48 protein-coding genes (2 of these 48 running past the window's edge) are annotated in these 57,671 nt (G+C 61.2%); 21 read left to right on the forward strand and 27 right to left on the reverse strand.

Annotation, left to right across the window (positions count from 1 at the left end; all coding sequences use genetic code 11):
• On the forward strand, positions 1-81 hold the final stretch of the coding sequence (locus tag DBR46_RS15855; protein ID WP_124526950.1) for a hypothetical protein. The gene continues 228 nt to the left of window position 1, outside the view; the window shows 81 of its 309 coding nt (coding positions 229-309); the start codon falls outside the window, past its left edge; the stop codon is at positions 79-81.
• Positions 82-238: 157 nt separating this feature from the next.
• Here the strand turns inward: DBR46_RS15855 and DBR46_RS30565 are convergent, their stop codons facing one another.
• From DBR46_RS30565 to DBR46_RS15880, 4 genes are all read right to left on the reverse strand, one after another.
• Complete coding sequence (locus DBR46_RS30565) at positions 239-1,201, reverse strand: hypothetical protein (RefSeq protein ID WP_256659314.1); 963 nt, start codon at positions 1,199-1,201, stop codon at positions 239-241.
• A 264-nt stretch (positions 1,202-1,465) separates the two neighbouring features.
• The gene (locus DBR46_RS15870; RefSeq protein WP_003213368.1) at positions 1,466-1,741 is read right to left on the reverse strand and encodes an HU family DNA-binding protein; all 276 of its coding nucleotides are present in this window, start codon (positions 1,739-1,741) and stop codon (positions 1,466-1,468) included.
• A gap of 191 nt (positions 1,742-1,932) precedes the next feature.
• Positions 1,933-3,081 (reverse strand): NAD(P)/FAD-dependent oxidoreductase, encoded by a 1,149-nt coding sequence (locus DBR46_RS15875; protein WP_124526952.1) that lies wholly within the window; start codon positions 3,079-3,081, stop codon positions 1,933-1,935.
• A 36-nt stretch (positions 3,082-3,117) separates the two neighbouring features.
• The gene (locus DBR46_RS15880) at positions 3,118-3,285 is read right to left on the reverse strand and encodes a rubredoxin (protein ID WP_015886569.1); all 168 of its coding nucleotides are present in this window, start codon (positions 3,283-3,285) and stop codon (positions 3,118-3,120) included.
• A 196-nt stretch (positions 3,286-3,481) separates the two neighbouring features.
• Here DBR46_RS15880 and DBR46_RS15885 point away from each other — a divergent pair, with 196 nt between their 5' ends.
• A complete protein-coding gene (locus DBR46_RS15885; protein ID WP_124526953.1) occupies positions 3,482-4,045 on the forward strand; it encodes a chorismate lyase in 564 nt (187 codons plus the stop codon).
• Entirely contained in the window at positions 4,045-4,935 is an 891-nt protein-coding gene (ubiA, locus tag DBR46_RS15890) for a 4-hydroxybenzoate octaprenyltransferase (protein ID WP_124526954.1), read from the forward strand. Before DBR46_RS15885 ends, ubiA begins: the two co-directional genes overlap by 1 nt.
• Positions 4,936-5,061: 126 nt before the next feature.
• Here the strand turns inward: ubiA and DBR46_RS15895 are convergent, their stop codons facing one another.
• Positions 5,062-5,439, reverse strand: a complete 378-nt coding sequence (locus tag DBR46_RS15895) for a hypothetical protein (protein WP_124526955.1) — start codon at positions 5,437-5,439, stop codon at positions 5,062-5,064.
• A gap of 153 nt (positions 5,440-5,592) precedes the next feature.
• Here DBR46_RS15895 and phoB point away from each other — a divergent pair, with 153 nt between their 5' ends.
• The 3 genes from phoB to DBR46_RS15910 all read left to right on the forward strand — a co-directional run bounded on the left by phoB (position 5,593) and on the right by DBR46_RS15910 (position 9,279).
• Positions 5,593-6,282: a phosphate regulon transcriptional regulator PhoB gene (gene phoB / locus DBR46_RS15900; protein WP_003231714.1), complete on the forward strand. Its 690-nt coding sequence runs from the start codon at positions 5,593-5,595 to the stop codon at positions 6,280-6,282.
• A gap of 83 nt (positions 6,283-6,365) precedes the next feature.
• Positions 6,366-7,652, forward strand: coding sequence for a phosphate regulon sensor histidine kinase PhoR (gene phoR / locus DBR46_RS15905; protein WP_256204507.1), 1,287 nt, complete (start codon positions 6,366-6,368; stop codon positions 7,650-7,652).
• 286 nt (positions 7,653-7,938) lie between these two features.
• Positions 7,939-9,279, forward strand: coding sequence for a hemolysin family protein (locus tag DBR46_RS15910; protein ID WP_017738989.1), 1,341 nt, complete (start codon positions 7,939-7,941; stop codon positions 9,277-9,279).
• A 3-nt stretch (positions 9,280-9,282) separates the two neighbouring features.
• Here DBR46_RS15910 and DBR46_RS15915 read toward each other — a convergent pair whose 3' ends face one another.
• The 8 genes from DBR46_RS15915 to DBR46_RS15950 form a co-directional block, all read right to left on the reverse strand.
• On the reverse strand, positions 9,283-9,945 hold the full coding sequence (locus DBR46_RS15915; protein ID WP_124526956.1) for a M23 family metallopeptidase: 663 nt from the start codon (positions 9,943-9,945) through the stop codon (positions 9,283-9,285).
• 204 nt (positions 9,946-10,149) lie between these two features.
• On the reverse strand, positions 10,150-11,058 hold the full coding sequence (locus tag DBR46_RS15920; RefSeq protein ID WP_017738991.1) for a response regulator: 909 nt from the start codon (positions 11,056-11,058) through the stop codon (positions 10,150-10,152).
• A 168-nt stretch (positions 11,059-11,226) separates the two neighbouring features.
• A complete protein-coding gene (gene phoU, locus DBR46_RS15925; protein ID WP_017738992.1) occupies positions 11,227-11,988 on the reverse strand; it encodes a phosphate signaling complex protein PhoU in 762 nt (253 codons plus the stop codon).
• 70 nt (positions 11,989-12,058) lie between these two features.
• Positions 12,059-12,892, reverse strand: coding sequence for a phosphate ABC transporter ATP-binding protein PstB (gene pstB, locus DBR46_RS15930; protein ID WP_017738993.1), 834 nt, complete (start codon positions 12,890-12,892; stop codon positions 12,059-12,061).
• Positions 12,893-13,032: 140 nt separating this feature from the next.
• Complete coding sequence (pstA, locus tag DBR46_RS15935; RefSeq protein ID WP_124526957.1) at positions 13,033-14,703, reverse strand: phosphate ABC transporter permease PstA; 1,671 nt, start codon at positions 14,701-14,703, stop codon at positions 13,033-13,035.
• A 15-nt stretch (positions 14,704-14,718) separates the two neighbouring features.
• Positions 14,719-16,752 carry an ABC transporter permease subunit gene (locus DBR46_RS15940; protein WP_177325359.1) on the reverse strand — a complete coding sequence of 678 codons (2,034 nt, stop codon included), beginning with the start codon at positions 16,750-16,752 and terminating at the stop codon, positions 14,719-14,721.
• A 430-nt stretch (positions 16,753-17,182) separates the two neighbouring features.
• A complete protein-coding gene (locus DBR46_RS15945; protein WP_017738996.1) occupies positions 17,183-18,169 on the reverse strand; it encodes a phosphate ABC transporter substrate-binding protein PstS in 987 nt (328 codons plus the stop codon).
• A 234-nt stretch (positions 18,170-18,403) separates the two neighbouring features.
• Positions 18,404-19,693, reverse strand: a complete 1,290-nt coding sequence (locus DBR46_RS15950) for an MFS transporter (RefSeq protein ID WP_124526958.1) — start codon at positions 19,691-19,693, stop codon at positions 18,404-18,406.
• A 242-nt stretch (positions 19,694-19,935) separates the two neighbouring features.
• On the opposite strand from DBR46_RS15950, the gene DBR46_RS15955 reads away from it, so the two are divergent.
• Positions 19,936-20,340 (forward strand): acyl-CoA thioesterase, encoded by a 405-nt coding sequence (locus tag DBR46_RS15955; protein WP_003176975.1) that lies wholly within the window; start codon positions 19,936-19,938, stop codon positions 20,338-20,340.
• A 56-nt stretch (positions 20,341-20,396) separates the two neighbouring features.
• Entirely contained in the window at positions 20,397-21,296 is a 900-nt protein-coding gene (locus DBR46_RS15960; protein WP_124526959.1) for a D-hexose-6-phosphate mutarotase, read from the forward strand.
• A gap of 102 nt (positions 21,297-21,398) precedes the next feature.
• Here DBR46_RS15960 and DBR46_RS15965 read toward each other — a convergent pair whose 3' ends face one another.
• The 7 genes from DBR46_RS15965 to DBR46_RS15995 form a co-directional block, all read right to left on the reverse strand.
• A complete protein-coding gene (locus tag DBR46_RS15965; protein ID WP_124526960.1) occupies positions 21,399-21,935 on the reverse strand; it encodes a DUF3299 domain-containing protein in 537 nt (178 codons plus the stop codon).
• An 81-nt stretch (positions 21,936-22,016) separates the two neighbouring features.
• The gene (locus DBR46_RS15970) at positions 22,017-22,262 is read right to left on the reverse strand and encodes a GlsB/YeaQ/YmgE family stress response membrane protein (protein WP_017739000.1); all 246 of its coding nucleotides are present in this window, start codon (positions 22,260-22,262) and stop codon (positions 22,017-22,019) included.
• 105 nt (positions 22,263-22,367) lie between these two features.
• A complete protein-coding gene (locus tag DBR46_RS15975) occupies positions 22,368-23,453 on the reverse strand; it encodes a 5-(carboxyamino)imidazole ribonucleotide synthase (RefSeq protein ID WP_015886586.1) in 1,086 nt (361 codons plus the stop codon).
• A gap of 11 nt (positions 23,454-23,464) precedes the next feature.
• On the reverse strand, positions 23,465-23,956 hold the full coding sequence (gene purE, locus DBR46_RS15980; RefSeq protein WP_003176980.1) for a 5-(carboxyamino)imidazole ribonucleotide mutase: 492 nt from the start codon (positions 23,954-23,956) through the stop codon (positions 23,465-23,467).
• A 196-nt stretch (positions 23,957-24,152) separates the two neighbouring features.
• Positions 24,153-25,457 (reverse strand): type II toxin-antitoxin system HipA family toxin, encoded by a 1,305-nt coding sequence (locus DBR46_RS15985; protein ID WP_124526961.1) that lies wholly within the window; start codon positions 25,455-25,457, stop codon positions 24,153-24,155.
• Positions 25,454-25,819: a helix-turn-helix domain-containing protein gene (locus DBR46_RS15990; RefSeq protein ID WP_256659315.1), complete on the reverse strand. Its 366-nt coding sequence runs from the start codon at positions 25,817-25,819 to the stop codon at positions 25,454-25,456. Before DBR46_RS15990 ends, DBR46_RS15985 begins: the two co-directional genes overlap by 4 nt.
• A 190-nt stretch (positions 25,820-26,009) precedes the next feature.
• The gene (locus DBR46_RS15995) at positions 26,010-26,939 is read right to left on the reverse strand and encodes a LysR substrate-binding domain-containing protein (RefSeq protein WP_124526963.1); all 930 of its coding nucleotides are present in this window, start codon (positions 26,937-26,939) and stop codon (positions 26,010-26,012) included.
• A 182-nt stretch (positions 26,940-27,121) separates the two neighbouring features.
• Between DBR46_RS15995 and aspA the strand changes: the two genes are divergently transcribed.
• From aspA to DBR46_RS16020, 5 genes are all read left to right on the forward strand, one after another.
• On the forward strand, positions 27,122-28,546 hold the full coding sequence (aspA, locus tag DBR46_RS16000) for an aspartate ammonia-lyase (protein ID WP_017739004.1): 1,425 nt from the start codon (positions 27,122-27,124) through the stop codon (positions 28,544-28,546).
• A 380-nt stretch (positions 28,547-28,926) separates the two neighbouring features.
• Positions 28,927-30,372, forward strand: a complete 1,446-nt coding sequence (locus tag DBR46_RS16005; RefSeq protein WP_124526964.1) for a sodium:alanine symporter family protein — start codon at positions 28,927-28,929, stop codon at positions 30,370-30,372.
• A 77-nt stretch (positions 30,373-30,449) separates the two neighbouring features.
• Positions 30,450-31,427, forward strand: a complete 978-nt coding sequence (locus tag DBR46_RS16010; protein ID WP_124526965.1) for an asparaginase — start codon at positions 30,450-30,452, stop codon at positions 31,425-31,427.
• Between the two features lie 106 nt (positions 31,428-31,533).
• Positions 31,534-36,126 (forward strand): hypothetical protein, encoded by a 4,593-nt coding sequence (locus DBR46_RS16015; RefSeq protein ID WP_124526966.1) that lies wholly within the window; start codon positions 31,534-31,536, stop codon positions 36,124-36,126.
• Positions 36,127-36,390: 264 nt separating this feature from the next.
• Positions 36,391-40,941: a DUF6543 domain-containing protein gene (locus tag DBR46_RS16020; RefSeq protein ID WP_256659316.1), complete on the forward strand. Its 4,551-nt coding sequence runs from the start codon at positions 36,391-36,393 to the stop codon at positions 40,939-40,941.
• Here DBR46_RS16020 and DBR46_RS16025 read toward each other — a convergent pair.
• Positions 40,900-42,456 carry a PLP-dependent aminotransferase family protein gene (locus DBR46_RS16025; RefSeq protein WP_124526967.1) on the reverse strand — a complete coding sequence of 519 codons (1,557 nt, stop codon included), beginning with the start codon at positions 42,454-42,456 and terminating at the stop codon, positions 40,900-40,902. The two genes, DBR46_RS16020 and DBR46_RS16025, sit on opposite strands and share 42 nt — an antisense overlap.
• An 87-nt stretch (positions 42,457-42,543) precedes the next feature.
• On the opposite strand from DBR46_RS16025, the gene DBR46_RS16030 reads away from it, so the two are divergent.
• The 3 genes from DBR46_RS16030 to DBR46_RS16040 are packed head-to-tail and all read left to right on the forward strand — an operon-like array spanning position 42,544 to position 44,319.
• On the forward strand, positions 42,544-43,182 hold the full coding sequence (locus DBR46_RS16030; RefSeq protein ID WP_124526968.1) for an FMN-binding negative transcriptional regulator: 639 nt from the start codon (positions 42,544-42,546) through the stop codon (positions 43,180-43,182).
• Entirely contained in the window at positions 43,179-43,625 is a 447-nt protein-coding gene (locus tag DBR46_RS16035; protein WP_124526969.1) for a GNAT family N-acetyltransferase, read from the forward strand. The genes DBR46_RS16030 and DBR46_RS16035 overlap by 4 nt, the downstream gene beginning before the upstream one ends.
• Positions 43,626-43,635: 10 nt before the next feature.
• Positions 43,636-44,319: a GNAT family N-acetyltransferase gene (locus tag DBR46_RS16040; protein ID WP_124526970.1), complete on the forward strand. Its 684-nt coding sequence runs from the start codon at positions 43,636-43,638 to the stop codon at positions 44,317-44,319.
• 130 nt (positions 44,320-44,449) lie between these two features.
• Here DBR46_RS16040 and DBR46_RS16045 read toward each other — a convergent pair whose 3' ends face one another.
• A complete protein-coding gene (locus tag DBR46_RS16045) occupies positions 44,450-45,346 on the reverse strand; it encodes a homocysteine S-methyltransferase family protein (protein WP_177414063.1) in 897 nt (298 codons plus the stop codon).
• Positions 45,347-45,458: 112 nt separating this feature from the next.
• On the opposite strand from DBR46_RS16045, the gene DBR46_RS16050 reads away from it, so the two are divergent.
• From DBR46_RS16050 to DBR46_RS16060, 3 genes are all read left to right on the forward strand, one after another.
• Positions 45,459-46,280, forward strand: coding sequence for an ABC transporter substrate-binding protein (locus tag DBR46_RS16050; RefSeq protein ID WP_124526972.1), 822 nt, complete (start codon positions 45,459-45,461; stop codon positions 46,278-46,280).
• Positions 46,277-47,101: an amino acid ABC transporter permease gene (locus DBR46_RS16055; protein WP_124526973.1), complete on the forward strand. Its 825-nt coding sequence runs from the start codon at positions 46,277-46,279 to the stop codon at positions 47,099-47,101. Before DBR46_RS16050 ends, DBR46_RS16055 begins: the two co-directional genes overlap by 4 nt.
• Before the next feature lie 231 nt (positions 47,102-47,332).
• The gene (locus tag DBR46_RS16060) at positions 47,333-48,619 is read left to right on the forward strand and encodes an autotransporter domain-containing protein (RefSeq protein WP_124526974.1); all 1,287 of its coding nucleotides are present in this window, start codon (positions 47,333-47,335) and stop codon (positions 48,617-48,619) included.
• A gap of 76 nt (positions 48,620-48,695) precedes the next feature.
• Here DBR46_RS16060 and oadA read toward each other — a convergent pair whose 3' ends face one another.
• Positions 48,696-50,504: a sodium-extruding oxaloacetate decarboxylase subunit alpha gene (oadA, locus tag DBR46_RS16065; protein WP_124526975.1), complete on the reverse strand. Its 1,809-nt coding sequence runs from the start codon at positions 50,502-50,504 to the stop codon at positions 48,696-48,698.
• An 11-nt stretch (positions 50,505-50,515) separates the two neighbouring features.
• Positions 50,516-51,931 (reverse strand): acetyl-CoA carboxylase biotin carboxylase subunit, encoded by a 1,416-nt coding sequence (locus DBR46_RS16070; protein WP_124526976.1) that lies wholly within the window; start codon positions 51,929-51,931, stop codon positions 50,516-50,518.
• A gap of 196 nt (positions 51,932-52,127) precedes the next feature.
• Here DBR46_RS16070 and DBR46_RS16075 point away from each other — a divergent pair, with 196 nt between their 5' ends.
• A complete protein-coding gene (locus DBR46_RS16075) occupies positions 52,128-53,102 on the forward strand; it encodes a LysR family transcriptional regulator (protein ID WP_124526977.1) in 975 nt (324 codons plus the stop codon).
• On the opposite strand, the gene DBR46_RS16080 is transcribed toward DBR46_RS16075, so the two are convergent.
• The 3 genes from DBR46_RS16080 to DBR46_RS16090 form a co-directional block, all read right to left on the reverse strand.
• Positions 53,032-53,229 (reverse strand): PA3496 family putative envelope integrity protein, encoded by a 198-nt coding sequence (locus tag DBR46_RS16080; protein WP_122485268.1) that lies wholly within the window; start codon positions 53,227-53,229, stop codon positions 53,032-53,034. The two genes, DBR46_RS16075 and DBR46_RS16080, sit on opposite strands and share 71 nt — an antisense overlap.
• Positions 53,230-53,450: 221 nt before the next feature.
• Positions 53,451-54,317: a transcriptional regulator HexR gene (gene hexR, locus DBR46_RS16085; RefSeq protein WP_017739023.1), complete on the reverse strand. Its 867-nt coding sequence runs from the start codon at positions 54,315-54,317 to the stop codon at positions 53,451-53,453.
• A gap of 162 nt (positions 54,318-54,479) precedes the next feature.
• Positions 54,480-57,353 (reverse strand): EAL domain-containing protein, encoded by a 2,874-nt coding sequence (locus DBR46_RS16090; RefSeq protein WP_124526978.1) that lies wholly within the window; start codon positions 57,351-57,353, stop codon positions 54,480-54,482.
• A gap of 246 nt (positions 57,354-57,599) precedes the next feature.
• Here DBR46_RS16090 and uvrD point away from each other — a divergent pair, with 246 nt between their 5' ends.
• Positions 57,600-57,671: the beginning of a DNA helicase II gene (gene uvrD, locus DBR46_RS16095; RefSeq protein WP_124526979.1), read on the forward strand. It continues 2,112 nt past the right edge of the window; 72 of the gene's 2,184 nt are visible here — the first part of the coding sequence; the start codon lies at positions 57,600-57,602; its stop codon lies off the right edge, out of view.

Here is a 57,671-nt window from a genome sequence, read left to right on the forward strand (position 1 = left end):
GAGAATATCTATGCCTTAGGGGAGATCATGGGGCTTGATCCAGCAACAGAGTACGCCGAGGAATGGCGAGGCGACTGGTGAAAGCTTTGCAGCACCATTTCACGCTGTACAGCGGCGGCAGGATCACTAGACAGCAACAAAAAATGGGCACCCGACCCAGTCGGCGTGCCCATTTTTTGGTAACGGGGACTGATTTATTTACCGCTCCAAATAAATCAGCCCCCTTTATCCATCCTATCTATTCAGCATCTGCTTCCGCGTTTTTTATCAGACGCTTCAGCATTTTGTTCATGTGCACGTAGCGCTTCTCAATGACCGCCATGCGAGACGCTGCCGTCGGCGTTTCCGATGACTCCGGCGCCACATACGGGTCGTAGACAAGCCCGTATCGTTTCGCGATTTCTTTCATCTGGTCTTCTGTGGCGTTCATCCTGCTTTCAAGAGCGTTCAAGCGCGAGTCCACATCAGTTGCCGCGCCAGGATCTTTACCCACCGCCTTGGCATCCGGCCCCTCATTTATGGAGAGTATGGTGTTGACGATTACTTCCGTTTTTATTTCAGCATTCTCAAGACGCACGTCTAATTTTTGCTGTTCTGTCGCGGAAGGATCGTTAGTGCTAACCGTACCGTCTGCGTTCTTTTTTTCAGCGCCCGGCATTTTGGCCTGTGCGTCAATCCTGTCCGCTATGGCCCGAGAGGCCACATGTTCCCCGACGCTAAAGGGCAAGCCAATCAGTGTGCTTACGCCATGACTTATAAACGAGCTACGAGCACTGTTGGCAAGTTGACTCGAAATCGGCGGAAGCACGTTTTTATTGTGCAAATCGGAAATTGTTTTCGAGCCGTTGACGGCATCTCTCGACCCATTTGGCCCACCCGCTGGTTTTGGCTTTGGTGGCTTCGCTGTTGGCGGCTTCGGTGGCGTTGGTGCTGGCGGATTTGGCTTCGGCTTCGGCTTTGTCTTTGTCTTTGGCTTGAAAAAATTTAAAAACCCGCGTGTTTTCCTAGTTTTCATCTCCTCTTCACTCGCCATCGGATATTGAGAAGAACGCCCGCTCTTATTACCCAGATCGTGTTCAACTTTCAAGCCGCTCGCAACGTCCTGCTGTTTATCTGTGACTGTCGGTGCTTTAACACCCTGAGTGCCGGGTTGAGCCGACGGAATCTGCAAATGGGTATACGGCTGATCAGACAGTTTCATAACTACACCTCTTAAACTTAATTGAGAGAGTGCTCCCTGCAACCTCGACGTTTAAGTAACATTTCACCCATAGAGGTTCCGGCGTTTTGAAAAAAACGCACTAAGACGAATACAAACTGTTGCAACACTCGTCTGTTCAAGCCATTTAAGCGTGCATATGAACGTAGACACCTACTTGCCTTGCCCCAACAAAAATGGGCACCCGACCCAGTCGGCGTGCCCATTTTTTCTACCACCCCGCCTCCCTTCGAGGCGATACCGCTCTTACGGGTTGACGCTGTCTTTGAGCGACTTGCCCGGCTTGAACGCAACGGTGTTGCTGGCCTTGATCTTCACCGGCTCACCGGTTTGCGGGTTTTTGCCGGTGCGGGCGCCGCGATGGCGTTGCAGGAAAGTGCCGAAGCCAACCAGGGTGACGCTGTCCTTGCGGTGCAGGGCGCCGGTGATTTCTTCGAGAACGGCGTTGAGGACGCGGTTGGCCTGTTCTTTGGTGAGATCCGCTTTTTCAGCGATGGCGGCTGCGAGTTCTGGTTTACGCATGAGTGAAGCCTCTTTGACGGTTTTTTGTTGTTATGTCCGTGCTGCTCTCTAACGGAGCAGCGCCCAAGGCGCCGCAGGCTCTACTCTGCGGCAGACGGGAGTGAGGATGGCATGCCCTCCGACGCTGCGCCAGTGTCGCGGCGACCTTTCTGGGGGTAGGAACGTGCTGATTCCGACAGAACGACCGCTATTTACGCCAGCAACGGTGGAAGTTCTTTGTTCAGGGCCAGTTTGTCCATGACAGCGCCGCCGGTCAGCGCATAACCCAGCAGGCGGCCGCCGGCGTCGCGGCACAGGGCCTTGATGTCGGCGCCCTGGCCTTCGACGCTCCACACGCCTTCGCTGCCCCGTGGCGGCGGTGAAACCACCAGCGGGCAGATCGGGGTTTTCACGGTGATGGGCATCGGCCCGTAGCTGACCGCCGTCGCATTGCCGGCCAACGTCTGGGCCAGGGCGCGGGCGCAGCTCATCAGCGGCATCACGTACAGCAGGTTCAGGCCATCGACCTCGGCGCAATCGCCCAGGGCGTAGATATTCGCGTGGGAGGTCTTCAAGTGGCGGTCTACAGTAACGCCGCGACTGGTCTGCAAGCCGGCGGCAGCGGCGAGGTCGACCCGTGGACGCAGGCCGATGGCCGAGACCACCAGGTCGCAGTGGATCACTTCCCCGTCCGACAGGTGCGCTTCCAGGCCGTCAGCACTGCGCTGCAAGCGGTTGAGCACCGGGCCCAGGTGGAAACGCGCGCCGAGGCCTTCCAGGCCAGCCTGCACCGCAGCGGCAGCGGCCGGATGCAGCAGGGTCGGCATGACTTGCTCGCACGGTGCCACCAGGTCGATCTCGTAGCCGCCGAGGATCAGGTCATTGGCAAACTCGCAGCCGATCAGGCCGGCGCCGAGCAGCAGCACGCGGCGCTTGCCGGCCGCTGCGGCGCGAAAGCGCGCGTAGTCTTCCAGGTCATTGATCGGGAAAATCAGCTCAGCCGCATCACCTTCCACCGGCACACGCACGGTTTCGGCGCCCCAGGCCAGGATCAGGTCGCGATAGGCCACCGCCTCCTCGCCGATCCACAGGCGCTTGTGGCCCGGGTCGATGCCGCTGATGCGGGTATGGGTGCGCACTTCGGCCTTGAGTTGCTCGGCCATGGCGCCAGGTTCAGCCATGCTCAGGCCATCGGCGTCCTTGTTCTTGCCAAAACCGGTGGAGAGCATGGGCTTGGAGTAGGAGCGCCCGTCATCCGCAGTGATCAGCAGCAATGGGGTCTCGCTGTCGAGCTTGCGAAACTCCCGGGCCAGGTTGTAGCCGGCCAATCCGGTGCCGATGATCACGACAGGTGCGTTCATTCCTTTCTCCTTGTAATACGTTTCATTGCTTAAAAATTAACCGATCTCGATCATTTCGAAATCCATCTTGCCCACGCCGCAGTCCGGGCACAGCCAATCTTCCGGGACGTCTTCCCAACGGGTACCAGGCAGGATTCCGTCATCCGGCCAGCCGTCTTTCTCGTCATAGATCAGGCCGCAGACTACACATTGCCACTTCTTCATTACTTGCTTCCTCAGGGTCCAGGCAGGTTGGCCGACGGTCGATAGATCCAGCGTTGCCGTACGGCTCAGGGCGTTTTGTACTGATCGGGGCGTGCAGATGCAAGCATGATCGACGCAAACGGCGGCCCCACCCCGGCAAAAGGCCAGGGTGCCATGGTAAGCTCGCCGCCTCTTTTGCTGCCAATACTGACTCACCGTGCCGCACTCAATCGCCCTTCCCGATGCTTGCCACTGGCTGACCCAGAGCCTTCTGCGCCCAATGCCTGGGCCCCTGACCGTCAACTGGCTGTTCAACGAAGACTCGCTGACGCGCCGGCTGACGTGGCTGTCCAACGACGGTTTCAGCGTGACGCCGCTGTTCGAAGGCTGGCAGCCGCTGCGGGACGACGAATGCGCCGCCCTGGGGCTCGTCCCGGCCACCGTCGGCTGGGTACGCGAGGTGTATTTGCGCGGCCAAGGCCAGCCGTGGGTGTTTGCCCGCAGCGTGGCGTCGCGCAGTGCGTTGCAAGGTGATGGGCTGCACATGGATGAGCTGGGCAGCCGGTCCCTGGGCGAGTTGCTGTTCTGCGACCAGGCGTTCACCCGCCAGGCGATCGAGGTGTGCCATTACCCGCGCCACTGGTTACCAAGCGCCGATCAGGCCGACGGGCTGTGGGGCCGCCGCTCGCGTTTTGATCGCGGGGCCTTGAGCGTACTGGTCGCGGAAGTCTTCTTGCCGAGCTTCTGGCATGCCTTGCATGCCCACCCGGAGAACTGCTGATGTATCAACGTCTGCTCAAATCCTTGAACCACCTGAACCCCAGGGCGTGGGATTTCATCCAGTTGACGCGCATGGACAAGCCCATCGGCATCTACCTGCTGCTGTGGCCGACGTTGTGGGCGCTGTGGATCGCCGGCAAGGGCTCGCCGTCCCTGCTCAACATCGTGATTTTCGTGCTCGGCGTGGTGCTGACCCGTGCCGGCGGCTGCGTGATCAACGACTGGGCCGACCGCAAGGTCGACGGCCATGTGAAACGCACCGAGCAGCGCCCACTGGTGAGCGGCAAGATCAGCTCGAAAGAGGCCCTGGTGTTTTTTGCCGTGCTGATGGGCATCAGTTTCCTGCTGGTGCTGCTGACCAATGCCAGCACCATCCTGCTGTCCCTCGGCGGCCTGGCGCTTGCGGCGAGCTACCCGTTCATGAAGCGCTACACCTATTACCCGCAGGTGGTGCTGGGTGCGGCGTTTTCCTGGGGCATGCCGATGGCGTTTACCGCTGAGACCGGCAGCCTGCCTGCCACTGCGTGGCTGCTGTACATCGCCAACCTGCTGTGGACGGTGGGTTATGACACCTATTACGCCATGACCGACCGCGACGATGACTTGAAGATCGGCGTGAAGTCCACGGCCATTCTGTTTGGCGATGCGGATCGCGTGATTATCCTGACCCTGCAAGGGCTGGCGCTGGTGTGCCTGTTGCTGGCGGGCGCGCGGTTTGAGCTGGGGGGCTGGTTCCACTTGGGATTGGTTGCCGCGGCGGGCTGTTTTGCCTGGGAGTTCTGGTACACGCGGGACAGGGACCGGATGAAGTGCTTCAAGGCGTTCCTGCATAACCATTGGGCGGGGTTGGCGATTTTTGTGGGGATTGTGCTGGATTACGGGTTGCGGTGAGTGCCGTTTCTTGTGGTGACTGTACTGACGCTTTCGCGAGCAAGCCCGCTCCCACATTTGGATTTGTGAATACATTCAAAATGTGGGAGCGGGCTTGCTCGCGAAGCTCTTAGCGGCGCCTCGGGCTCAAGGCTTGATCACATGCCACGCCCCACCCTTGCCATCACCGGCCTTGTCCCCAGCCATCTTGTCGTCCTTATAGGTGTACACCGGCTTGCCTTTGTAAGCCCATTGGCTGGTCTGGTCATCACGGGTGATCACCGTCCAATCGCCCATCGACTTGTCAGTGGATTCAGCCTTCAGCGGCGGCCAGTTCGTCGCGCACTGGTCCTTGCACACGGACTTGCCGTCGGCATCCTTGTCGAAGGTGTAGAGCGTCATCCCTTTGTGATCCACCAACATCCCGTCTTTGGTCATCGCCGGGTCCATCGCGAAGGCCAGGCCCGGCAGCGTCAACGCTGCCGTTACCAACAGGGCTTTCCAGGAAACAGTACGGTAAGTCATCGGAACCTTCCTTTTGTGGTTGTCAGGATTCGGACCCAAAGCGTAGTCCAGAGAGACGCGAATTGCCCAAGCGACTAAATTACTGTCACACGACTGCAATAATTCCGTTATCTAATGCGGCGCAAGACAGTTAAATGACAAGAGGATTTAGGCATGGTTGGCAGGAGCATTCTGATCGTTGACGACGAAGCGCCCATCCGCGAGATGATCGCCGTTGCGTTGGAAATGGCCGGCTACGACTGCCTGGAGGCAGAGAACTCCCAGCAGGCCCATGCCATTATCGTCGACCGCAAGCCGGACCTGATCCTGCTCGACTGGATGCTGCCCGGCACTTCCGGCATCGAGCTGGCCCGTCGCCTCAAGCGTGACGAGCTGACCGGGGATATCCCGATCATCATGCTCACCGCCAAAGGCGAAGAGGACAACAAGATCCAGGGCCTGGAAGTCGGCGCCGATGACTACATCACCAAGCCGTTTTCCCCACGTGAGCTGGTCGCGCGCCTGAAAGCCGTACTGCGCCGCGCCGGCCCGACCGACGGCGAAGCGCCGATTGAAGTCGGCGGCCTGATCCTCGACCCCATCAGCCACCGCGTGACCATCGACGGCACACCGGCCGAGATGGGCCCCACCGAATACCGCCTGCTGCAATTCTTCATGACCCACCAGGAACGCGCCTACACCCGTGGCCAACTGCTCGATCAGGTCTGGGGCGGCAACGTGTATGTGGAAGAGCGCACCGTGGACGTGCATATCCGTCGCCTGCGCAAAGCCTTGGGCGATGCCTACGAGAATCTGGTACAAACCGTGCGCGGCACTGGCTACCGGTTCTCCACCAAGGGCTGAGCCAGCCGCTTTTTTGACTTAAACAGCTGACAAGGACGCATGTTCAAGTGAACCAAAACTGGCATGGCACCCTGATCCGCCACATGCTCCTGTTGGTCACCGGCTGTCTGCTGGTAGGCCTGATCAGCGGTTACTACGGCTGGAGCCTGGCCATCGGCCTTGGCCTGTACCTGGGCTGGACCCTCAAGCAATTGCTGCGCCTGCATGAATGGCTGCGCCAGCACAAACCCGACGAAGCGCCACCCGACGGCTACGGCCTGTGGGGCGAAGTGTTCGACAGCATCTACCACCTGCAACGCCGCGACCAACGGGTACGCGGGCGCCTGCAAGCAGTGATCGACCGGGTGCAGGAGTCCACGGCCGCGCTGAAAGACGCGGTGATCATGCTCGACAGCGACGGCAACCTGGAATGGTGGAACCGCGCCGCTGAAACCCTGCTGGGCCTCAAGACGCCCCAGGACAGCGGCCAGCCGGTGACCAACCTGGTGCGCCATCCGCGCTTCAAGGAATACTTCGAGCAGGACAACTACGAAGAAGCCCTGGAAATCCCCTCGCCCACCAATGACCGCGTGCGCATCCAGCTGTACCTGACGCGCTACGGCAACAACGAGCACCTGATGCTGGTGCGCGACGTGACCCGCATCCATCAGCTGGAACAGATGCGCAAGGACTTCGTCGCCAACGTCTCCCACGAATTGCGCACACCGCTGACGGTGATCTGCGGCTACCTGGAGACGCTGCTGGACAACGTCGACGAGATCAACCCGCGCTGGAGCCGCGCGCTGCAACAAATGCAGCAGCAGGGTTCACGCATGCAGACCCTGCTCAACGACCTGCTGCTGTTGGCCAAGCTGGAGGCGACCGATTACCCGTCGGACAACCAGCCGGTGGCCGCGCAAAGCCTGTTGCAGACCATCAAGAACGACGCCCAGGCCCTGTCCGGCCAGCGTGGCCAACAGATCACCCTGGAAGCCGACCCGCAGGTCTTGCTCAAGGGTAGCGAAGGCGAATTGCGCAGCGCGTTTTCCAACCTGGTGTTCAACGCCGTCAAGTACACCCAGGACAAGGGCACCATCCGCATCCGCTGGTGGGCCGATGAACAAGGCGCACACCTCAGCGTGCAGGACTCCGGCATCGGCATCGACGCCAAGCACCTGCCGCGCCTGACCGAGCGCTTCTACCGCGTCGATTCGAGCCGCAACTCCAACACCGGCGGCACCGGGCTCGGCCTGGCGATCGTCAAGCATGTGTTGTTGCGCCACCGCGCGCGCCTGGAGATCAGCAGTGTGCTGGGGCATGGCAGCACGTTTACCTGCCATTTTCCGCCGTCGCAGGTGACCCGCTCGCGCGTCCTCAGTACCGACGAATAACCCAAACTCAACACCGGGCTAAAGTGGGAGCTGGCTTTTGTGGGAGCGGGCTTGCTCGCGAAGGCGGTGTATCAGTCAGCACATCCTTTTCTGAGAAACCGTCTTCGCGAGCAAGCCCGCTCCCACAATGGGATTTGCATCGATTTCAAAGACCCATTCCAAGCCCCACCCGGCAGCAGCCACTAGGCAAGCGCCCCATCAGCCGCTACATTGGCCGACTTGCGCCCGCTTTTGCGGCTCACCTGCCACCCCTTAATTGAACACACGGAACCTGCAAAACCCCATCATGGACCCTTCCCCTGGTATCACCCTCGCCACACTCTTCGCCGACTTCGGCATGATTCTTTTTGCACTGGTCCTGGTACTGCTCAACGGTTTCTTCGTTGCGGCGGAATTTGCCATGGTCAAACTGCGCTCCACGCGGGTCGAGGCCATCGCCCACACCAACGGCTGGCGCGGGCAGATCCTGCGCACCGTACACAGCCAGCTCGACGCCTACCTGTCGGCCTGCCAGCTGGGTATCACCCTCGCCTCCCTGGGCCTGGGCTGGGTCGGTGAGCCGGCGTTTGCGCACATTCTCGAGCCGTTGCTGGGCGCCGTGGGCGTCGAGTCGCCGGAAGTGATCAAGGGCGTGTCGTTCTTCGCGGCGTTCTTTGTGATTTCCTACCTGCACATCGTAGTCGGCGAGCTGGCGCCCAAGTCCTGGGCCATCCGCAAACCCGAGCTGTTGTCGCTGTGGACGGCGGTGCCGCTGTACCTGTTCTACTGGGCCATGTACCCGGCGATCTACCTGCTCAACGCCAGCGCCAACGCCATCTTGCGTATCGCCGGCCAAGGCGAGCCTGGCCCGCACCATGAGCACCATTACAGCCGCGAAGAACTCAAGCTGATCCTGCACTCCAGCCGTGGCCAGGACCCCAGCGACCAAGGCATGCGCGTACTGGCCTCGGCCGTGGAAATGGGTGAACTGGAAGTAGTGGACTGGGCCAACTCCCGGGAAGATCTGGTCACCCTGGATTTCAACGCCCCGCTCAAGGAAATCCTCGCGCTGTTCCGTCGCCACAAATTCAGCCGCTATCCGGTGTATGACGCGGTGCGCAACGAATTCGTCGGCCTGCTGCACATCAAGGACCTGCTGCTGGAACTGGCAGCCCTGGATCACATCCCCGAGTCGTTCAACCTGGCCGAGCTGACCCGCCCGCTGGAGCGCGTGTCGCGGCATATGCCGTTGTCGCAGCTGCTGGAGCAGTTCCGCAAAGGCGGCGCACACTTCGCCCTGGTGGAAGAAGCCGACGGCAAGATCATCGGCTACCTGACCATGGAAGACGTGCTGGAAGTGCTGGTGGGCGATATCCAGGACGAACACCGCAAGGCCGAACGCGGCATCCTCGCCTACCAGCCAGGCAAGTTGCTGGTACGTGGCGACACGCCGCTGTTCAAGGTGGAACGCCTGCTGGGCGTTGACCTGGACCATATCGAAGCAGAAACCCTCGCCGGCCTGATCTACGACACCCTCAAACGGGTGCCGGAAGAAGAGGAAGTGCTGGAGGTTGAAGGCTTGCGGATCATCATCAAGAAGATGAAAGGGCCGAAGATCGTACTGGCCAAGGTTCTGCTGCTGGACTGATCCTCAATTGCCCAACGCAAAGTTGGGCAAGGCGCCCACCGGCTGGTTGAACTCATACGGGATCGACACCAGCCCCGCCTCGGTGGCGCGCTGCACGACGAAATGCAAGTGCGGCCCGCTGCTGTTGCCGGTATTGCCCGACAGCGCCAGCGGGCTGCCCACCGCCACACGTTGCCCCACCTGCACGCTGACCGAACCTTGCTTGAGGTGCAGGTACACGCCCTCCGTGCCGTCATCATGGCGCACCCGCACAAAATTCCCCGACGCATCACTGCCGCGCCCGGCCTGCGCGTTCTCGGTTTTCACCACCACACCGCTGCGCGCCGCAATGATCGGCGTGCCTTCGGGCATGGCGATGTCCATGGCGTAGCGGCTTTTGCTGTCGGTGTGGCTGAAACTGCCGTTGGGCCCTTGGCTCAGGCGGAACGGACCACCGCGCCAGGGCAGCGGGTAGCGGTAGGCTTGTTGTGGATAAACCGGCGTCGGCCTATCCAGCAGCTGGCGCGCGGGCTTGCGCTCCTGGATCACGAACGCCTGCGCGCCGGGGGTTTGCCGGTCGCTGTAGAACACGTTGCCGTTGGCATCAACGGATTTGTAGACGGTCATGGCCTGGGCCGACATGGCAACCGTGGCCAACCCGCAGCACAGCAAGCAGCGCATGAGCATAGTGTGAACCTGCCGAAATGAAACGGCAGGCTAGCAAGGGATCATGACAACTCTGTATGCAGCAACGCAGATCCACTGTGGGAGCGGGCTTGTGTGGGAGCGGGCTTGCTCGCGAAAGCGGAGTGTCAGTCACTCAATCTGTTGCTGATCCACCGCATTCGCGAGCAAGCCCGCTCCCACACTGGTTAGGTGTCGCTGCGAAGGTTACGCACCCGGCACAAAATGCTTCTGCGCAGTACCACGGGCGATCAGGCGGGAGATGTAGTCGAGCTTCTGCGCGTCCTGGTCGATAAACCGGAAGGTCAGTTGCAGCCAGTCGCTGTCGGGCTTGGGTTCGTGGGCGACGACGGCGTGCAGGTAGCCGTTGAGGCGCGCGACTTCGGCGTTGTCGCCTTGCTCCAGGTCGAGCACGGCGCTTTCCAGCACCTGGGGCAGGACTTCACCGCGGCGTACCACCAACAGCGCTTCCTTGATGCTCAAACCCTTGATCACGCATTGCTGGGTGCCACTGGACAGGCGCAGTTGGCCCTGGCCACGGCCGCCCGCTGGCGCTGCGGCGGGGGCTTGCACCGGCGGGCTGTTGAGCAGGCCTTTGCTGGGCGCAGGGGCTGCAGCGGCAACCGGGGCTGCGCGCACGGTCTCGGCTTTGCCACCGGTCAGGGCGCTCAGGGAGTCATTGCCAAAGGCCGAGTTCATCTTGGTCGGCGCACTGGCGACCAGGGCGTCGAGGCGGCCGATCTTGTGCAGGGCCTGCTTGACCTTGTTCAGCAATTGCTCGTTGGTGAACGGCTTGCTGACATAACCGGAAACCCCGGCCTGGATCGCCTGGACCACGTTTTCCTTGTCGCCACGGCTGGTCACCATCACAAACGGCATGGCCTTGAGGTGCGGTTGCTCACGGCACCAGGTCAACAGCTCCAGGCCGGACATCTCGGGCATTTCCCAGTCGCAAAGCACCAGGTCGAACGTCTCGCGCATCAGGATGGCCTGGGCCTTTTTGCCGTTCACCGCGTCTTCAAGCTTGATCCCGGGGAAGTAGTTGCGCAGGCACTTCTTCACCAGATCGCGGATAAACGAGGCGTCATCCACCACCAATACACTGACTTTACTCATCGACCCTTCATCCTATAAAAACTTCGGCACGCAAGACGCCTGACTGGTGGCATTTTGCCAAAACTCGGTAGTCACAGTCGGACTTTATTGCTTCCGCTGCGCAAAATATTCGGGGGCCACAAACGAAAACGCCCGGCCAAAGGCCGGGCGTTTATTTCTCGGGCAATCTTACTTATCGTCAGCTTCGCCCGGAACATTAGGGATTTGATCGACCGAACCTTCAACTTCGGCCTTCATGCGCTTGAGGCCCATGTGCCGCACGTCGGTGCCACGGACCAGGTAGATCACCAGCTCCGAGATGTTGCGCGCGTGGTCGCCGATACGTTCCAGCGAACGCAGCACCCAGATGATGCTCAACACCCGCGAGATAGAGCGCGGGTCTTCCATCATGTAGGTGGCCAGCTCACGCAGCGCGGTCTTGTATTCGCGGTCGATGATCTTGTCGTACTGGGCCACCGACAACGCCAGCTCGGCGTCGAAACGGGCAAAGGCGTCCAGTGCGTCGCGCACCATGTTGCGCACCTGGTCGCCGATGTGGCGCACCTCCACGTAGCCGCGCGGGGCTTCGCCTTCTTCGCACAGCTGGATGGCACGACGGGCGATCTTGGTGGCTTCGTCGCCGATGCGCTCCAGGTCGATCACCGACTTGGAGATGCTGATGATCAAACGCAGGTCGGACGCCGCCGGTTGGCGACGGGCCAGAATGCGCAGGCATTCTTCGTCGATATTGCGTTCCATCTGGTTGATCTGGTCATCGATCTCACGCACTTGCTGGGCCAGGCCCGAATCGGCCTCGATCAGCGCGGTCACGGCGTCGTTGACTTGCTTCTCCACCAGACCGCCCATCGCCAGGAGGTGGCTGCGCACTTCCTCGAGCTCGGCGTTGAACTGCGCGGAGATGTGGTGGGTAAGGCCTTCTTTGCTAATCATGTTGGCGTCCTTGGAGCGTCCGGTAAGGTGCGGAGAACCGCAGCATCAGTGCAATGAGAACCACGGCTGACTAGCCGTAGCGACCGGTGATGTAGTCTTCGGTCTGCTTCTTCGCCGGATTGGTGAACAGAGTATCGGTATCACCGAATTCCACCAGCTTGCCCATGTACATGAACGCGGTGTAGTCGGAAACCCGCGCTGCCTGTTGCATGTTGTGGGTCACGATGACGATGGTGAACTTGGATTTGAGCTCGTAGATCAGCTCTTCGACTTTCAGCGTCGAGATCGGGTCGAGTGCCGAGCATGGTTCGTCGAGCAACAGCACTTCCGGCTCCACGGCGATAGTGCGCGCGATCACCAGACGTTGTTGCTGGCCGCCGGACAGGCCGAGGGCCGAGTCGTGCAGACGGTCTTTCACTTCGTCCCACAACGCCGCGCCTTTCAAGGCCCACTCAACCGCTTCGTCGAGGATGCGTTTCTTGTTGATGCCCTGGATGCGCAGGCCGTAGACCACGTTTTCGTAGATGGTCTTGGGGAACGGGTTGGGCTTCTGGAACACCATGCCCACACGACGACGCAGCTCAGCCACGTCTTCGCCCTTGCGGTAGATGTTGGTGCCGTAGAGGTTGATGGCGCCATCAACGCGGCAACCGTCCACCAGGTCGTTCATGCGGTTGAAGGTACGCAGCAGCGTGGACTTGCCGCAGCCCGACGGGCCGATGAAGGCGGTCACGCGCTGCTTGGGGATGTTCATGCTGACGTCGAACAGCGCCTGTTTTTCACCGTAGTACAGGCTCAGGCCCGGCACTTCGATGGCCACGGTTTCCTGGGCCAGGCTCAGGCTCTGCTTGTCGCGACCCAGGGCAGACATGTTGATGCCGTGGGTGTGGGTTTCATGTTGCATGGGATGCTCCCTGTGCTACCAATTCGTTGTGTGGGAGCGGGCTTGCTCGCGAAGGCGTCCGGTCAGTCGACCTATGTGTTACTGAGACACCGCATTCGCGAGCAAGCCCGCTCCCACATTTAGTCCGCGTTCAATTCAGATCAGCTATCCAACGCTTTGTATTTTTCACGCAGGTGGTTACGAATCCACACTGCCGACAAGTTGAGCGTGGCGATCACCAGCACCAGTAGCAAGGCGGTGGCGTACACCAGTGGCCGTGCCGCTTCGACGTTGGGGCTCTGGAAGCCGACGTCATAAATATGGAAGCCCAGGTGCATGATCTTCTGGTCCAGGTGCAAGTACGGGTAGTTGCCATCCAGCGGCAGCGACGGCGCCAGTTTCACCACACCCACCAGCATCAGCGGCGCCACTTCACCGGCGGCGCGGGCCACGGCGAGGATCATGCCGGTCATCATCGCCGGGCTGGCCATGGGCAGCACGATCTTCCACAGCGTTTCCGCCTTGGTCGCGCCCAGTGCCAGGGAGCCTTCACGCACGGTGCGAGGAATCCGCGCCAGGCCTTCTTCAGTGGCCACGATCACCACCGGCACCGCCAGCAGCGCCAGGGTCAGCGAGGCCCACAGCAGGCCCGGCGTACCGAAGGTCGGCGCCGGCAGGGCTTCGGCGAAGAACAGGCGGTCCACCGAACCACCCAGTACATACACGAAGAAGCCCAGGCCGAACACGCCGTAGACGATGGCCGGTACGCCCGCCAGGTTGTTCACGGCGATACGGATGATGCGCGTCAGGGTGTTCTGCTTGGCATATTCACGCAGGTACACCGCCGCCAGTACGCCGAACGGGGTCACGATCATCGCCATGATCAGGGTCATCATCACGGTGCCGAAGATGGCCGGGAAGATCCCGCCTTCGGTGTTGGCTTCCCGTGGGTCATCGCTGAGGAATTCCCAGACCTTGCTGAAGTAGAAACCGATCTTGGTAAAGGTGCCCATGGCGTTCGGCTGGTAGGCGTGCACCACTTTGCCGATGCCGATCTCCACTTCCTTGCCGTTGCCGTCACGGGCGGTCAGCGCGTCACGGTTGAACTGGGTGTGCAGGTCGGACAGGCGCGCTTCGATGTCCTGGTAACGGGCATTCAGCTCGGCGCGGTCGGCGTCCATGTCGGCCTGGGCGGCAGCGTCGAGCTTGCCTTCCAGTTCCAGCTTGCGGCCGTGCAGGCGGATGCGTTCGAGACCTGCGTTGATTGCGCCGATATCGGTTTTTTCCAGGCTCTTGAGCTGGGCAGCCAGCTTGTTCACACGGTCGACGCGGGCTTGCAGCTCCGGCCACGCGGCCTCGCCTTCGGCGATGACCTTGCCATCCTGCTTGACGTTGACCAGGGTGCCGTAGAAGTTACCCCACTCGCGACGCTCGATGGCCATCAGCTCGACCGGCTTGGTCTGGTCCTTCAGCCACTCGCCGACGATCCAGGTGAAGTCGTTGCCGTTCAAGTCCCGGTTGCCGACCTTGATCAGCTCGCGGGTCATGAATTCCGGGCCTTGGTCCGGCACGGGCAGGCCAGCGCTTTTCAGGCGCTCGCGGGGCACTTCTTCCTTCTGCACCACTTCGCCGATGACGATATGGTTTTCCTGGCCCGGCACGCTGTAGTTGGCCTGGATCAGGTCGGCCGGCCAGAAGTGGCCCAGGCCACGTACGGCAATCACGGCCAGCAAACCAATGGTCATGATGACCGCGATGGACACCGCGCCACCGCTGATCCAGACGCCTGGGGCGCCGCTCTTGAACCATCCATTCAGGGAGTTCTGTTTCACAGACTTCTACCTTTCTTAAAGCGACGAGTATTTCTTGCGCAGACGCTGACGGATCAGCTCGGCGAGGGTGTTCATGATGAAGGTGAACAGCAGCAGCACCAGTGCCGAGAGGAACAGCACACGGTAGTGACTACCGCCCACTTCCGACTCAGGCATCTCCACCGCGACGTTGGCCGCCAGCGTGCGCAGGCCTTCGAACAGGTTCATCTCCATCACCGGAGTGTTGCCGGTGGCCATCAGCACGATCATGGTCTCGCCGACGGCACGGCCCATGCCGATCATCAGGGCCGAGAAAATGCCCGGGCTGGCAGTCAGGATCACCACACGGGTCATGGTCTGCCACGGCGTGGCACCCAGGGCCAACGAGCCCAGGGTCAGGCCGCGCGGTACGCTGAACACGGCGTCTTCGGCGATGGAGTAGATGTTCGGGATCACCGCAAAACCCATGGCCAGGCCGACTACCAAGGCGTTGCGCTGGTCGTAGGTGATGCCCAGATCGTGGGAGATCCACATGCGCATGTCGCCGCCGAAGAACCAGGTTTCCAGGTACGGGCTCATGTACAGCGAGAGCCAGCCCACAAACAGGATCACCGGGATCAGGATCGCACTTTCCCAGCCATCGGGAACGCGCAGGCGGATCGACTCAGGCAAGCGGCTGAAGATGAAACCGGCCACCAGGATGCCAATCGGCAACAGCATCAACAGGCTGAAAATCCCCGGTAGATGCCCCTCGACATACGGCGCCAGGAACAGGCCGGCGAAGAAGCCGAGGATCACCGTCGGCATCGCTTCCATCAGTTCGATCACCGGCTTGACTTTGCGGCGCAGGCTCGGGGCCATGAAGTAAGCGGTGTAGATGGCAGCGGCAACAGCCAGCGGTGCGGCCAGCAGCATGGCGTAGAACGCCGCCTTCAGCGTACCGAAGGTCAGTGGCGCCAGGCTCATCTTGGGTTCGAAGTCGGTGTTGGCGGCGGTCGATTGCCAGACGTATTTAGGCTCGTCGTAGTTTTCGTACCAGACCTTGCTCCACAGCGCGCTCCACGAGACTTCCGGGTGCGGGTTGTCGAGCAGCAGCGGTTGCAGCTTGCCGCCGGCTTCCACGATCACGCGGTTGGCCCGTGGCGACAGGCCGAATACGCCTTGGCCATCGACCACCGGGTCCACCAGCAAGGTGCGGTGGGCGGTGCTGTGGAACACGCCGAACTTGCCGGAGGCATCGAGCGCGGTGAAGCCTTTGCGACGCTCTTCGGCGGTGATTTCAACGATAGGCGCGGTGCCCATCTGGAAGGTGCGGATCTGCTTGAGGTGCTGCTCGCCGTCCGGGTCGCGGGCCATGAACCACTGGGCCAGACCGCCTTTGGAGTTACCGACGATCAGCGAGATACCGCCCACCAACTGGGTGCTGGCGGTGATTTCGGCATCGCCACTTTCCAACAATTTGTATCGACCGTTGAGGCTCTTGTCCCGTAGGTTGAATACATCGGCCAGGGCACGGCCGTTAATCACGTACAACCATTGCTGGCGTGGGTCGATGAAGATCGCCTTCACCGGCTCGGTCATTTGCGGCAGCTCGATACGCTTCTGCTCGCTGGTGACTTCGCCAGTCATCATGTTTTCTTCGCGGCTCAAGGACAGCACGTTCAGGTGCGAACCCGCGGAGCCGGCGACCACCAGGGTGGAATCAGTGGCGTTGAGCGCGACGTGCTCCAGCGGACGACCGGCGTCATCGAGGACGATCGGTGTTTCACCGTAGGGGTATTCGATCGCAGGCGAAATGGTTTTCTTGCCGTCCGGGTAGGACACCTTATAGGTGTGGCGGAACACCATGGACTGGCCATTGGACAAGCCCAGGATCACCAGCGGGCTGCCGGGCTGGTCTTCACCGATGGAGACCACTTGGCTACCGGCCGGCAACGGCAGGTCGACACGCTTGAGCTCGGCGCCGGTGTCCACATTGAAGAACAGTGCCTGGCCCTTGTCGGAAACCCGCATGGCGACTTGGTTCTGCTCTTCGAGCGAGATCATCAACGGCTTGCCGGCGTCCTGGATCCAGGCCGGGGTCAGTGCGTCTTCCTTGGTCAGCGAGGCGCCTTGGAACAGCGGCGCAACCACGTAGGCAAGGAAGAAGAAGATCAGCGTGATTGCACCGAGGACGGCGAGACCGCCGATCAATACATACCAACGGGTCAGGCGATCTTTGAGCGCGCGAATGCGGCGCTTGCGTTGCAGCTCAGGCGTATTGAAATCAATGCGCTTGGGAGGAGAAGTCGTCGTCATGGTGGAATTGGCCAGATCATTCATGCGCACACCCTAGCGATCCTGTATGACAGAAAGATGACAATGCAGTGACGCAAGAAATCCGCCGCGTAGCAGAGCTGGCAGCGGACTAAAAATTAGGAGGCGAGGTCCAGGTCCTGCAGACCCCGCCCGGGCCTTGAGCCTTGGTATAAACCCGGCTCAAGGCAGCTTTACCGAAGGCTTACTTGCCGCCTTCTTTCAAACCCAGGTCAGCCAGGGCCTTGGCGGCAACTTTGGCTGGAAGTGGGATGTAGCCGTCTTTCACGACAACTTCCTGGCCCTGTTTGGACAGAACCAGTTTCACGAACTCAGCTTCCAGCGGGGCCAGAGGCTTGTTCGGGGCTTTGTTGACGTAAACGTAGAGGAAACGCGACAGCGGGTATTTGCCGTTCAGGGCGTTTTCTTCGCTGTCTTCGATGAAGTCAGTGCTGCCTTTCTTGGCCAGGGCAACGGTCTTCACGCTTGCAGTCTTGTAGCCGATGCCCGAGTAACCGATACCGTTCAGCGAGGAGCTGATCGACTGCACGACCGAAGCCGAGCCTGGTTGTTCGTTCACGTTTGGCTTGTAGTCGCCTTTGCACAGGGCTTCTTCTTTGAAGTAGCCGTAGGTGCCGGATACCGAGTTACGGCCGAACAGTTGCACTGGCTTGTTGGCCAGGTCGCCGGTCACACCCAGGTCGCCCCAGGTTTTCACGTCGGCTTTGCCACCGCACAGGCGAGTCGAGGAGAAGATCGCATCAACCTGTTCCATGGTCAGGTGCTGGATCGGGTTGTCTTTGTGTACGAAGACAGCCAGGGCGTCCACGGCAACCGGGATAGCGGTTGGCTTGTAGCCGTACTTCTGCTCGAAGGCAGCCAGTTCGGTGTCCTTCATCTTGCGGCTCATCGGGCCCAGGTTGGAGGTGCCTTCAGTCAACGCAGGTGGCGCGGTGGCGGAGCCAGCGGCCTGAATCTGGATGTTTACGTTCGGGTATTCTTTTTTGTAGGACTCGGCCCACAGGGTCATCAGGTTGGCCAGGGTGTCAGAACCAACGCTGGACAAGTTGCCCGATACACCGGTGGTTTTGGTGTAGCTCGGGATAGCTGGGTCAACAGCGGCGAACGCGTTAGCAGTCGCAACGCCAGCAGCGACAAAAGTCATGGCCGCCATCAAACGCTTCAGTTTCATGCCTTACTCCTAGCAGATAGGGATAGTTGGATCGGGGCCAAGTATCGGTAGGCCGTGTGAACACTCTATGTCTGGAATATGACAATTAGATGAAAGGCCAGTATTGGCTTTAAACACGGCAAGCCGGGGAAAGGTTCGCAAACACGGGGGGTTGGGGCAGGAGCGGAGGTGTTTCAGAAATACTCTGTAATGCGATCGCTCCTACATTGCGCAGGAACGATCGCTTTCAAGGCCTTAGCGGGAACGCTTCCACAGATACCCACCCACCAACATCCCCATCACGCACAGCGCGGCGACATAGTAAGCAGGGCCCATCGGGCTTTCCTTCATCAACAACGACACCGCCAGCGGCGTCAGGCCGCCGAAAATCGCGTAGGCCACGTTGTAGGAGAACGACAAGCCGCTGAAGCGCACCACCGGTGGAAAGGCTTTCACCATCACGTAGGGCACCACGCCGATGGTGCCGACGAACAGGCCAGTCAGGGCATACAGTGGGAACAGCCAGTCCGGGTGCTGGACCAGACTATGGTACAGCGTCCACGAACTGCACAGCAGCAACAGGCAACCGACGACCAGCACGCGGCCAGCGCCGAAGCGGTCAGCCAGGGCACCAGAGAGGATGCAGCCCAGGCTCAGGGTGACGATAGCCAGGCTGTTGGCTTGCAAGGCGATGGTCGGTGCAAAGTGGTAGACAGTCTGCAGCACGGTCGGGGTCATCAGGATGACCACAACGATGCCGGCCGACAGCAGCCAGGTCAGCAGCATCGACAACACGATGGCGCCACGGTGGTCACGCAGTACCGCGCGCAGCGGCAGCTCGGCGGCCAGGGTCTTGCGTTGCTGCATCTCGGCGAAGATCGGCGTTTCATGCAACCAGCGACGCAGGTACACCGACAACAGGCCGAACACGCCGCCGAGCAGGAACGGGATGCGCCAGGCGAAATCCGAAACCTCTGCCGGGGTGTAGAGGGTGTTGATCGCCGTAGCCACCAGCGAACCCAGGAGGATGCCGGCAGTGAGGCCGCTGGTCAGGGTGCCACAGGCGTAGCCGATATGGCGCGGCGGTACGTGTTCGGAGACGAACACCCACGCGCCCGGCACTTCGCCACCAATCGCCGCTCCCTGGATGACGCGCATCAGCAGCAACAGGATCGGCGCCCACAGGCCGATCTGCGCGTAGGTCGGCAGCAGGCCCATGATCAGGGTCGGTACGGCCATCATGAAGATGCTCAGGGTGAACATCTTCTTGCGGCCCAGCAGGTCACCGAAGTGCGCCATGATGATGCCGCCCAGCGGGCGCGCCAGGTAGCCGGCCGCAAAGATGCCGAAGGTCTGCATCATGCGCAGCCATTCGGGCATGTCCACCGGGAAAAAGAGTTTTCCGACCACGGTGGCGAAAAACACGAAAATGATGAAATCATAAAATTCCAGCGCCCCGCCCAAGGCAGACAGCGACAGGGTTTTGTAGTCGTTGCGGGTCAGCGGGCGCGAAGGTTGCGCACTGCTTGCGGGCACGGAGGACATGGCAAGGCTTCTCTTATAGTAGTCAGGACGGCAGAACCGCTGTGCTGGCAGGGCCAGGACGGGTTGGGAAAGATAGCAAATCGCTTGCAAAAGCACACCACAAGCACAGTTGCGGTAAAAAGCCGCGATACAGCGGCGAATAGCCGACCAAATCAACTACAGACGGTCGTCGCGACGCAAGGGTGTCGATATACTCGGGCCACGCACGCGCCAGACACGCAGTCTTGAGAGGCATACCCGGCATGATCGAACTCGAACAAGAAGACCCTATCCCGCAAGGCGATCTCGCCCTGCAAATCACCGCGCTTCCGCGCGAAACCAACGGCTTTGGCGATATCTTCGGCGGCTGGCTGGTCGCGCAGATGGACCTCGCCGGCACCGCCATGGCCAGCAAGGTCGCGGGTGGGCGTGTGGCCACCGTGGCCATCGATCGCATGGCGTTCCTGGTGCCTGTCGCCGTGGGCGCGCAGCTGTCCTTTTATACCCAGGCCCTGGAAATCGGCCGCAGCTCGATCCAGATGATGGTCGAAGTGTGGAGCGACGACCCGCTGTCCAGCGAATGGCGCAAGGTCACCGAGGCGGTGTTTGTGTTCGTTGCCATCGATGGCAGTGGCCGTACGCGCTCGGTTCCATCGCGCGCCCGTTAAACCTCGCCGGGTTTTGACGGTCAATTGCCCCATTGCCTGCCATTGAGAGTGTTGTTATGCCTGTGCCCCACGTTGAAACCGTGAAAATCGATGAGCTGGACTGCTGGCGCATCCGCCACAACGGCGCTGAGTTGATGGTGGCCCAACAGGGCGCGCACATCTTCAGTTACCAACGTGATGGCGAGCAGCCGCTGATCTGGCCCAACCCCGAAGCGGTGTTCAAGCAGGGCAAGGGCATTCGTACCGGCGTACCGGTGTGCTGGCCGTGGTTCGGCGTATTTGAGCGCAACCCGCCAAGCGTCAAGGCGATGCGCCAGAGCGAGCAGCCTGCCGGTGCCCATGGTTTTGTGCGTACTGCGTTGTGGGAATTGGCCGCGACCGAGCTTGAAGGCGACGCCTTGCGCGTTGACCTGGTACTGCCAGTGCCCACAGGTGGCTTCCCCGGCTGGCCCCATCAAGTCGACCTGACCCTGAGCCTGCTGCTGGACGAGCAACTGCACATCCGCCTGACCAGCCACAACCGTGGCACCGACACCGTGACCCTCAGCCAGGCGCTGCATACGTACTTTGCCGTGAGCGATGTGCGCAACGTGCAAGTCGATGGGCTGGACGGAACGGCGTATATCGATACCGCTGACGGCTGGACCGAGAGAAACCAATCAGGTTTGCTGCACTTCACCGCCGAGACGGATCGCATCTACCTCGATACGCCGGCGCAGTTGAGCATCGTCGATAAAGACTGGCAGCGTCGCATCCAGCTCACCAGCGAGGGCTCGAAGTCCACCGTGATCTGGAACCCGTGGACCGAGCGCGCCAAGGCCTTTGATGACATGGCCGATGATGGTTGGACGGGCATGCTGTGCATCGAGACGGCGAATGTGCTGGATGATGTCGTTGAGTTGGCACCCGGCCAAAGCCACACCTTAGGCGTGAGCATCACTGGTATAGCCCTGTAAACCCAATCAAAACTGTGGGAGCTGGCTTGCCTGCGATAGCAATGGTGAATTCACTACAGCTATCGCAGGCAAGCCAGCTCCCACATTGATTCGTGCTGGGCTTTAGAGATCAGACTCCTTCACCACCCTTACCTTCCCCGCATCCAGCGCATACGCCGCGTCCGCCAAATCATTGTTGACCTTCTCCACCTTCAACGTCCCCGTCACCCACAACGGCGTGTAGATATCATCCAGCTTCAACCCCTTGGGATAACGCACCAGCACCAACTGGTTAGGCGGCGGTGGCGGCACGTGGATGCATGCGCCTGGGTACGGCACCAGGAAGAACAGCGTGCTGCGGCCCTTGGCGTCGGTTTCCAGCGGCACTGGGTAGCCGCCGATACGGATGTTCTTGCCGTTCATGGCGGCCACGGTCTTGGTCGAATACATCACCGCCGGCAAGCCTTTGCTCTGTTTCAGGCCGCCTTTTTCGGTGAACGTGCCTTGGGCTTCGGGGGAGTTGTGGTCGATCTCGGGCATGGTTTCGAGGGCTTTCTGGTCCGACAGCGGCATCAGGTCGAGCCAGTCGGTTTCCGGCAGTTCGCCGGCGTGCGCAAGGCCAGAGCCGAGCAAGAGGAGAGTCAACAGAAGACGGCGCATGGGGAGCAGCTCGGCAAGGAAAACAGTGCCGGCATTCTAGCCCTCTGCGCCTGCGCAGCGCAGAGGGCTTTGTCGCTTAGATCATTTCTTTTTGATCAGGCCGTAGATCACCAGCAGGATGATCGCGCCGATCAGCGCGCCGATGAAGCCCGCGCCTTGACCGGCCTGGTAGATACCCAGCGCCTGGCCACCGTAGGTCGCCGCCAGGGAGCCGGCGATACCCAGCAGGATGGTCATGATCCAGCCCATGCTGTCGTCGCCAGGCTTGAGGAAACGCGCCAGCAGGCCGACGATCAGGCCGATAAAGATGGTTCCGATGATACCCATGGCATTTCCCTCTGAATGTAGGTGAGCTATGCCAAAGCCTAGTCAGGCTTTGGCATCCTGCAATCAGAGAGACGACGATCACCAATGGTTCCCGTCGGACTTGGCTTATTGCTCGGCGATCAGCGCTTCAACCTTGAGGATCTGCGCTTGCAGCGTCGCACGGTCCTTACAGCGCAGGTTGGCGTGGCCGACCTTGCGCCCGGCCTTGAAGGCCTTGCCGTAGTGGTGCAGGTGGCAGTCGTCGATGGCGATGACTTTTTCCACTGGCGGCACTACACCGATGAAGTTGAGCATCGCGCTTTCGCCGACCTTGGCCGTGGAGCCCAGCGGCAAGCCCGCGACCGCCCGCAGGTGGTTTTCGAACTGGCTGCACTCGGCGCCTTCGGTGGTCCAGTGCCCGGAGTTGTGTACGCGCGGGGCGATTTCGTTGGCCTTGAGGCCACCGTCCACTTCAAAGAACTCGAACGCCATCACGCCGACGTAATCCAGTTGCTTGAGCACACGGCTGGAATAATCTTCCGCCAGGGCCTGCAAAGGGTGATCAGTGCTGGCCACGGACAGCTTGAGGATGCCGCTGTCGTGGGTGTTGTGCACCAACGGGTAGAAGCGGGTCTCGCCATCACGGGCACGCACGGCGATCAGCGAGACTTCGCCGGTGAACGGTACGAAGCCTTCCAGCAGGCAGGCCACGCTGCCCAGCTCGGCAAAGGTGCCGACCACGTCAGCGGCCGTGCGCAGGACTTTCTGGCCCTTGCCGTCATAACCCAGGGTGCGGGTTTTCAGCACGGCCGGCAGGCCGATGCTGGCAACGGCGGCGTCCAGGTCCGCCTGGGACTGGATATCGGCGAAGGCCGGGGTGGGGATGCCCAGGTCCTTGAACATGCTTTTCTCGAACCAGCGGTCACGGGCGATGCGCAAGGCTTCGGCGCTCGGGTACACCGGCACGAACTGCGAGAGGAAGGCCACGGTTTCAGCCGGCACGCTTTCGAACTCGAAGGTCACCAGGTCCACTTCGTCGGCCAGTTGGCGCAGGTGGTCCGGGTCGCTGTAGTCAGCCCGCAGGTGTTCACCCAACGCAGCCGCGCAAGCGTCCGGCGCCGGGTCCAGGAAAGCGAAGTTCATCCCCAGCGGGGTTCCCGCCAGAGCCAGCATGCGGCCCAGTTGGCCGCCACCGATTACACCGATTTTCATCGTCAACAACCTCAGGCGATGCGTGGGTCTGGATTGTCCAGCACGCTGTCTGTCTGCTCAGCACGGAATTTCTTCAGCACCGCGTGGAACTGCGGATGCTTGGCGCCCAGGATGCTGGCGGACAGCAACGCGGCGTTGATCGCGCCGGCCTTTCCGATCGCCAGGGTCGCCACCGGAATGCCGGCTGGCATCTGCACGATGGACAACAGCGAATCCACGCCCGAGAGCATTGCCGACTGCACCGGCACGCCAAGCACCGGCAGGTGGGTCTTGGCCGCACACATGCCTGGCAAGTGTGCTGCACCGCCGGCACCGGCGATGATCACCTCGATGCCACGGGATTCTGCTTCATCGGCATACTGGAACAGCAAATCCGGGGTGCGGTGGGCAGAGACCACTTTCACTTCATACGGAATGCCGAGTTTTTCCAGCATATCGGCGGTGTGGCTAAGGGTGGACCAATCGGACTTGGAGCCCATGATCACGCCAACCAATGCACTCATCGTCGTGCCTCTTCTCTCTGGGCGCCCGCAGGCGCGTCAAAAAACAACAAGCCACGCGGGAAATCCGGCGTGGCTTGTTGTACGAATTAAGGCCGGTTGGACCGGCCGAAGGCCGCGCAGTATACCGTAATAATGCAGATAAACAGCCCCTTGGATGACCATCTGTCTAGCGGGGCAAAGTGGCGGTTTTATTGACTCAGGAGTCAGCGACGAAGCTTAGACGATGGGTCTTGGTAATGGCATCAATCATGGTCGGCGACACCCCTACTTTTGCCGCGATCACCGGCCATTGCACGACGGCCTCGCGCACCTCACGGATGATCTGCCGAGCTTTAAGACCCTTGATCTGACTTGCAACACTGAGCAAGTCTTCCAGCACAAAGTTATCGCGCTTACCGTTTACGCTCATCTGATGGCTATCGACCCAGAAATTACCGGGCATATAGGACCAAGTCACGTCATAGGCAGGTGACAGGTACCAGGTGCCGTCTGTATCCAACAGAAAGCTGATGTTCTTGGTGTGATCATCCTGGTTTCGGGCGATAACGTTGAACACCATCCGCCGGAAAAACTGCTCTGCCTCCCGACGACTCAACTTCAACACCCTGAACACGCTCAGCGCCTCAGCGTACGAATACTCACCGGGCTTTTTGTAGTCGGCATGATCCAGCGCACACAGCGTAGCGGTATGAATTTTCTCGCCATCATCCGTGCGATCGAATCGTTTGGTCATGAAATGGGCGCGCCCGCCCTCTTCGAGCAGACGGCATTCGGTCATCACCACACCGGCCTGCCTGGCCATCAGGTGATACGCGTATTCGATCCGACCAAATCCTTGACTATCCGCAAGTACGTCGGTGTTTTTTGCAACGTCAAACTTTAGCAGCCAGTAGCTGTACCCCTGTGGCGCCGTCACTTGGCCCGACCGGACATGTCCTTCGTCGTTGATCGCAATGATCGCCTTCGCACGCGCACCGCCTGCACTGGTGCCTACCTGGATCAATCGCTGCAACGCGGCATCATCCACCGTGGGATCGTTGGACGTCAGGCGATCCTCCAGGCTCTCACGCCCCGCAAGGACTTCGCCAGCCAACTGGACCAGCGCCTCGATCTCGATACTTTCGGCCTCGTTAGCCTCTGTCTTCATGGCCGGCCGATATTCCAGGGCGCCCATGCCGCGATTGCCCTGATACAGCAGCCGATCTACCGGAGTGAAGGAACGCTTGTCGCGGCCTTGCTGGGCCAACCAGGCATCGATCAGGGCATTGCCGAAATCATCCGGGAGCGAGTCGGCAAAGATCGCCGGAAGCGCTTTATAGGTTTCCCGGTTCAGGTTGGTGAATGCGTAGGTGTAACCAACACGGGCAGGCATATGGATAGGCGAAATTTCCAACCCGGTGGCGACGAACTCGGGAGAAAACTCGAACTCGCCAACCAGGCTTGCCTCATCCCAATTAAGCGCGCCAACGTAGAGGCCCCATAAATAGATTTGTGCGATCACCAAGTCGTGTCCTTCTCTGCGGCGTCAGGCGTGATGAGCTTTTTCTGGCCCGTGACTGACGAGTTTGCGGATCGAGGCTTGCGGAGGGTGTAGGCGCGTTGACGTTGCTTCCCGGCCATCTTTGCCATCTGGATGGGACTTGAACGCACCTCCTCGACCAGGGAACTCAACCGATCCAATTCCCCGATCACGCGCAATACCGCAATCAGGTTGAGCAAGGTGCCCTTGCCCGCCATCAACTGGCGCAACGTAGTCCGGGAAATGCCCGCTTCTTCAGCAACGGTCTCCTGATTGAGGTTCTTCTTCACCCTCAGGGCTTCGAGGCGCGAGCCAATCACTTCTGCGATGGCTTGCTCACTCATCGTTGTCATCCGCATTTTGTCTGGCTTCCTGATCGATAGGTGACTTTCTACCACTTATTGAACAGTATCCTAGCCAATAAACCGGCGACATGTAAGTCGATGTATAGAGCCCTATTTTTTGGATAGAAACATGATCAAAATATGACTTAAAGACACATAATGAGCAGTAAACTATCCAATTTTAAGATAATCACGTTAAACCACGCTCACCCACAGGACTCTGCGCCGCCCCACCCTCCAACTTGCGCCACAACAACCGCACGTTTGCCTTGCGTACCAACGCGCAGCGATACAAACGAATCTCCAGCGGCACATGCCATTGCGGACCGCCGCACACCACCAGTTCACCGCGTGCCAACTCGGCACGCACGCTCAGTTGCGGCACCCAGGCGATACCCAACCCTTCCAGAGCCATGCTCTTGAGGCTATCGGCCATGGCGGTTTCGTACACGGTGGTAAAGCGCAAGGCACGCTGGCGCAGCAGCAAATGCACCGAACGCCCAAGGAATGCACCGGCGCTGTAGGCCAACAACGGCACACTGCCCTCACCTTCCAGGTCGAACAACGGCTTGCCATCGGCATCGGCGGCGCACACCGGGAGCATTTCGGTGTTGCCCAAATGCAGGGAGGGGAAGATCTCGGCATCCATCTGCATCGCCGCATCCGGGTCGTAGAACGCCAGCATCAAGTCACAACCGCCTTCGCGCAGGGCGTGCACCGCGTCGCCGACGTTGGTGGCGACCAGCCGCGTGGCGATGTTCAGGCCTTCGTTGCGCAGTTGGGCGATCCAGCGTGGGAAGAAGCCCAGCGCCAGGGAGTGCGCCGCCGCCACTTGCATGACTTCGCCCTGCCCGCCCTCCAGGTGATGCAAATGGCGCAGCACTTCACCGAGCTGTTCGACCACGGTGCGCGCGGTGACCAGGAACAACTGCCCCGCCGCCGTCAACTCCACCGGCGTGCGGGAGCGGTTGACCAGGGTCAGGCCCAGCGCAGCCTCCAGGCTACGGATGCGGCGGCTGAACGCCGGCTGGGTGACAAAGCGCCGTTCCGCTGCCTGGGAAAAGCTGCGGGTGGCCGCCAGGGCGCTGAAGTCTTCCAGCCATTTGCTCTCAAGGTTCATCACTTCCCTCCACGGGTACGCACCATTTTGGCACACACGCCCGCCATGATAGCCGGGTCACACCTGCATTATGCCGTTTATGCATAGCCCAGTGCTGAACAGCATTGGCCCAAAAACTCACACAAGCCTAGCATTCGCAGCGTTCCGGCCAGTTCCGGGTCCATATCGAGATGATTTCCGTCATGTCCTCCGCTGCATCTTTCCGTACCGAAAAAGACCTGCTTGGCGTACTCGAAGTACCGGCTCAAGCGTATTACGGCATCCAGACCCTGCGAGCGGTGAACAACTTCCGCCTCTCGGGCGTTCCGATTTCGCATTACCCGAAATTGGTGGTCGGTCTGGCAATGGTCAAGCAAGCGGCGGCTGACGCCAACCGCGAGCTGGGTCAGCTCAGTGAAGCCAAGCACGCTGCCATCAGCGAAGCCTGTGCCCGGCTGATCCGCGGCGATTTCCACGAAGAGTTCGTGGTGGACATGATTCAAGGCGGCGCTGGCACTTCAACCAACATGAATGCCAACGAAGTGATCGCCAACATCGCGCTGGAGGCCATGGGCCACCAGAAGGGCGAGTACCAGTACCTGCACCCAAACAACGACGTGAACATGGCGCAGTCGACCAACGACGCCTACCCGACCGCGATCCGCCTGGGTCTGCTGCTGGGCCATGACGCGCTGCTGGCCAGCCTCGACAGCCTGATCCAGGCCTTCGCCGCCAAGGGCGTCGAGTTCGGCCATGTGCTGAAAATGGGCCGCACCCAATTGCAAGACGCCGTGCCGATGACCCTCGGCCAGGAATTCCGCGCCTTCGCCACCACCCTCGGTGAAGACCTGGCCCGCCTGAAAACCCTGGCGCCAGAACTGCTGACCGAAGTGAACCTGGGCGGCACCGCCATCGGTACCGGCATCAACGCCGACCCGCGTTACCAGGCCCTGGCCGTACAACGCCTGGCCACCATCAGCGGCCAGCCGCTGGTACCGGCTGCCGACCTGATCGAAGCCACCTCCGACATGGGCGCCTTCGTGCTGTTCTCCGGCATGCTCAAGCGTACCGCCGTGAAGCTGTCGAAGATCTGCAACGACCTGCGCCTGCTGTCCAGCGGCCCGCGTACCGGCATCAACGAGATCAACCTGCCAGCGCGTCAGCCAGGCAGCTCAATCATGCCCGGCAAGGTCAACCCGGTGATCCCGGAAGCGGTGAACCAGGTGGCGTTCCAAGTGATCGGCAACGACCTGGCGCTGACCATGGCAGCCGAAGGCGGCCAACTGCAGCTGAACGTGATGGAGCCGCTGATCGCCTTCAAGATCTTCGACTCGATCCGCCTGCTGCAACGCGCCATGGACATGCTGCGCGAACACTGCATCGTCGGCATCACCGCCAACGAAGCACGCTGCCGCGAACTGGTGGAACACTCCATCGGCCTGGTCACCGCGCTGAACCCGTACATCGGCTATGAAAACGCCACCCGCATCGCCCGTATCGCCCTTGAAAGCGGCCGCGGCGTGCTGGAACTGGTGCGCGAAGAAGGCTTGCTCGACGACGCCATGCTCGACGACATCCTGCGCCCGGAAAACATGATCGCTCCACGTTTGGTCCCGCTGAAGGCCTAAGCGTTTGTTGCACCGCTCACCAGGTTGAGGGACTAGACACCTCTCACCTTTTGAGGGCCTGAAGGCTCGTTCTTCAGGCCCTTTTTTTTGCCTCAAGGTTGTGAAATGACGCCCATAAAAACTCCAATATCGCCCTGCAAGCCCGCCACCCTGCTGAAACCTTTAATCGCCCCGTGCAGACGGATCACGCGCTCCTAGGTATAGTGCCGCCCCTCTTCGCGCTGCGGCCGTCGGTAACGAGGCCCGGATACACACGCGAAACCGCATGAATAACAACCCGCAAAAGGATTGGGGTCGAACTGTCGCGCACTGCCTGGTGCTTAGCGACGGCGTCGCACCGTCCTGCGTTTGCCATTAGAAAAATCAGCGAGGAACACTCCATGCTCGAAGTCATCAACGACTTCCTCTCAGGGAAAGTACTGATCGTGCTCATTGTCGGGCTCGGCGGTTATTTCACGATTCGCTCGCGTTTCGTACAACTGCGCCACTTTTTCCACATGTTCTCGGTGTTTAAAGACAGCCTGAAGAGCAGCTCCGACCAACTCAGCTCGTTCCAGGCGCTGATGCTCAGCCTGGCTGGCCGCGTAGGTGCCGGTAACATCGCAGGCGTCGGCATTGCCGTGACCCTGGGTGGCCCGGGTGCCGTGTTCTGGATGTGGGTCACCGCGCTGGTGGGCATGTCTTCGAGCTTTATCGAATGCTCCCTCGGCCAGCTGTACAAGCGTACCGACGCTGAAGGCACCTTCCGTGGCGGCCCGGCGTATTACATCCAGCACGGCCTGCACAAGCGCTGGCTGGGCATGGTCATGGCGTTCCTGCTGCTGGTGACCTTCGGCTTCGCCTTCAACGGCCTGCAAGCCCATGCCGTGACGCACTCGCTGAACAACGCCTTCGGCCTCGACACCACCTACACCGGCCTGGCCCTCGCGGCATTGCTGGGCCTGGTGTTCATCGGCGGGATCAAGCGCATCGCGTCGATTGCCGACCTGCTGGTGCCGGTCAAGACCCTGGTCTACATCGCCGTGACCCTGTACGTGATCGTGCTGCAATTCGACCACGTACCGGCCATGCTGATGACCATCGTCAAGAGCGCCTTCGGCCTCGACCAAGCCTTCGGTGGCCTGGTGGGCAGCGCGATCATCATGGGTGTGAAACGCGGCGTGTTCGCCAACGAAGCAGGTCTGGGCAGTGCGCCTAACGTGGCGGCGGTGGCTTCCGTAGAGCACCCGATTGCCCAGGGCGTGGTCCAGGCGTTCAGCGTGTTCCTCGACACCTTCGTGATCTGCACCTGCACCGCGTTGCTGATCCTGCTCTCCGGCTTCTACACCCCAGGCTTTGAAGGCGACGGCATTGCCCTGACCCAGAACTCCCTGGCGGCCGTGGTCGGTGACTGGGGCCGCATGTTCATCTCCGTGGCCCTGGCGTTGTTCGTGTTCACCTCGATCATGTACAACTACTACCTCGGCGAGAGCAACCTGCGCTTCCTGGTGGGCAACAACCGCAAGGTGCTGATGGGTTATCGCGCACTGGTGCTGGCCCTGATTTTCTGGGGTTCCATCGAGAACCTGAGCACCGTGTTCGCGTTCGCCGACATCACCATGACCATGCTCGCCTTCGTCAACCTGTTCGCCCTGGCGTTCCTGTTCAAGATCGCCATGCGCATCCTGAACGACTACGACAACCAGCGCGCGGCAGGCATCAAGACGCCGGTGTTCGACTCCAGCCAGTTCCCTGACCTGGACCTGGACCGCAAGGCCTGGCCGGCCAATCCGGTAAAGCCGGACGCCGCTACTTCGGCTGAGCTGAACGCCCAAGTACAACGCTAAACATCGATAGATGACACGCCGCCCGGCCTTGGGCATGCTCTGGGCCCGGCGGCGTTTTTCGTTCAGGAGATTTCTCGATGCAATCAGCTAACAATGTGATGGTGCTCTACACCGGCGGCACCATCGGCATGCAAGCCAGCGCCAACGGCCTGTCCCCGGCCTCCGGCTTCGAAGCGCGTATGCGCGAACAGCTCGCCGGCCAAGCATTGCCCGCCTGGCGCTTCCAGGAAATGGCCCCGCTGATCGACAGCGCCAACATGAACCCGGCCTACTGGCAGCGTTTGCGCGCGGCGGTGATTGACGCGGTGGACGGCGGCTGCGACAGCGTGCTGATCCTGCACGGCACCGACACCCTGGCTTACAGCGCGGCGGCCATGAGCTTCCAGCTGCTGGGCCTGCCGGTCCCTGTAGTGTTCACCGGTTCGATGTTGCCGGCTGGCGTGCCAGACAGCGATGCCTGGGAAAACGTCAGCGGCGCGCTGCTAGCCCTGGGCGCAGGCCTATTGGCGGGCGTGCACCTGCACTTCCACGGCGCGATGATGGCCCCCACTGCCTGCGCGAAGATTCGCAGTTTCGGCCGCAACCCATTCGCGGCGCTCAATCGCCAGGGTGGCGTGGCCCGTGCCGAGTCCATCCCGGCAGCGTTGGACTATCGCCAGCCCAAGGCCCTGGCCAACGTCGGCGTGCTGCCTCTGGTTCCGGGTATCGGCGCGGCGCAGCTGGACGCGGTAATCGGCAGCGGCATTCAAGCGTTGATCCTCGAATGCTTCGGCAGTGGTACCGGCCCTAGCGACAACCCTGAGTTCCTCACCAGCCTTGAGCGCGCGCAGGCCCAGGGCGTGGTCGTGGTGGCGATCACCCAATGCCATGAAGGCGGCGTCGAGCTGGATGTCTACGAAGCCGGTAGCCGCCTGCGTGGCGTGGGCGTGCTGTCGGGTGGCGGCATGACCCGTGAAGCGGCGTTCGGCAAGCTCAATGCGCTGCTCGGTGCAGGCCTGGACACTACCGAGGTCCGCCGGCTGGTGGAAGCCAACCTGTGCGGTGAACTGGGCTAAGCCCCCTACATAATCACCGCCCTCCTGACCCCACGCTTCCTAGCATGGCAACACCCGAGGCATGCCCTCGGGTTGTTTCCAACCCTAGGCACGTCAGGAGCTGCCCATGACTTCAACCCCTACCCCGCACGCCCGGCCCGACCCCACTGCCGCCGTGTTCGCCCAAATGTCCGCCGGGCCGACTTTCCACGAAGTGGCTGCGACACTGTTGCGCGAGCAGTTGCAAGAACAATACCCCACGCTGGATATCGACCCCGAAATCACCATGGTCGGCACGCCCTCTTGGGATTGGGTCGACGATCAGCTCGTCGCGGGCACCCCACATTACCAGCCACTCAGCGATGTATTGGCCAGGCAGGCGGTGCTGGCGGTGCCGGCGATTTATCTTGAAGGCGAACACTTTCTCACCCGCCTACCCATCGTTGAACCGGCCGCACACCTGCCCGTGCGTATCGACAAGATTGCCGAACTGATCAACGTGCTGGCGCCGGTGATGATTCGCGCCTACCAAGACCAACAGGTCGGCTACTGGAACCAGTCCAATGGTACCGGGCCCCATTGGCATCAGTTGTCGAGGACGTTGCGCGATATCTGGAACGTGGACCAGGTACAGGGCTGGACGGCCCAGGACTGCCTGATGGCCCGTCAGTTGTACCGCGCGCCTGACATTGAAGATCGGCGCCAGGGCGACCAGTACGCCACGCGAAGCTACCTATTGAATATCGACGAGGTCGATAGCCAGGGCAAGGTCAAGCATCTGAACGAGCACCTGGTCACGGTGCTGATAGGCAAGCAGGACGACCGTGAGGTGATCCTCGCCCACTCGTTGCTGCACGGCTTCGAAAAATTCAGTTCCCTGGCGCAATTGGGCCAGGCACTGACCACGCTGGTCGACACGTCAATCGCCCACGCAGCCCTGCAGTGGCGTTTGGTGGAGCCCCAAGGCAATTACTTCGATCACTTGGCCTGTGCATTGATTGCCGTGCAGATCGAAGCCATCGGCGCCCTCGACTTTTCCGATATAAGGGGCGGCGCAGCCAGCCAGGCACCGCTGGCCGTGCCACCCAGCAGCGAACCTGCCGCAGCGGACGATGACCTGCAATGGTTCCAACAGGCCTTGCCGGATTGGCTGAGCCAGGCAACCAGCTCCGACCTCAGCGCGTTCTCCCGGCACCTTAAGGATCTGGCGGCATTGCATCGCGTCAACGAGGGCAGGACCTACCTGGACGCCATCGAGCCGATCCAGGCCTACGCCCTCAACCAGTTGCGCAACGAAATGCTCAAGGAACATGCCGACGCCGCCACGCTGATGCTCGATAAAATCGAACTGGTGGTGCAGAGCCCGGTTATCTGGGGCACCTTCACCGTGCCGGGGCTAACGGACACCACCGTCTTCAGCCTGACCGAGTTGGCCCTGCAAAACCTGATTGCTGTGCCGTTGGGCGATAAGACGCTACGCGTTCAAGGCGGTAACGGTCTGCCGGACTGGCTCACTGTCAGCTACCTGGAAAGCCTGATCAGCCGCATCGACATCGGCCGCCGTTACCCGTCCCTGATCAACAGCACCCTGCTGAGCGACCCCCAGGAATCGGGCCGTCGCCAGCAACTCTTCATTCAGCACCTGCGCATTCAACTACCGTTGCTCGCGCTGCAATGCAAGATCCGCGGGCAGTACGGTATCGACGAACGTGGCTACCGGTACATCGCCGCCCTGATGCAGGAACAGGCCGTAGACCGCCAGGTCGATGGCCTGCGTATCAGCCTGCGGCCCTTGGCATTCGTGCCACAACGGCGCACCGACAACTCAGAGGATGAGGTGCAGAACATGTATGTGATCGGCCCACAGGACCCTTCAGCCGGGCCGTGCCTGCTGTACCGCCCGCTGCTGGATCCGCCACTGATCCAATATCCCTCACCGACCAACCTGCTGTACGCCGTGCAGCAGTCGTCGCGGCTGCGTACGTCGGTACTGGCCTGGTTACCCGACGGGGCGCGCGAGGACTACACCCGCTACGTCTTCCCCGGCACGCTGCCCTCGCCTTGGGCCGCGGCGGAGTTTCTGGTCGACCCGCTCAAACTTTGGACCCTGAGCGGGCCGATGAGCCTGGGGGTACATGCCCTGGACGGCAATATCTTCGCCCACCTGTACACGGCCAATGCCCAGGCGATGGCCGAGCTGGCGAACCGTCAATCCGTGTCAAATGCAGAAGCCCGCTGGGACACCTTCAAACGTGCCGGCTGGCTGCTATTCAATGCGGCGCTGCCGTTTATGGGGCGAACGGCAGGTGCCGCAGCCTGGGTCTGGCAGATCATGGATCAACTGCAACAGGTGGTCGACGCCAGCGAGCACCCCGAGCAGCAGTCCCCCTGGGAAGCCTTGAGCGAGCTATTGCTCAACCTCGGCATGGCCGCCGCACTGCACGGCCTTTCTCGAGGCGGTCCAAAAGCGCGGCCCGAACCACCGATAAAACGCCCACCCGAGCCGCACAGACCCTCCGAGCCCAACGCCCAGCAGGTCACCCGATTGGCCACCCTCAGTAGCGACGAACTGCCGACAACGCACCTGCAGCCATTGCACACTCTTGGCGCCACGACCCGCAAACCCGTAAGGCTGATCGAGGTACTGGACCGCTTCAAGGTCGCCAAACCGGCGACCCTGGGCGCGCCCATCAATGAGCCGGGAGCCCACCTGCATTTGTATCCCGACGCGGGTAAATACTACGCTCCGGTTGGCTCGCGCTGGTTCGAGGTGACGGTGGATGAAAACGATACCGTGTTGATCGTCGATTCCACCCAACCTGAGCGCACCGGCCCACCCTTGATCAGCAATCGCCAGGGCAACTGGTTTGTGGACGTGCGTTTGCGCCTGCGCGGTGGCGGCCCCAAAAGCATGCTGCGCAAAGCCAAGACCCTGGTCGAGAAGCGTGCCGAGCAGCTACGCAAGCAACTGAGCGATTTCGAAAACGATAAAAAGAAAGCCCAAAACGAGTTGCAACAGGCTCACCAAGCGATGGCCGAGGCCCCTTCCACTTCTGCCCAGGCGTTACGCCAGACCTATCTGCAAACCCTGGATACCCAGCGCAACGAATATGAAACCGCCTTGCAGCAACTCAAGGAGCTCAATGTGCATGCGCCAATCGCCGACTATTCGCAAAAGGCGCTCAACTACCTCAAGGCACAGACCGAGTTCACCCGTGCGGATATCCGCGATGCGCTGACTGATTTCACACCCACACTGCGCACGGTGCTGGACCAGATCGATCATCAGGCAGAGGAGCCGCAAGCGCGCAATATTGAAGATTCCCAGCGCATGAGCACGCTGAACCAGCAGATGATCCAGCGCCTTGAGTACATGCAGGGGCGCTTTGTCGAACTGCGCAAACTGCAACGCGACGGCCTGCGGCTGATCAATGCGATAAAAGGCACCCTGCCCGCGTATGACTCGGATGCGCTCAAGGCGCTGCAAGTCGCCTTGAGCCGCAACCTGTGCCTGGATGCGCAGACCGTGCACACCGAGCCACACGCCTGGTCCAAGCTGGACAGCATCGTCGATACCGCCGGCGTGGCGATCCAATGCCTGCGTGACACCCTGGAAGAGCGCAGTGAAAGCCGCCTGGATGAACGTTTCGATACCTTGAACAACCTGATCGAGCAATTTCGTCTGGTGGATGAGCGTCTGGTTGACCTCAAGGATCAGCACACCCCCCATGTCCTCGATGAACCCGTGCAAGGCCTGCGCGATCAACTGGCCGAATTCAACCGACGTGCGATCAGTAACCTGGCGCTGGTAAGCGCCGAACGGGATACCTTGCGCAACCGTCCCAGTCCGCCGCCGACACCGCCGCGCCCGCATAAGCGGTTTATCCGCACCCGCTACAGCGGCCAGTTGATCGGAGAGCCGCGCTTGACCCCGATTGGCCTGGACACGGGCCTGGTGGACATCTTCTCGCCGATCACACGCAAGGTGGTTGCCACCTATCACGAAAAAACGCCGGGGCTGTGGGTCGAGCACTTCAAGACCCCACCGGTCAGCCCGGCGCTGCTGGATATACAAACCAGCATTCTCCGCGGCCAGGCCCTGCTCGACGAAATACCGGCCTTCCTGGCGCAGGCCGAGACGTTAGCGGCACAGCCAGCGCGCAACCCCATTGGTATCGAGTACCTTTACCATCAACAGGCCAAGCTACTGGAGCAGGCCGTCAGCGCAATCGAAACCGCGTTGACCCAAAGCAATGCAACCGAGAGCACCAACCTGCCTGCCAGTTGGGTTACCAAAGCGTTGACTGAATCCATTACCAGCCTGTACCGCAAAAGCAATGAGCAAGTGACGCACCTGCTCAAGCAGCGCCCCCCGACAGTCTCCGCCCTGGAATGGCTCAAGCAACAGGACGCCGTCAGCATTAAACAAAGCATCTTCCGTCGTCGCCTGAAAAGCCCGGTGCTCGACTACCTCGACGAATACACCGTCACCGACAGCAGCATCCACAAACCCCTCTGGTATGCGCACTTTCACTACAGTACCTCGTGGACGCCCGCCAGGACCTACCTGTCAGCCCGCCTGAAAACCTTAGAAGAACACAGCCTGGGGGCGGCCGCCGACACCCCGAAAGGGTTGAGCGACGAGCAAAAAGTTGCCTTCTTGCGCAGCGAGATCAGCCTCGGCGCCGCCCGCCGGCTGTTTTTCGGTGACGCCCCATAACCGACTGTTGTATCGGTTCAAGACCGTGACCCGATCCGCCAAACCCGCCCCCAACCAGGGAGCGGGATTGCCTACTTATCTACCGTCTGCATTGCGCCCTCAATGATTACCTTGCGCCAGCCCAGTCCAAACGGGCTGATGACCGCCAAGGAGCTGAAAGTGCCCAACGCCTCGAACCACACCAATAACAATCGCCCCTCCACCGCCTACGGGCTGCTTACCCAATTGACCACAGGCCCCTCCTCGCGGGAGGTGGCATCCGCCATGTTGCGAACGGCGCTGCGAGAGCAATACCCCACACTCAATCTGAACCCGGACCTGACCATGCTCGTCACCCCTCGCTGGCAGGTGACCGATGAGGCCGTGATACCGGCCGTGATACCGGCCGAGCCTCGGATCGAATCCCTCACCAGCATCCTGGCGCGCCAGGCACTGGGAAATGCGCCGGTGATCTACCTGGAGGGCGAGCACTACCTGACGCTGCAGCCCCAGGTCCTGCCTGCGCTGCACCTGCCGGTGAAGATCGATGCCATTGCCCGCCTGATCAACGAGCTGGCGCCACTGCTCTATACCGCCTTCCAGGAACAGCAACTGGACTACTGGAACGCCTCGTACAACAGCACCGGGCTGCGCTGGCAGGTGCTCGCCACTTCGCTGCGCAAAGTCTGGAACGTGACCACGGTCGAAGGCTGGGATGAACACGACTGCGCCATGGCCCGCACGCTGTATCACGCCCCCGACCTGGCCACCCGCAAAGCCCGGGACCCTTACCAGACCCACGCCTACCTGATCGATATCGACCTGCACCTGCCAGACCGCCAGGAGCACGTCGGCCTGTTGGACATGGCACTACTGGTCGGCAGCCATGAAAGTCGCCAGGTCATCCTCGCCTATTCACTGATCGCCGGTTACGAGCGCTTCGACTCTCTGGACAAACTGGCCGAGGTCCTGCCCGAACGCCTGAGCCATGTAAGAGCCGACTCCAAGGTGCAATGGCGGCTATACGAGCCCCCGGGCAACTTTTTCGACAGCCTGGCCTGCACCCTGATCGGCATGCAGATCGAGGCCATCGGTGCGCTGGGCAATGAGGCCGACGAACAACTCGCCCTGCCGTTGCGCAGCCCTACCGTTGCGCGAATCCTGCCCAGCATCGAAGACCTCAGTGACCATCGGCTTTCGAACATCCGCCAGATCCATCAGCACCTGCCCACCTGGCTGACCAATGCCTCCGACCTTGAGATGGCTGCCTACAGCCGCTACATGATCGACCTGGCGCAATTGCACACACACTATCAGGGCCGTTCGTTTCGCGACGATATCCCACCGATCCGCGACTATGCTCGCGAGCAACTTTTGCAGCGCATCCGCACCCATGCCCAGGGCGCGCACACCAATGTGGACAAGGTGCAGATAGTGATCCAGTCGCCGGTTATCTGGGGCACCTTCGTGGTGCCTGGTGCCAAGGATGTTACCCGGCGAAGCCTGATCGACCTGGCATTGGATAACCTCACCGGCCTGCCCAGCGGGGTGACAAGCGTGGCCTACAACGGTGGGGACGCACCGGCGTGGCTGACCTACGACTACCTCACGGAAGTCATCGAAGCCCTCGACATCGGCGCGCGCTACCCGGCGCTGATCAAACAGAAACTGCTGGACGACCCTCTCGACGCCCACCAGCGCAGGATTCTCTATACCTCGCACTTGCGCGTGCAACTGCCGTTACTGGCCCTGCAACTGAAAATGCAGCAGCGCAACGGCTTGGATGAGCGCGGCTTCCTCTACATCGCCGCCCTGATGCAACCCGAGGACCATGACCGGCAGGTCGATGGCCAACCCATTGTGATCCGGCCACTGGCGTTTATCCCAACGCTGCGTCCCGGCCATCAGCAGGACACTGTGGCCAACATGTTCGTGATCGGCCCCAAGGACGCCAGCGCAGGCCCGTGTGTGCTGTATCGGCCGTTGCTGGAACCGACGTTGCTGCAGTTCGCGTCGCAGCAAAACCTGCTGTACGCCATCAAGCACCATCACTCGCTGCGGGAGTCGATACTGGCCTGGCTACCGGAGGAATCACGCTTCAATTATGGTCAATACGTGTTCCCGGACACCCTGCCCTCGCCATGGACCGCTGTGCGGGTGCTGGTTGAGCCGGCGACCTTGGTGTACATGAGCGGCCCTATAGAGCTCAGTGATGAAGCGCTCGGCGCAGACAGCCTGGACGAATTGTTCAAAGCCAACGCCAACGCCTTGATTGAGCTGGCAACGCGGCAATCGGTTTCCAATGCACAAAAGCGCTGGGAGACTTTTCGCCACACCGGCTGGCAGATCTTCAGTGCAGCCCTGCCTTTCCTGGGACGCTCCGTCGGGATCGCCGCCTGGATATGGCAGATCATGGACGACCTGCAGGAAGCCGAACAAGCGGTGCTTACCCCCGAAGCCTCGGCGCCTTGGACCGCCCTGGTGGATATGTTTCTCAACCTGGGCATGGCGCTGGCTCTGCATGTGGCGCTGCGCCATCCGCCGGCCGAAGCGCTCACGGAGGCCCTCAAGCCCTTGGGCACTGACGAACTTGACCTGCTGGAAACGTTACCGTCAAAGCCAGCAGGCGCGATCAAACCCCTTTCCGTATCTCGCCTGCCTGACGCACCCGGCCAAGAACTATCGAACCTGCACCAGGGCTCCCTGCATATCAGCGGTGCCTTGAAACGCACCCCCGCAAGCCTGGGGGAGACATTGGACAGTTTTGCCGTGACCAGGCCCGAAGGCCTGGGCGAGCAGAACAAAACAGCAGGGCCCCACCTGCACCTCTACCCCCTGGCCGAAAAATGGTACGCGCCGGTAGGCCAGCGGTGGTTCGAGGTCACGCTTGACGCCAACGATACCGTGCAGATCATCGACCCCAACGCCAAACCGCGCGTGGGGCCCTTGCTGGTCAGCAATCTGGCCGGGCAATGGTTTGTCGATACGCGCCTGCGCCTGCGCGGGGGCGGCTTTCGAAACCGTCGACGAGCCGCTCAGCAGCAACAACCGTCTCGCATCCAGACACTGCGCCGCGACCTCAACGCCTTTCATGCCGATGAAGACCGCGCCCAGGCGCAGCTCTCTGCGTCGCTGGCCGCCATCGGCTCGGAGCCAGGTCCATCGACCGACCTGCGGCGCGAAGCGTTCATCACCCAAGTGGATGAACGACTGGAGGCCTACGACACGCCCATTCGCCAGCTGCGCGCCCTGGGCATCATCGACAGCGTCCCCAACTATCAAAGCGCGATGATCGACTACCTCAACAAGCAACTGGTGCTCACCCGAACGGCCGTGGAAGAACGGCTGCCGCCGTTTCGCGCCTTGCTGCTCACCACGGTGGACGCCCTCGAAGCCGAGACGCCGGTGGGCGCACAAACCCAGGCCGACCTGGCGCAAACGATGTCGACCATGAACGTCGAGATGATCCGCCGCATGGAATACGCCGAGTCGCGCTTTCGCGAACTGGATGGCCTGGGCGCAGCGGGAGCGAGGGTGATCCTGAGTAATCAGCAAGCCTTGCCCCACATTGCCGTCAGTGACCTCAGGGCTTTGCAGATCACCATCTCCCGCTACCTGTGCAGCAGCCCTGCCGAAGGCACGGGGCAAAGTACAGCACGCAGCCGGTTGCATGCCATCGTCGATACGGTGGACCTGAGCGTGCAGAGCAGCATCGAGATGCTGGGCAAAGCCAACGGCACGCCCCTGGACCAACGCATAGAAGTGTTGAACAGCCTGGTGGAGCAGTTCGCCATCGTCGACCAACGCCTGCTGGACTTGCATGCCGACTACCCTGAACACCTGCTGCGCGACCCGCTGGAAACCCTGCGCCGCTACATTGACGACTTCAACCTGGAGGCCACGCAGGAGCTGGTCAGACTGCTACGCGAGCGCAGGGCCCTGGCGCCCAAGCCCGGCCCGTCCAAACCACCCGCCCCCAGGCACAAAATCATCAAGACTCGCTTCAGGGGCGTAGTGGTCGGAGAGCCGCGGGCCTCCGACAGCACCTTGGTGGATATCAAGGCACCGATGACCGGCAAAATCATCGCCACGTTCCATGAAAAAACCCCAGGCGTATGGGTCGAGCGCGAAGCGCCGTCCGTATCGGTCCAGGCTCGCGCGCAGGTCGACCTGCAGACTAGCCTCAACTTCGGCCAGGACCTTTTGAATGCAGAAGCCGCCACCACTCGCCGCCTACAGGCACACGCACGGAAGGCCGGACGCATCCCGGTGGAAATCGAGGAAATGTTCCATCAACACGCGTCGCGTCTGCAGGAGGCTGCGGATGTGATCGAAGCCGCTCTGACCCAGTTAAACCTGACTGAAAGCGACCGCCCGCCCGCTGCGGCGCTTAAAAAAAGCCTCGCAGACAGCGCCACGCGCCTGTTCAAACTGGGCAAAAGCACGCGTATCAGCATGACCAAACAACAACCGCCCACGGCTGCGCGGGTGGAATGGCTGCACAATGAGAATCAAGTCACGATCAAAAAAACACCCGGTGCCCGGCGGCCACTCAAAGGTGCAGGCAAAGACTATCTGGATGAATGGGAGATTCGCGACACCGAGGACAATTTAGTGCTGTGGTATGCGCACTTTCACTACCCGTCGCGCGAGGCCGCCGACGAAGCGTTCACCGCCGCCCACCTCAAGACCCGCGAGCAACAGAAACTCGGTGGAGCCTTCGAACGCAAGACCGGCACGGACCGCGACCAGATTGCGATCTATCGCAGTGAGATCAGCCCGGCCCTCGCCCAGTCACTGTTCTTTGGCAGTTCCCACACCCCAGGCCAGGCGTAAGCGCTGCAACGCCAGGGCGATGGCGGGTTCAGGCACGGCGGCGAACCCCAGCACCAGGCCGGCCCGTTGATCCGCCGGCACGGTGGAGTCCGGCAGCCAGTAGTGGCTCAAGCCGTTGACCTCGACATCGACGGAGCGCGCCAGCTCAAGCAGTTGCTGCTCGCGAGCCAGGCTGTCCACACGCACAGTAAGGTGCAGCCCTGCCGCGACATTCGGCAGTTCGCCAACACCTGCCAGGCCTTGGGGCCAACCGGCCAGCACTGCGTTGCGCCGACTCAACGCCGCCCGCCGCATGCGGCGGATGTGCCGCTGGAAATGCCCCGTCGCCATGAACTCGGCCATTACCGCCTGGGTGCTGACTTCGGAATGGCGCATGTCCACGGCACGCCGTCGCGAAAAGGCACCTACCAGGCCCGGCGGCAGTACCAGATAGCCCAGGCGCAAGGCAGGAAAAGCCACCTTGCCGAAAGTCCCGACGTAGAGCACACGGCCGGTACGGTCCAAGGCGGCCAACGGCGACAACGGCGCGCCGCTGTAACGGTATTCGCCGTCGTAGTCGTCTTCGATGATCCAGCCGCCGGTGCGATCGGCCCAGGCCAGCAGCTCGAGGCGTCGCGCCAGGCTCATGACCACGCCCAGCGGGTACTGATGAGATGGCGTGACATAGGCCACACGGCAATCCTCCAGCGCATTGAGACGCTGGCAATCGATGCCCTCGCCGTCCACCGGTACACCGTGCAATTTCCCTCCGGCCAGGGCGAACGCATGGCCTGCTGCGCGGTAGCCCGGGTTCTCCACAGCGACACCGTCGCCGGGCTCCACCAGCAACTGTGCACAAAGGCTGATAGCCTGCTGTGCGCCACTGGTGATCACAATTTGTTCAGCTGCGCACTGCATGCCCCGGGAGCTGCGCAAATAAGCCGCGATCAAACTGCGCAACCGAGCATCCCCCGCCGGGTCGCCATAACACAGTTGTTCCAGGTCAGGTTTGCGCCAGAAAGCCCCATTCAGCTTGGCCCACACCTCGAACGGGAACAGATCGAACGCCGGCACGCCCACGCGAAAGGCCCGTGGAGGTCCCGCTGGCGGCTGTGACAAATGGTGGGTTTTTATCCGCGCCAAACCCCCGCTGTGGATAACTTCATTGTCCAAATCTTCCGGCAAATTTGACCATTTTGTGGATAAGGCTGGGGATAAGCCTGTGTGTAACCCTGTGGATACTTTTGTGGATAGTTTTTTTGCCGCCGGCAGTTGCGCCACATAAGTGCCATCACCGACCCGGCTTTCGGTAAACCCTTCGGCATACAACTGATCGTAGGCGCGCACCACGCTGTTGCGCGAGATCGACAGCGCCGCCGCCAAGTCGCGGCTGGCGGGCAAGCGCGTGCCGCTGACCAGACGCCCGTCCAGCACGCGTTGGCGCAAGGCTTCGTACAGTTGGCGTGTCAGTCCCTGACGGCGATCCAGTTCGATCCCCGCAGGGTTAAAAGACAGCGGCGGCGTGATGGGCGACATATTGGACCTATGAAATGGGTGCCAGATGGATCTTTCAACGAACCATTAGCCTGCCTAGGATGCAGGCATTCGCCAAGGAATATTTCCATGTACACACCCCGCGCCTTTGCCCTCGATGACTTGCCCGAACTGCATCAGTTGATCCAGCACACGCGCCTAGCGCAGTTGGTGACGTTTGGCGAACAGGGCCTGCTGGCCAGCCATTTGCCGCTGCTGCTCCACCCCTCCGAAGGCCCGAATGGCACGCTTCACGGGCACCTGGCCAAGGCCAATCCGCAGTGGCGCGACCTGCAAAATGGCAGCGAAGCGCTGGTGATCTTTGCCGGCGCCGAGGCCTACATCAGCCCGGCGTTTTATCCGGCCAAGGCCGAGCACGGCAAAGTCGTGCCCACCTGGAACTACATCGCCGTACACGCCTACGGCACGGCCGAAGTGTTCACCGATGCCGAGCGTTTGCTCGCACTGGTCAGCGCCCTCACCGACCGTCATGAAGGCAACCGCGCCGAGCCGTGGAAAGTCAGCGACGCCCCGGCCGACTACATTGACGGCATGCTCAAGGCCATCGTCGGCTTTGCCCTGCCGATGGAACGCCTGATCGGCAAGCGCAAGCTCAGCCAGAACCGTAGCCCCGCCGACATGGCCGGCGTGCGTGACGGCCTCGCCGCCAGCGTGGACGTGCGCGACCAGACTCTCGGCCAATTTATTCCCCAAGGAGTTGCAGAATGAGCCAGATCGATATCCGCCAAGTCAGCGCCACCGACCACGCCGCATGGTTGCCGCTGTGGCAGGCGTACTTGAAGTTCTACAACACCGAATTACCGGACGCGGTCAGCCAAAGCACCTGGCAGCGCCTGATCGACGCCAGCGAACCGACCCATTCGGCACTGGCCTGGCAGGATGGCAAGGCGGTGGGCATGGTCAACTTCATCTACCACCGCTCCAACTGGAGCATCGAGAACTCCTGTTACCTGCAGGATCTGCTGGTGGACCCGAGCCAACGCGGCACCGGCGTGGGCCGCAAACTGATTGAGTTCGTCTACGCCACCGCCAAGGCCGATGGCTGCTGCAAGGTGCATTGGCTGACCCACGAAACCAATGCCACCGCGATCCAACTCTATGAGCGCATCGCCGAACGTCCCGGTTTTATCCAATTTCGCAAAGGCCTTTAAGGAGCGCAGCATGTCCACTTCCCTCGCCGACTGGAAAGGCGTCCCGGCGCCGACCGTGCAACTGCTTGAAGGGCGCTTTATCCGCCTGGAAAAACTCGACCCGGCGCGCCATGGCGACGATCTGTTCCAAGCCCTGCAAGGCCCTGGCGCCGACCCCAAGTTGTGGGACTACCTGCCTTACGGACCTTTCCCCGAGCGCAGCGCGTTCAATGACTGGCTCAACAACCACGCCGCCCACAGCGACCCGTATTTTTTCAGCGTGATCGACCGCGCGACCGGCCAGGTGCAAGGCATCCTCAGCCTGATGTCCATCGTGCCCGAACAAGGCCGCATCGAAATCGGCCACGTGACCTTTGGCGCGCCGATGCAACGCTCGCCGAAAAGCACCGAAGCGGTGTACCTGCTGGCTAAACACGCGTTCGAGCAGGGTTACCGCCGCCTGGAGTGGAAGTGCAATAACGCCAATGACCGCTCCAAGTACGCGGCAGAACGGCTGGGGTTCAGCTTCGAGGGTGTGTTCCGCCAGCACACGGTGGTGAAGGGCAAGAACCGCGATACGGCGTGGTATTCGATCATCGACGCGGAATGGCCGGCAGTTGGGGCGGGGTTTGAGGAATGGTTGTCGGAGGCGAATCAGGCTGGCTCGGGCCAGTTGAAAAGCCTGGCCGAGTGCCGCCTCCCAGACAACACATAACCCCTGTGGGAGCGGGCTTGCCCGCGATGGCGGTGTATCAGCTTGCACATCGGGTACTGACACACCGCCATCGCAGGCAAGCCAGCTCCCACACAAGCCCGCTCCCACATTTGGATTTGTATTGGTTCTACTACCGCAGCTTCTGCGCCAACACCGCAATATGCTCCGGCCCAATCCCGCAGCAACCACCCAAATGGCTGGCACCACGCGCCTGCCAATCCGCCGCCCAATGCAGGTACCCCGGTGGATCCAGGTCATCGCGCAACGGGTCCAGACCATCGTTGGCCGTGGCTTCCTTGGGTTGCGGTGGGAACGCGTTGGCATAGGCGCCCACTTCAATTTGCACGCCCAACCGCGCGAACGTCTGGCGCGCGGCATCAATTGCATCGCCGATCACTTCCGGCTGGCTGCAGTTGAACAGCAACACCTGCACACCCAACTGCGCCGCCGCTTCCGCAGCGTCTGCCACCGGCTCACCGGAGCGCAAGCGCGGCACGTCGTCGGTGTCTTCATCCTTCAATGTAAACGACAGCCAGAACGGTTTGCCGTCCTTTGGCAGCCCAGCCTGGATGGCGCGCGCTTCGGCGATGGAACTCTGGGTTTCCGCTAGCCACAGGTCGACAAACGGCGACAGGCCTTGCACCAGCGGTGTCAGCAACTCGGCGACGCGCTGCGGCTCGAACAGGTCGGGACGGTACGAGCCAAACAGCGGCGGCAGCGAGCCGGCCACGCGCACGGCCTGGCCGGAAGCGTCCACGGCACGCCGCGCCAATTCACCGGCCAACGCCGCCAGGGCCTGGCCTTCGGCGGCGAAGCGCGCCTCGCCGATATGGAATGGCACCACGGCATAGCTGTTGCTGGTGATAACGTTGGCGCCACTTTGGATATAAGCCGCGTGCACCGCTTCCACTGCCTGCGGCGCTTCGCTCAACGCCAGCGCCGACCACTCCGGCTGCCGGAACGGCGCGCCACGGCGTTGCAGTTCACGGCCCATGCCGCCATCGAGAATTACTGTTGCGTTGGCCATATGCTTTTTACTCATAAGCTTATGAAAATAACTCACTATGAGAGTCGTTCTTATAACTATTTAATACGTTCAATTCAGTACATAACAACTCTTTTTTCTAACGGTGTTCTTCATGAAACTTAAACCGCTGCTGGCCCTGGGCCTGACGATTCTGGCTGCTTCTACCCAAGCCTTCGGCGGCACCACGCTGGACCGCATCGAGCAAAAGAAAGAGTTGGTGGGCGTGCTGATGGAAAGCTACCCGCCGTTTTCGTTCTTGAACGAGCAAAATCAACTGGATGGCTTCGACGTTGATGTCGCCAAGGCCGTTGCGCAAAAACTCGGCGTGAAACTGCGCCTGGAAACCCCGTCCTGGGACGTGATCGCCGCCGGCCGCTGGAGCGGGCGCTACGACATCTGCATCTGCTCCATGACCCCGAGCAAGGCCCGCGCCGAGGTGTTCGATTTCCCGGTGGAGTACTACGCCTCGCCCGCAGTGATCGTGGTCAACGCCACGGACGAGCGCATCCACAGCGCCAAGGATTTGAGCGGCAAAAAAGTCGGCCTCACCAGCGCCTCCAGCTATGAAAGCTACCTGAACAAAAACCTGGTGATCGAAGGCGCCGAAGACACCCAGTTGCAGTACCCGTTCGACAACGTGCAGATCGCCCCGTACGACACCGACAACGTCGCCTTCCAGGACCTCGGCCTCGGCGCCGGCAAGCGCCTGGATGCGATCCTCACCAACCTGGTCACGGCGCAACCGCGCCTGAACGAAGACAAGCGCTTCAAACTGGCCGGCGAGGCGTTGTATTCGGAACCCAACTCGGTGGCCATCGAAAAAGGCGACCCACAGTGGGACAGCAAAGTGCGTGAAGTCTTTGCCCAGCTGAAACAGGACGGCACCTTGAGCCAGTTGTCGCAAAAATGGATCGGCGCCGACATCAGCCAATGACAGCGTTTCCTACACCGCCCAAGGTCAGCGAGTCGCGCGTGCAGCGCCTGTTTGGCTTTCGCACCCGCCTCTACCTCACCTGGGCAGCGCTGCTTTGCCTGTTCGCCAGTTTCTTCCTGAGCTTTGACCTGAAGTTCTCGATCATCCTCGACAAGCTGCCCAACCTGGTCGGCCTGCACCTGGCGCCCAACGGCTTCCTGCAAGGCGCGGCGCTGACGTTGTTCCTGTGCCTATGTTCCATCGTGATCTCGTCGGTGCTGGGTTTTGTCACCGCACTGGGACGCTTGTCGAAAAGCGCCGTGGCCTTTGGCATCGCCAGCTTCTACGCGTCGTTCTTTCGCGGCACACCGCTGCTGATCCAGATCCTGCTGATCTACCTCGGCCTGCCGCAATTGGGTCTGGTGCCGGGCGCCATCGTCGCCGGGATCATCGCGCTGTCGCTGAACTACGGCGCCTACCTGAGCGAAATCTTCCGCGCCGGCATCCTCGGCGTCGCCCACGGCCAGCGCGAAGCGGCCCTGGCGCTGGGCATGCGCGACAGTGCGATCTTCTGGCACGTGACCCTGCCCCAGGCCATGCGCACCATCATTCCGCCGGCGACCAACCAGTTCATCTCGATGCTCAAGGACTCGTCGCTGATCTCGGTGATGGGTGTGTGGGAGGTGATGTTCCTGGCGCAGTCCTATGGCAGGTCGAGTTATCGCTATATCGAGATGTTGACCACCGCTGCGATTATTTACTGGGTGCTGTCCCTGGGACTGGAACTGATCCAGGCGCGAATGGAGCGGCACTATGGCAAGGGGTATGTGCGCCGTAGCTGAGGGTCAGCTGGACTGACGGCGCAGCTTGACCACGCCCATTTGCAGACCGAGCAACTGCAATAAAATGCAGGTAAGTGACGGCTGTGTGATTTTGTACGCAATAAAATGCAGACCCTATTTGAACGCGTGCCAATAGAGACAACTCCCGCAAACCGGGAGCCCATGCCCTGACAGTTATCCCCCCGCCATCTCGCTAAATTCCCGGCCTCATCCACAAGAGGTCGGGAATTCATGCCCATGACACCCCGCAAGATCGTACTTTTCATCAGCCTTGCGCTTGCCGCCAGCCTTCAATCTGCCCACGCGCGCAGTACTACCTGGTACACGCCTTACGGGTATCAACTCTACAAAACGCTCACTGATGCATGGTCCTACACACCTGAGACCAAAGCCTCACCCGTCGACAACTATTTCACTCGGCAAGCCACTACGCACAACGGTGTGCAGCTCGCCAAAGTGCTGGACCCGGCGCTGATCCAACTGCTGCAATCGAACCAACTGACCGCCGAGCAGATCAAGGCGCTGGAAAAATTCGGCGCGCAGCTGGCCGCCCAACCCGGCGGTATTGGCGCGGCCCTCGAACAATTGGCCGCAAGCCAGAACGCCAACCTGGCAGCCGCCACCCAGGGCACCACGCAACAACTGGTCAACCGACTGCGCTTGATCCTGCTGGACCAGCCCGAAGACAACGACGATGGGCATTTCTGGGTGACAAACCTGGCAAGCGAAGGTGACCTCGCCGGCCAGCGTGGCAGTGCCGGACTCGGCACCGCCAATCAGGGCCTGATGGTGGGCGCCGACTGGGCAGTCGACTATGCCTGGCGCATTGGCGTGCTGGGGGCAAGCTCCAACAGCCGCCTGGACGCCCGACGCTTTGCCGCGAACCTGGACAGCTGGCACTTGGGCGCCTATGCCGTGCGCCAGGAAGACCCCTTCGCCCTGCGTCTAGGGGCGATCTACAGCAACCATACGGGCAAGAACCAGCGCAGCGTCGAATTTCTGAGCCACAAGCAAACAATCAAGGGGCGCTACGATGCCACCAGCCAGAACGTGTTCGCCGAAGCGGGCTACCAACTGGGGGGCGACGGCTACAGCATTGAGCCGTTTGCCGGCCTTGGCTACCAGCGCTACCACCGCGGTGGATTCAAGGAGCACGGTGGGTCAGATGCTCTTAACGTCCAGGCTCAAACCCAACAGAACTTGAGCAGCTCGTTCGGCCTGAACCTGGCCAAACGGTATGAGTTCGACAACCAGATGGAGCTCGTACCTTACCTGAGTGCCGGTTGGAAACATCTCTATGGCGACGTCGACAGTAGCGTGCGCCAGTCCTTTCGTTATCACGCGATTGACAGCTTCACCGTCCAGGGAACAGCCCTGGACCGCAACAGCCTCACCTTGGTAACCGGCCTGGATCTGCAGCTCTCGGCCAATCACACCGTAGGCCTGGCCTACACCAGCGAAAAAGGCACCCACAGCCGTCATCAGGGCCTGACGGGCGAATGGCGAATGACCTTCTAGACGACGTCAAATCCCGGGCAAAAAAAAGGAGGGCACCTGCCCCCCCGAGGATTAAGCGGTAGTGTCGAAGGCTGGATCAGCCTTCGATTTCAATCAGGATTTCGCCAGGGTTGACCCGGTCGCCCTTGGCCACGTGAACGGCGGTCACCTTGCCGGCAATGGCTGCCTGCACTTCGGTTTCCATCTTCATCGCTTCGGTGATCAGCACGGCCTGACCGGCCTTGACCACGTCGCCTTCCTTGACCAGCACGTCGACGATATTGCCCGGCATCGCCGTGCTGACATGGCCCGGCGCAGTGGCTTGCTTGCGCTTGCTGCTGCCGCCGCCGACGAACTCATTGAGCGGTTCGAACACCACTTCTTCCGGCATGCCGTCGATGGACAGGTAGAAGTGGCGCTTGCCTTCGGCCTTCACGCCGACACCGGTGATGTCCACGCGGTAGCTTTCGCCGTGCACGTCGATGACGAATTCGGTCGGCACACCTTCACCACCGGCACGCGCAACGCCGCCCGCCTCAGGAATCGGCAGCAATACTTCCGGCGCCAGGGTGCCGGCGTCGCGTTCTTCGAGGAACTTGCGGCCGATGTCCGGGAACATGGCATAAGTCAGCACGTCTTCTTCGGACTTGGCCAACGCGCCGATCTCGCCGCGCAGCTTGGTCATTTCCGGCTTGAGCAGGTCAGCCGGGCGCACGTCGATCACTTCTTCGCTGCCAATGGCCTGGCGGCGCAGTTGTTCGTTGACGGTGCCTGGCGCCTTGCCGTAGCCGCCTTGCAGGTAGAGCTTCACTTCGTTGGTGATGGTCTTGTAGCGCTCGCCGGCCAGCACGTTGAAAAACGCCTGGGTGCCGACGATCTGCGACGTCGGCGTGACCAGCGGCGGGAAGCCAAGGTCTTCACGTACGCGTGGGATCTCGGCCAGTACTTCGCTCATGCGGTTGAGAGCGCCCTGCTCTTTCAACTGGTTGGCCAGGTTGGAAATCATCCCGCCCGGCACCTGGTTGACTTGCACACGGGTGTCGACAGCGGTGAATTCGCTCTCGAACTGGTGATATTTCTTACGCACCGCGTAGAAGTACAGGCCGATCTCTTGCAGCAGCTCCAGGCTCAGGCCGGTGTCGAATTCGCTGCCTTTAAGGGCGGCGACCATCGACTCGGTGCCTGGATGGCTGGTGCCCCAGGCGAAGCTGGAGATGGCAGTGTCGATGTGACTGGCACCGTTTTCGATGGCCTTGAGTTGGCACATCGCGGCCAGACCCGCGGTGTCATGGGAGTGGATGAAAATCGGTAGGGTCTGCTCGGCTTTCAGCGCCTTGACCAGTTCGCCGGTGGCGTACGGGGTCAGCAGGCCAGCCATGTCCTTGATCGCGATGGAGTCGCAACCCATGGCTTCCAACTGCTTGGCCTGGGCCACGAAGGCCTCGACGGTGTGCACCGGGCCGGTGGTGTAGGCGATGGTGCCCTGAGCGTGTTTGCCCGCCGCTTTTACCGCTTCGATAGCCACGCGCAGGTTACGCACGTCGTTCATCGCGTCGAAGATGCGGAACACATCGATACCGTTGACTGCGGCCTTGGCGACGAAGGCTTTGACCACGTCGTCGCTGTAGTGGCGGTAGCCCAGCAGGTTCTGGCCACGCAGCAGCATTTGCAGGCGGGTGTTGGGCAACGCGGCGCGCAGTTTGCGCAGGCGCTCCCACGGGTCTTCTTTAAGGAAGCGCACGCAGGCGTCGAAGGTCGCGCCGCCCCAGACTTCCAGGGACCAGTAGCCGACTTTGTCGAGCTTGTCGCAGATCGGCAGCATGTCGTCGGTGCGCATGCGGGTCGCCAGCAACGATTGGTGGGCGTCGCGCAGGATGGTGTCGGTGACAAAGATTTTCTTGGACATTGTTGTATTCCTCACAGGCCTGCGTGGGCGGCGATGGCGGCGGCGATGGCCAGGGCCAGCTCTTCGGGTTTGCGCTTGATCGAGTAGTTGGTCAATTCAGGGTGGGCTTCAACGAAGCTGGTATTGAACTGGCCGCTGCGGAATTCCGGGTTGCGCAGGATTTCCTGGTAGTAGGCGGCGGTGGTCTTCACGCCTTGCAGGCGCATGTCGTCCAGGGCACGCAGGCCGCGGTCCATGGCTTCTTCCCAGGTCAACGCCCACACCACCAGTTTCAGGCACATGGAGTCGTAGAACGGCGGGATGGTGTAGCCGGTATAGATCGCCGTGTCGGTGCGCACACCGGGGCCGCCGGGGGCGTAGTAACGGGTGATCTTGCCGAAGCTTGGGAGGAAGTTGTTCTTCGGGTCTTCGGCGTTGATGCGGAACTGCAACGCGAAACCACGGTGCTGGATGTCTTCCTGTTTCACCGACAGCGGCAGGCCCGAGGCGATGCGGATCTGCTCACGGACGATGTCGATCCCGGTGATTTCTTCGGTGATGGTGTGCTCCACCTGCACCCGGGTGTTCATCTCCATGAAGTACACCTCGCCCTCGGCGAGCAGGAACTCCACGGTGCCGGCGTTCTCGTAGCCCACGGCCTTGGCCGCACGCACCGACAGGTCGCCGATGTAGGCGCGCTGTTCCGGGGTCAGCTGCGGGCTTGGCGCGATTTCGATGAGCTTCTGGTTACGGCGCTGGATCGAGCAATCGCGCTCGAACAAATGCACCACGTTGCCAAAGCTGTCACCGAGGATCTGCGCTTCGATGTGCTTGGGATTGACGATGCATTTTTCCAGGAACACTTCCGCCGAACCGAAGGCCTTGGTGGCTTCGGAGATAACGCGGGGGAAGGCTTGTTCAAGTTCTTCACGGCTGTTGCAACGGCGGATACCGCGGCCGCCACCACCGGAGGTGGCCTTGAGCATCACCGGGTAACCAATGCGGTCGCCTTCGGTGAGGGCCTCAAAGATGTCGGCGACGTTGCCTTCGGTACCGGGGGTAACCGGTACACCGGCCTTGATCATGCTGCGGCGCGCTTCGGTCTTGTCGCCCATGCGGCGGATCACTTCAGCGGACGGACCGATGAATTTGATCCCACGTTCGGCGCAAATGTCTGCCAGTTCGGCGTTTTCCGACAGGAAGCCGTAGCCGGGGTGCAGTGCGTCACAACCCGTTTCCACGGCCAGGTTCACCAGCTTGCGCGGGTTCAGGTAGCCGGCCAAAGGCTCGGCACCAATGCTGTGGGCTTCGTCGGCACGTTTGACGTGCAACGCGTGGCGGTCGGCGTCGGAGTAGACCGCGACCGAGCGAATGCCCATCTCGGCGCAGGCACGCACGATTCGTACGGCAATTTCACCACGGTTGGCGATCAGGATCTTTTTTATCACTTGGAAATTCCCTTGAGCCGATTGCTGCGTTCTTCGACCCGCTAGACCCGGGTCGGCGCGTGACCAAATGTTTCATGACAGTCGCGAGACACACACTAAGCCCGTGGAGGGATTAACAAAAATCAATAATTATTGGGTCGTGCATAAGTAAAGACTTATAGTTGGCCGGACAGCCTCGGGCGAAAGGACGGTAAAAATGCGTAAGTCATTGATGCGTATGACATTGCGTCAATTGCAGATTTTCAATGAAGTGTGCGATTTGCGCTCGTATAGCCGCGCTGCCGAGGAAATGTCCCTCACACAACCCGCCGTCAGCCTGCAAATTCGCCAGCTGGAAGAGCTGATCGGCCAGCCATTATTCGATTACGTCGGCAAAAAGCTCTACATGACCGAGGCCGCCGAAGCCTTGCAGCGCGCCAGCCGGGACATTTTCGGGCGCCTGGAAAACCTCGACATGCAACTGTCGGACATGCAGGGCTCGTTGCAGGGCCAGTTGAAGCTGGCGATTGAATCCAGCGCCAAGTACTTCGTGCCCCATCTGTTTGCCGCGTTCAAGCGCCAGCATCCCGAAGTGCAGTTGCACCTGACGGTGGTCAACCGCGCCCAGGTGATTCGCAGGCTTTCGGACAATCGCGACGACCTGGTGATCATGTCCATGGTGCCCCAGGACATGGGCCTGGAGTTCCTGCCGTTCCTCAACAACCCGATCGTCGCGGTGGCGCCCCCTGATCATCCCTTGAGCCTGCAAGGCCCGCTGCGCCTGCAAGACCTGGAGCCTTACACGCTGCTGGTCCGCGAACAGGGTTCCGGCACGCGAATGGCCTGCGAGGAATACTTCAAGGAGAAACGCGTGCACTTCACCCAGACAGTGGAAGTGTCGTCGGCCGAGGCCCAGCGCGAATGCGTGAGCGCAGGTTTGGGCGTGGCCTTGCTGACGCGCCACGCCGTGAACCTGGAACTGGCCAGCGGCGGGCTCAAGGAGCTGCCGGTGGAAGAGCTGCCGCTGTACCGCAGTTGGTGCCTGGTGCAGGCCAAGGCCAAGCGCCTGTCACCGGTGGCCCATGCGTTCCTGGGCTTTATCCGCAGCGAACGGGCACAGATCAGCGTGTTGGCTGAGCGTTTCGCTGGGCAGCCACGGGTGCCTGCCAATGCAGTTCCGGGTAGTCACTGATGCTTTGGAGCAGTTGGCGTTCTTCACAACGGTCTTCGATTGCGCGACGGAACGCCATGCGGCGCTGGTCTTCCTGTTGACGGCGGGTTTTGACGGCGCTGTTGCTGTCTTCGTAGGGACGGGCCATTTCGAGTCTCCCAATGCGAGTACGGGAGTTCAGGATGGGCTTGGGGGGTTACGGTTTGGCGGCGAGCGCATGACAGGAAGATGAATCTTCCTAAATATGCAGGAGATTCAAATGTGGGAGCGGGCTTGCTCGCGAATGCGGTGGGTCAGTTAGAACATCTTTGACTGACACTCCGTCTTCGCGAGCAAGCCCGCTCCCACATTGGTCCGTGCACATTTCAATCAGTCGTCGAGGGCTTTGACGGACTTGGGCGACAACCGCAGGCTGCGCAAGCTGCGCTTCACGCTCTTGAGGTGGTTGACCAGGCTCGGCCCGCGCGCCATGGCCACGCCCATCGCCAGCACGTCGATCACCACCAGGTGGGCAATGCGCGAGGTCAGTGGCGTGTAGATCTCGGTGTCTTCGTGCACATCAATCGCCAGGTTGACGGTGGACAGCTCCGCCAACGGCGTCTGGCTCGGGCACAGGGTGATCAGGGTCGCGCCGCTTTCACGCACCAGGTTGGCGGTGATCAGCAGGTCCTTGGAACGCCCGGACTGGGAAATACAGATCGCCACGTCGGTGGGCTTCAACGTCACCGCCGACATCGCCTGCATGTGCGGGTCGCTGTAGGCCGCTGCCGTGAGCAGCAGTCGGAAGAATTTGTGCTGGGCGTCAGCTGCCACCGCACCCGAAGCGCCAAAACCATAGAACTCGACACGCTGGGCCTGGGACATCGCAGTCACGGCTTTTTGCAGCTCGATCGGGTCGAGTTTCTCGCGCACTTCCATCAGGGTGTGCAGCGTGGTGTCGAAGATTTTCAGGCTGTAGTCGGCGACAGAATCGTCTTCGTGGATCGCAAACTGCCCGAAGCTCGCGCCGGCGGCCAGACTCTGGGCCAGCTTGAGTTTCAGGTCCTGGAACCCGGAGCAACCGATGGCGCGGCAGAAGCGCACGATGGTCGGCTCGCTGATGCCCACGCTGTGGGCCAGGTCGGCCATGGAACTGTGCATCACGGCCGCAGGATCAAGCAGCACGTGGTCGGCAACCTTGAGTTCCGATTTACGTAACAGGTGGCGCGACTGGGCGATATGTTGCAACAGGTTCAAAGGGCAGGACTCTTGTTATTGGCAGGTGCCAGGGATGTAGCAAGCTTGTAGTTATACTACAAGAATTGTCGTTTTGCCCGTCTGATGCATCACTAAATCGCCCTGCTGCCCTCTGATTCAAAGGGCAGGCGCTTTGTAGCCATCGGGGCGGCCCCGCCGTCATTAAGGAAAATCTGCATTTTTCCGTAACAAATCTGCCAACCCTTCTGCCTGCATTGGCCGGCTGATCAGATAACCCTGCACTTCGTCACAACGCTCCTGCCGCAAGAAGTCCAACTGCTGCTTATCCTCCACACCTTCGGCCACCACTTTCAACGCCAAGCCATGGGCCATGGCGATGATTGCTCGGGTGATGGCCGCGTCTTCACGGCCCTGGCCAAGACCACGGATGAAGGTCTGGTCGATCTTCACGTAATCCACGGGGATGCGCTTGAGGTAGCTGAGGGACGAATAGCCGGTGCCAAAGTCGTCGATGGCCAGCTTCACCCCCAGGTCGCGCAACTGCTGGAAGGTGGCGATGATGTGCTCAACGCTATCGAGCAGCTGGCTTTCCGTCAGTTCCAGCTCGAGATATTGCGGGTCCAGCCCGGTTTCTTCGAGGACCTGGCGCACCAGGCTGACCAGTTTGCCCTGGCGCAACTGATGCACCGACAGGTTCACCGACACCCGGATCGGCGCCAGCCCCTGGCGCTGCCATTCGCACGCCTGCCAGCAGGCCTGGCGCAGCACAAATTCGCCTAGCGGCACGATCAGGCCCGTCTCTTCCGCCAGGCCGATAAACTCACCCGGCGGCACCATGCCCCACTGCGGATGCTCCCAACGCACCAGCGCTTCGGCGGCGTTCAGCTTGCCGGTGGCCAGGCATAGTTTCGGCTGGTAGAACACCGTCAGCTGGCGGTCTTCGATGGCTTTGCGCAGTTGGTTTTCCAGCTGCAAGCGCTCCAGCGTGCTGGCTTGCAGGCTGTCGGTGTAGAACTGGAAATTGTTGCCGCCCAGGTGCTTGGCGTGTTGCATGGCCATGTTCGATTGGCTGACCAGCGCGGAAATTTCCCGCGCATTATCCGGCAGCAGGCTGACGCCCATCGAGGCGCTGACTACCAACTCATGCCCGTCCACCGTCACCGGCACGCGCAGTTTGGCCAGCAACCGCGTGGCCACCCGCGCCAGGCTCGACAGGCTGCCGTAGGCGTCGAACAGCACGGCAAATTCGTCGCCGGAGAGGCGCGCAATGGTGTCCGCTTCCGGCAAGGCATTGATCAAGCGCCGCGCCATTTTCTGCAACAGTTGGTCGGCAACTTCGTGGCCCAGGCTGTCGTTGAGCAGCTTGAAGCGATCAAGGTTGATATGCAGCAGCGCCAGGCTGCGCCCGCCCTGGCGTACCCGCGCATGGGCTTCGCGCAGGCGCTCGCGGAACAGCGAGCGGTTGGCCAGGCCGGTCAGCTCGTCGTAATGGGTGAGGTAGCGCATGCGCTCTTCGGATTCGCGCCGCGCGGAGAGATCGGCGAAGAAGCCCACGATATGGCTGACCTTTCCCCGAACATCACGCACCACATTCAAGTGCAACCACTGCGGGTACAACTCGCCGTTCTTGCGCGTTTCCACCAGTTCGCCCTGCCAGGTGCCATGGCTGAGCAACGCCTGGCGGATCACCGGAAAGTGGCGGCGCGCGTCGCGGCTGCTGGGCAGTTCGACGACGTTGCGCCCGAGCATGTCATCGATGTCAAAACCGGTGACACGGCTGAAGGCCTGGTTCACCGCGATCAGCTTGTAGTCCGGGTCGAGAATCACGATACCTTCGCTGGCCGCCTCGAAGACCGTCGAAGCCAGTCGTTGCTGCTCTTCGAGGACTTTACTGGCGCTGATGTCGCGACGGGTGCCGAGCATCCGGGTGACCCGGCCGCTGGGCGCGCGCTCCACGGCGCGGCCACGGTCTTCGATCCAGACCCAGTGGCCGTCACCGTGACGCACGCGGTATTCAACCTGATAGTCCTCGCTGCGGCCCTTGAGATGCTCGACCAGCGCACGCTTGAGCAGCGGCAAGTCGTCGGGGTGCAGGCGTGGCTTGAGGTGACTGAGCATCGCCGTGACGTACTCCGGCTCCAGGCCGAACAACTCCTTGAGTTGGGTGTGGTGGACCTCGTCGGTTTGCAGGTTCCAGTCCCACAAGCCTAGCTCGCTGGCTTGCAGCGCCATGGCCAGGCGCGCCTCGCTCTTGTTCAGGGCAAGGCTGGCAGCGTCGAGTTCCTGGCTGCGCTGGGCCACGCGGTCTTGCAGGCCGGTCTGGGCTTCGCGCAATTCCTGCTCGATCTGGCGGCGCTGTTCGACTTCGCGCACCAACTCTTGATTCAACTGCTCGCTGCGCTGCTGCGCCTGCTGCAAGTGTTCGATCAGCGCCTGGTTCTGGAAGCGCCGCAACAGCCCGCGCTGGATCAGGCGGTTGACCTGCCACGCCACCACGCTCAAGGACGCCAACAGAATCAGGCCGAGCACACCCCAGCCTTGCTGCTGCGGGGCGCCGTTCCAGAAGAGATAGAGGATCGCCGGCACCAGGCATGGCAAGGCAAACGACAGGAACGCCGGCAAGCTCACGGCGTAGGCCACGCTGGCCGACAGCGTCGCGGCGCCGATCAGACCAAACACCCAGGCCTGCTGCATAAAGCTGTCCACCGGCACCAGGGCGATGGCGGCGGTGGCCAGGGTCAGGCCACTGACCGCCGAACCGAGCATGAACATGCGCCGCCACACCGGCTGGGCCTGGCGACTGGGCATCGCCGAATCAAACGCCGCCACCTGGATCACGCGCATCGCTACCAGCGCCAGCAGCCATACCAGCCAGATGCTGTCCAGCAGGTACTGTTTGGGGTTCCACAACAGCCAGGCACAGACCAGGCCGTTGACCAACATTAATAAGGTGGGCAACAACGAGCCCTGATACAACAGGCGTGTGCGTTCGACCGCCATCTCAGTGGCGTAGTGCTTGCGGATAACCTGCGCGGGCGCCGCCGAGGGGCTGAGCAGGTCGGTGCTGAGGGTCATAGGCAGTGTTCTTATAATGGTGAGCCCGAAACGTGCACGGAGCATACACAAGCCTGCGCGTGCGCCAAACTGCTCCACGTCATAAAAACCAGCGGATATTTACCCGCAAACCTCGGTGCCAGACAGCTTGGGCAAGGCGGTCCGGGGGCTGCACCCGATGACCGACCGGTCATCAGCCCCAACAGAATTATCGACCATCCGGCATTGGGGTTTGCCCCACTCCCCCGAGGGCCATAGAATGCGCCGATGCGCGATGATCTCTCCCTTTTGCTGAACTCCCTCAACGATGCCCAACGCCAGGCCGTAGCAGCCCCCGTT

Origin of the sequence: Pseudomonas sp. KBW05, from assembly GCF_003852405.1 — a bacterium.
GTDB lineage: Bacteria > Pseudomonadota > Gammaproteobacteria > Pseudomonadales > Pseudomonadaceae > Aquipseudomonas.

Coding starts and splice junctions, on each gene's coding strand:
- DBR46_RS16010 (WP_124526965.1), top strand. CDS start 30,450: ATGCAATCAGCTAACAATGTGATGGTGCTCTACACCGGCGGCACCATC.
- DBR46_RS30565 (WP_256659314.1), bottom strand. CDS start 1,201: ATGAAACTGTCTGATCAGCCGTATACCCATTTGCAGATTCCGTCGGCT.
- DBR46_RS16015 (WP_124526966.1), top strand. CDS start 31,534: ATGACTTCAACCCCTACCCCGCACGCCCGGCCCGACCCCACTGCCGCC.
- DBR46_RS15990 (WP_256659315.1), bottom strand. CDS start 25,819: ATGAGTGAGCAAGCCATCGCAGAAGTGATTGGCTCGCGCCTCGAAGCC.
- DBR46_RS16075 (WP_124526977.1), top strand. CDS start 52,128: ATGCGTAAGTCATTGATGCGTATGACATTGCGTCAATTGCAGATTTTC.
- DBR46_RS15880 (WP_015886569.1), bottom strand. CDS start 3,285: ATGAAGAAGTGGCAATGTGTAGTCTGCGGCCTGATCTATGACGAGAAA.
- DBR46_RS16020 (WP_256659316.1), top strand. CDS start 36,391: ATGTTGCGAACGGCGCTGCGAGAGCAATACCCCACACTCAATCTGAAC.
- DBR46_RS15915 (WP_124526956.1), bottom strand. CDS start 9,945: ATGCTCATGCGCTGCTTGCTGTGCTGCGGGTTGGCCACGGTTGCCATG.
- DBR46_RS15910 (WP_017738989.1), top strand. CDS start 7,939: ATGGACCCTTCCCCTGGTATCACCCTCGCCACACTCTTCGCCGACTTC.
- purE (WP_003176980.1), bottom strand. CDS start 23,956: ATGAGTGCATTGGTTGGCGTGATCATGGGCTCCAAGTCCGATTGGTCC.
- oadA (WP_124526975.1), bottom strand. CDS start 50,504: ATGTCCAAGAAAATCTTTGTCACCGACACCATCCTGCGCGACGCCCAC.
- DBR46_RS16025 (WP_124526967.1), bottom strand. CDS start 42,456: ATGTCGCCCATCACGCCGCCGCTGTCTTTTAACCCTGCGGGGATCGAA.
- DBR46_RS16040 (WP_124526970.1), top strand. CDS start 43,636: ATGTCCACTTCCCTCGCCGACTGGAAAGGCGTCCCGGCGCCGACCGTG.
- DBR46_RS15875 (WP_124526952.1), bottom strand. CDS start 3,081: ATGAACGCACCTGTCGTGATCATCGGCACCGGATTGGCCGGCTACAAC.
- aspA (WP_017739004.1), top strand. CDS start 27,122: ATGTCCTCCGCTGCATCTTTCCGTACCGAAAAAGACCTGCTTGGCGTA.
- DBR46_RS15870 (WP_003213368.1), bottom strand. CDS start 1,741: ATGCGTAAACCAGAACTCGCAGCCGCCATCGCTGAAAAAGCGGATCTC.
- phoR (WP_256204507.1), top strand. CDS start 6,366: ATGCTCCTGTTGGTCACCGGCTGTCTGCTGGTAGGCCTGATCAGCGGT.
- DBR46_RS15960 (WP_124526959.1), top strand. CDS start 20,397: ATGCCTGTGCCCCACGTTGAAACCGTGAAAATCGATGAGCTGGACTGC.
- DBR46_RS16035 (WP_124526969.1), top strand. CDS start 43,179: ATGAGCCAGATCGATATCCGCCAAGTCAGCGCCACCGACCACGCCGCA.
- ubiA (WP_124526954.1), top strand. CDS start 4,045: ATGTATCAACGTCTGCTCAAATCCTTGAACCACCTGAACCCCAGGGCG.
- DBR46_RS15945 (WP_017738996.1), bottom strand. CDS start 18,169: ATGAAACTGAAGCGTTTGATGGCGGCCATGACTTTTGTCGCTGCTGGC.
- DBR46_RS15965 (WP_124526960.1), bottom strand. CDS start 21,935: ATGCGCCGTCTTCTGTTGACTCTCCTCTTGCTCGGCTCTGGCCTTGCG.
- DBR46_RS16005 (WP_124526964.1), top strand. CDS start 28,927: ATGCTCGAAGTCATCAACGACTTCCTCTCAGGGAAAGTACTGATCGTG.
- DBR46_RS16055 (WP_124526973.1), top strand. CDS start 46,277: ATGACAGCGTTTCCTACACCGCCCAAGGTCAGCGAGTCGCGCGTGCAG.
- DBR46_RS15895 (WP_124526955.1), bottom strand. CDS start 5,439: ATGACTTACCGTACTGTTTCCTGGAAAGCCCTGTTGGTAACGGCAGCG.
- DBR46_RS15970 (WP_017739000.1), bottom strand. CDS start 22,262: ATGGGTATCATCGGAACCATCTTTATCGGCCTGATCGTCGGCCTGCTG.
- DBR46_RS16030 (WP_124526968.1), top strand. CDS start 42,544: ATGTACACACCCCGCGCCTTTGCCCTCGATGACTTGCCCGAACTGCAT.
- DBR46_RS15975 (WP_015886586.1), bottom strand. CDS start 23,453: ATGAAAATCGGTGTAATCGGTGGCGGCCAACTGGGCCGCATGCTGGCT.
- DBR46_RS16045 (WP_177414063.1), bottom strand. CDS start 45,346: ATGGCCAACGCAACAGTAATTCTCGATGGCGGCATGGGCCGTGAACTG.
- DBR46_RS15950 (WP_124526958.1), bottom strand. CDS start 19,693: ATGTCCTCCGTGCCCGCAAGCAGTGCGCAACCTTCGCGCCCGCTGACC.
- phoU (WP_017738992.1), bottom strand. CDS start 11,988: ATGATTAGCAAAGAAGGCCTTACCCACCACATCTCCGCGCAGTTCAAC.
- pstB (WP_017738993.1), bottom strand. CDS start 12,892: ATGCAACATGAAACCCACACCCACGGCATCAACATGTCTGCCCTGGGT.
- phoB (WP_003231714.1), top strand. CDS start 5,593: ATGGTTGGCAGGAGCATTCTGATCGTTGACGACGAAGCGCCCATCCGC.
- DBR46_RS16050 (WP_124526972.1), top strand. CDS start 45,459: ATGAAACTTAAACCGCTGCTGGCCCTGGGCCTGACGATTCTGGCTGCT.
- DBR46_RS15955 (WP_003176975.1), top strand. CDS start 19,936: ATGATCGAACTCGAACAAGAAGACCCTATCCCGCAAGGCGATCTCGCC.
- DBR46_RS15995 (WP_124526963.1), bottom strand. CDS start 26,939: ATGAACCTTGAGAGCAAATGGCTGGAAGACTTCAGCGCCCTGGCGGCC.
- DBR46_RS16090 (WP_124526978.1), bottom strand. CDS start 57,353: ATGACCCTCAGCACCGACCTGCTCAGCCCCTCGGCGGCGCCCGCGCAG.
- DBR46_RS15920 (WP_017738991.1), bottom strand. CDS start 11,058: ATGAGTAAAGTCAGTGTATTGGTGGTGGATGACGCCTCGTTTATCCGC.
- DBR46_RS16060 (WP_124526974.1), top strand. CDS start 47,333: ATGCCCATGACACCCCGCAAGATCGTACTTTTCATCAGCCTTGCGCTT.
- DBR46_RS16080 (WP_122485268.1), bottom strand. CDS start 53,229: ATGGCCCGTCCCTACGAAGACAGCAACAGCGCCGTCAAAACCCGCCGT.